This is a genomic window from Ruegeria sp. BG8 (genome assembly GCF_056538325.1).
Genome location: NZ_JBQFSZ010000001.1, coordinates 560,717 through 616,586 on the forward strand (window position 1 = coordinate 560,717; position 55,870 = coordinate 616,586).

A 55,870-nucleotide genomic window follows, 5' to 3' on the forward strand; every position below is an offset into this window, starting at 1 on the left:
TAGCTTGAAACCGGAACATGAATATCGACCAACGGGCGCATGAATTTCTCTGACAAGGTCCAACTGGCTGGAAAACACAGAATGGCTCCGGTCAGGACATGTTCGTCGCCGTGTTTTTGCAAAATACAGAAATCTTCCTGAGCCAACCTGCACAACGTATCCAGCGGTTGCGAGCGGTCGATTTCTACGGCTTGACCGTCCGGTCGATCTGCTCGATCTACGCATTCGGGATAGGCTTGTTCCAGCACCATATCCAACAACTCTTGCGCGGCAGGCTCAGCGTTGGGATCCAATGCCAGCACGTCTGCGCGTCGGTCGCGCAGCAGATTGTCGCGATGTTGCATCTGTTCGTTAAATGCGTCGTCCCGATGTAACCAGTGATCGAAACTGGTTGGTAGAATGCCCGGCAAAGGGCGTGGTTTCATTGGATTATATGGGATCGAGGTCTGCAGGATTGTCGCCATGAGGTTTGCTTAGCATCAGATCGTTTAGGTGTCGGCCAAAAAACGACGATTTTCCGGTCGCATTTTCTAAAGACGACTCGAAACAGATTCTCCATTCTCGACGAACTCAGGCAGGGAGACTCACCATGAACCAGCACTATCGGGACAACCGAAAGATCGACCCGAACAAAGGCGCCACCCTGGGCGATGGCACACCGAATGAGCTGGACCGGATCGAAATTGGCCCAACACAACTGGCCTTTGCCGAATGGGAAGCTGCAGGCCTGTCCCTGCCGAACCTCGCCCGCATGCGAGAACACCGCTGGAAGCGCCTGACGCAAGCCGTCGTCGATCGGGGCTATGGCGGATTGCTGATGTTTGATCCGTTGAACATCCGTTATGCAACCGACAGCACCAACATGCAGCTTTGGAACACGCACAACCCTTTCCGTGCCGTGTTGCTGTGTGCAGATGGCTACATGGTGATCTGGGACTATAAAAACTCGCCCTTCCTGTCGACGTTCAACCCACTGGTACGCGAACAGCGCTCGGGCGCTGACCTGTTCTATTTCGACCGGGGCGACAAGGTCGACGTGGCGGCGGATGTTTTCTCGAACGAAGTGCGCGTACTGATCGAAGAGCATAGCGGCGGCAACAAACGTTTGGCCGTGGACAAGATCATGTTGCACGGCCTTCGCGCGCTTGAGGCGCAAGGGTTCGAGATCATGGAAGGCGAAGAGGTCACGGAAAAAACCCGCGCTATCAAGGGGCCGGACGAAATCCTGGCCATGCGCTGCGCCAACCACGCTTGCGAGACCGCTGTTGCCGAGATGGAGAAATTCGCCCGCGCGAATGTAGGTGACGACAAAACCTCGGAAGATGACATTTGGGCTGTTCTGCATGCCGAAAACATCCGCCGCGGCGGCGAATGGATCGAAACCCGCTTGTTGGCCTCGGGTCAACGTACCAACCCTTGGTTTCAGGAATGCGGCCCTCGCATCACGCAAAAGAACGAAATCATTGCCTTTGATACCGACCTGATCGGGTCATACGGCATCTGCATTGATATCTCGCGCACGTGGTGGATCGGGGATGAAAAGCCCCGCGCCGATATGATTTATGCAATGCAGCACGCGCATGAGCACATCATGACCAACATGGAAATGCTGAAACCCGGCGTGACGATCCCCGAACTGACCGCTAACTGCCACAAGCTGGACGACAAATTCCAGGCGCAGAAATACGGGTGCCTGATGCACGGGGTTGGCCTGTGTGATGAATGGCCTCTGGTCGCTTACCCTGATCAGGCCGTCGCAGGTTCATACGATTACGCGCTGGAGCCGGGCATGGTTCTATGCGTTGAGGCTGCCGTTGGTGAGGTCGGCGGTGACTTCTCGATCAAGTTGGAGGATCAGGTTCTGATCACCGAAGACGGGTACGAGAACCTGACAACCTACCCATTTGATCCACAGTTGATGGGTCTGGCGTAGCGTCTTAGTCCGGCCAATTCGAACGCCGGACGTTTCCGTGCCAATCCTCTGCTTCTATGGTCGCAACCGGTTTCGATTGCGGCCAATTTTGCCCGGCGCTGAACCCGATTGCAGCGGTCAGGGCTGCCACAAGCAAAAGATCGGGGCGAAGTACTGCAACATGCTGCGGTGACGTGACATTTCCCATAGTTGCCTCCTGGCTGATTAAACACAGCTTCAACATGGGCGCATCGGTGAAATAATTAAAACGAATAATTAAGCGCCATATCATCACAGAAATTGAACTATTGCGAAGCGCTTACGAACAAGCGCCCGATTTGGATGCCTACTTATTACTCACCTTCACGTGACGCTGCCCACTTGGGGGTTGAGCGCATTCTCTGATAACCACAGTATTGGCGGCAACCCGATACGTAAGGAACTACCATGCCCACCGAACGCGTTAACTTTGCCGGCCACGACGGCAATCAGCTTGCTGCGCGCCTAGATCTGCCGGACGGGCCTGTACTGGCGACTGCATTGTTTGCGCATTGTTTTACGTGCTCAAAAGACATTACAGCGGCCCGCAGGATCGCCGCACGACTTGCGGCGATGGGCATCGCTGTGCTGCGGTTTGACTTCACCGGCCTTGGGCATTCCGAGGGTGAATTCGCCAACACGACCTTCACATCCAATGTCGAAGACCTGATTGCCGCTGCGCACTACCTGGCCGGGCGAGATATGCCCCCGGCTTTGCTTGTTGGCCATTCACTGGGCGGGGCGGCCGTCTTGCGTGCCCGCGCAGGTATCCCCAGCGTCAAGGCCGTGGTCACCTTGGGTGCGCCCTTCGATCCGGGCCATGTTTCCCACCACTTCGAAGACGCCTTAACCGAAATCCAGGAAGCAGGATCTGCCGAAGTCTCATTGGGAGGTCGACCCTTCCGTATTGGCAAAGCCTTTGTGGACGACATTTCACAAGCTGCACTGACCCCCGCGATACAGGAACTGAAAGCTGCCCTGCTGATCCTGCACGCCCCTTTGGATGAAACCGTCAGCATCGACAACGCAAGTTCGATCTTTATGGCTGCGAAACACCCCAAAAGCTTTGTAACGCTGGATGATGCCGATCACCTGATTACCCGCGCCACGGACGCCGAATATGCGGCAGACGTCATCTCAGCCTGGGTGACGCGTTACGTGACGCTCTGCCCTCCTGCCCCGCCGCCGGGTGCTCCGGAAGGTGTTGTGCGCGTGACTGAGGCTGATCCCAACGGCTTTTTGCAAGACGTCCAATCCGGCCCCCGTCACCATGTCGTCGCAGATGAACCGGCGTCATATGGCGGCACTGATCGGGGCATGTCCCCATACGGGTTTGTCTCGTCAGGTTTGGGGGCATGCACCTCGATGACCATCCGCATGTACGCCCGTCGAAAAAGATGGCCGTTGACCGGTATTATGGTCGATGTCTGCCATGACAAGGTTCACGCACAAGACGCGGGTCTGGTGAGTGATGCGAAGGTCGATCTGTTTCGCCGGAAAATCCGTCTCGAAGGCCCACTGGATGAGGAACAGCGCGCGCGTCTGTTAGAGATCGCCGACAAGTGCCCTGTACACAGGACACTTGAAGGCACTGCAAAGATCACGACCGAACTGCTGTCTTAACCCCCTTAACGCCGTGGAGACGGGCGATGGATCGGCGGCCGCGCAGCCGGTGGGCGCGCAACGGGTGGGCGTGGCCGCGCCGGTGGTTTTGCCACAGGCGGTCTTGGGCGCGCAGGCGGTTTCCCAACTGGCGGCTTGGGTCGCACAGGCGGTTTGCCTTCGGGCGGCCGGGGGCGATTGGGACGGTCCACATCAATGTCTACGTCAACATCGTGATAATAGTCGTTCCACAGCAACGAGTCGTAGAATGGATCGTAGCCATAACCGACACCCACCGTTACGCCGTCGCATGCGGTTATCGTGAAACCAGCAATTCCCATTCCTAGGGCGAGGATGGACCGTTTGATCAGTTTACGTGTCATCTGCCCCTCCTTATCGCGCAGACCGGAACGAGGCGAAAACCGCGTTCAGATCGTCCACATAAGCCGGGTCTGCGCCGTCTCGTAAGACCGCGACGGCTACGGCGACACGGTCACCGGGCAGATCGATAACGGTGGCGGTGAAGTTCACGCCACGCCCCTCTCGGCTTCCTGTGCCTCGGACCACGCGTGCGGGCAGTCCTCCAATGCTTAGTGAAACGGCTTCAGAGACCTCGGGATCTTTAACCAGAAACTTATCGACGTCCTGCAGATAGCGCAGCCCACCTTCGATCGATGCCACTCCTGCCGGGGATACGAATCCGATCCAGACGTTATCGTCTGTCAAAGGGCGCACCCCCATGACACGAGCCACAGCGCGCGGATCCTCCAGCTCAGTGTCTTCAATCTCACGCGGCCCGCCGGTGCGAACAGCCCAGAAGTCCGGGACCGAGAAACTGAACAACGCGCGCCCGCCATCCGTGTAGGTCACAGGCGTTTCAGCCGAAGCTGGCGCAGCCATCAACAAAGCCGCTGCAATAGCGGCGCATGTGGAACTCAAACGAAAAAACATATCATGATAACCTGTTGTTTCTGTTGCATCAGAGTGGACCTTGGCAAACGGCTTTGTCCAGTGCTGTCGTGAAACAAAAAACCCGCGCCAGGATCGCTCCGGGCGCGGGTAAGATTGTTAAGTCTGGCTGGAAATCAGGCGCGGGCGTCGCCGACCAGTTTCCACAGGCCCGGGATCAGCAGAGCAGCCAGAACCAGCTTGATAGCATCACCCACCAGGAACGGCGTCAAACCCCATGCCAGGATAGGTTGATCCCAGCCGTACAGCTGACCCAGCCACAACAGGCCCGGCAAATAGATCGCAACATTCGCCAGAACCAGCGCAACTGCCATCTTGCCGATCGAACGATCCCAGCCACGCGCGGCCAGAGCTCCCAGCAGGACGGTCGCCATCAGGTAACCGACGAGATAGCCGCCAGTTCCGCCCATCATGTAAGTCAGGCCGAATTTCTCAGCCGACGAGCCGGCAAATACATCAAAGCCCAAAGCACCAATCAGCAGATAACCCAGCATGGTGACCAGACCCAGACGCGCACCATAGGCGGTACCGATGGTCAAAACGGCAAAAGTACCCATTGTGATTGGGACCGGCCACATCGGCACTTTGATTTTGGCGGCAACGGCCAGAGCCACGATGCCCAGCGCGACCAGGATCGCCTGCTTGACACGCAGCGCTGTACCCTCACGCGGGCCAAATGCGTTGGCCAGTACGTTTGCATTCATCTTCACTTCTCCCACTTCGGATCGTAATTCTGCGACAGCAATGCCCTGTCAGAGCGGTTTCTGCAACATGATTACGCTATCGCAGAGCGTACTTCGTGTCCATTTCATAGGATTTTCGGGGACCTGCTACGATCCATCGCACGTTCCAGATCGGCCATTGCCCGAAATCATACACCACATCATAGCTGTCCGGCGCGCAATCGTGATGATCGGTCGCTTGCGGCGTGCCAAGCTTCAGGGTGTGAAAAAACCGGCCATCCTCAAAGTAAACGGCTATCCCGTCATCGCTATCGCGCCAGAAATAGCGGCGCGTGCCTTTCATCTCGGGTTGCCCCGGTATGCGCAAAGACACCTCTTCGTCATACACAAGGCCGTCCTCGGCCTGATACAGGCGCGCGATACCCTCGGCGTGCACATCGTGCCCTGCCCGCGCGTCCCGGATCGTGCGGGTCAAGGCCCAGTCCCCTTGGAAATCAGAAAGGCAGGTTGGCAAACTCATTCTGCATACCTTCCATCGGTGCGACCCCCGTTATCATCGATAAAGCGGATGATGTCCCCTGCGCGATGCACGTCGTAGCACGCCCACAATGAGGACGGAGGCCAGACCGAGCAATACTGATCATCACGCACCGCCCAGCGCCCGGCACTGGGACGGCCAGAGAAATACTGGGTTGCCCCTGACGCATCAAAGGTCTGCCAAACGCCGTCTCCGTACCCAAGTTTTGCACCGGTCAAGGCCGCCGTAATCTCAGCCCCCGTCAAAGGACGAAACGCATCGGCCATCGTAGTGGTGGGCCAAAGGGCTAAAATCAGGGCAAACCGTCTCATCATTGCACTCGTGCCTTGTTCCCTTGCGCGGGTGGGTTTAAACCGCGCCGCATCGTCCTCTGCCAAATCACAAAAAGGTGCAGCTGCCAATGATTCCGCGTTATTCCCGCCCCGAGATGGTTTCCATCTGGTCGCCCGAAACCAAGTTCCGCATCTGGTTCGAGATCGAGGCGCATGCCTGCGACGCCATGGCTGATCTAGGTGTGATCCCGCGCGAAAACGCCGAGGCCGTGTGGAAGGCCAAGGATGTCGAATTCGACGTAGCCCGCATTGATGAGATCGAAGCCGTCACCAAGCACGACGTCATCGCATTCCTGACCCATCTCGCCGAGCATGTCGGCAGCGAAGAGGCGCGTTTTGTTCATCAGGGCATGACCAGCTCGGACGTGTTGGACACTTGCCTGAACGTACAACTGACCCGCGCTGCTGACTTGTTGATCGCAGACCTCGAAGGTCTGCTGGCCGCCCTGAAACGCCGCGCGATCGAACACAAGGACACCGTCCGCATCGGCCGTAGCCACGGCATCCACGCCGAGCCCACCACCATGGGTCTGACTTTCGCGCGCTTTTACGCCGAGATGGACCGCAACCTGTCCCGCATGCGCGACGCCCGCGCCGAGATCGCAACCGGCGCAATCAGCGGCGCGGTCGGCACCTTTGCCAATATCGACCCGGCGGTCGAAGAGCATGTGTGCGACAAGCTGGGTCTCGTGCCCGAACCGATCAGCACTCAGGTTATCCCGCGCGACCGTCATGCGGCCTTCTTTGCGACCTTGGGCGTCATCGCCAGCAGCGTTGAAAACATCGCCATCGAAATCCGCCATATGCAGCGGACCGAGGTGCTGGAAGGGGCCGAGTTCTTTTCGATGGGTCAAAAAGGCTCGTCGGCCATGCCACATAAGAAAAATCCGGTCCTGACCGAGAACCTGACCGGCCTAGCCCGTATGGTCCGTGCCGCCGTTATCCCGGCGATGGAGAACGTGGCACTTTGGCATGAACGCGATATCTCGCACTCCTCAGTCGAGCGCATGATCGGGCCGGACGCTACGATCACGCTGGATTTTGCGCTGGCCCGCCTGACCGGCGTGATCGACAAGATGCTGATCTTCCCTGAAAACATGATCGAGAACATGAACAAGTTCCCCGGTCTGGTCATGAGCCAGCGCGTTCTACTGGCTCTGACCCAAGCGGGCGTCAGCCGCGAAGACGCCTATGCCATGGTTCAGCGTAACGCGTTGAAGGTTTGGGAACACCGCACCGATTTCAAAGAGGAACTGCTGGCTGACGCTGACGTCACTGCTGCCCTCAGCCCAGCCGAGATCGAAGAAAAATTCGACCTCGGTTACCATACCAAGCATGTCGACACGATTTTTGCGCGTGTGTTTGGCGAATAAAAGCCTCCCGCTCAAATAGTTGCAGGGACCCGGATCGCGATCAGTGCTCCGGGTCTCTGTTTTTGAATTTCAGGTCAAATTCGGATATGATGATTGCATAGTTCCATTCAGGAGACGCAGGATGATCCGTACAATTCTATGCTCATTAGCTCTTGTCAGCTCGACCACGGCTGCTTTGGCGTGCAATGCCCACACCGAACAGACGCAATCCTGCGCCCCAGGAACCTACTGGGATTCCGAGACCCATAGCTGCACAAAAATTGTTAACAGCTAAATGTTTCTTTCCTACTCGTGAATAAAAGCGAGCCTCTGGTTGTTAGCTTTCTATCGGATCGCACTATGATTGATCAGAGCAGACTTGAGAACGGAGTAGGAAAATGCGTCTCGTACTAGCTTCAGCCATTGCCATTCAGGCATTTGCTTTCGCGCCGGCCGTGCACGCCGCTGGCGGTGGCGGCAGTAATAACCCGCCAAAGACGACCAACACGACAAAGAAGTGCCTGTTTGGTCGGGTATATGACAAGGATCGTGGTCGCTGTGTTAAACCCAGCACGACCAACTTTACCAATGACGAGCTGTACCAAGCCGTGCGCGAACTGGCGTATGACGGTCAGTACGAGAACGCGCAAAGTATCCTGCGCATCATGGATCAGGACGATGACCGCGTACAGACGTACTGGGGCTTCACCTTCCGCAAGATGGGTGAATTGACGCTGGCAAACATGTTCTATCAAAACGCAATTGATGCGAACCCGGATAACATTCTGGCGCGCTCATACATGGCGCAGGGTTTCGTCGTCGAAGGCAAAACTGATCTGGCCATCGAGCAGTGGCGCGAAATCAAAGCGCGTGGCGGTGAAGGGACATGGGCCGAAGCGTCGCTTCGCGAAGCGATCCGCACCGGGTTGACGTTTAACTACTAAGCTTCAGCTTTTCTTTACCCGACTCTCCGTAATCTGCCTGTGGGACAACAACTTGGCACCACAGGCAGATGCAGGACTCAAACACTTTGATACAGGTGGCTCCGGGGCATGCAGCACCCGTAGCTGACAACAGCGACGATGGGCCTCGGGTCGTTCCACGTTCGCTAACAAGTCGCCAGAAGGCAGCAGTGGTTGTTCGCCTGCTGCTGAACGAAGGCGCTGACATCCCATTGGAAGACCTTCCTGACGCATTGCAGGAAAAGCTGACCCACCAACTGGGGCAAATGGGTCTGGTTGACCGCGTGACACTTGACGCGGTTGCTGCCGAGTTTGCCGAGGCGCTGGATAGCATCGGCCTGTCCTTCCCACACGGGTTAGCCAGCGCGCTCGACGCCGTAAACGGGAAAATCGCGCCCGCAACTGCTGCGCGGCTGCGTAAGGTCGCAGGGGTTCGGCAGATCGGAGATCCCTGGCAACGTTTGAGAGAGATCCCAGCAGAAGATCTTGCCGAACTCGCACAGGCAGAAAGTACCGAAATAGCGGCTGTCCTGCTCTCTAAACTGGACACTGCAAAAGCTGCGCAATTGTTGGGCAACCTACCCGGCCCCGTCGCCCGTCGCATCACGTACGCTGTGTCAAAAACCGCCAATGTCACACCCGAAGCGGTTGAGCGGATTGGTTGGTCATTCGCTGCCCAACTGGACCAACGGCCCCCAACGGCCTTCAGTGATGCGCCCGGTGCCAGAGTTGGGGCGATCCTCAATCAATCGGCAGCATCGACTCGCGACGGACTGTTATCCGCATTGGACGAAGAGGATTCGGATTTCGCCAGTGTTGTCCGTCAGTCTATTTTTACCTTTGCTCATATCCCGACACGCATTCAGCCGCGCGATGTTCCGGCCATCCTGCGCGGCGTCGAACAACCCGTCCTTGTCACTGCACTTGCAGGTGCCGCTACTGAGGGTGACAAGGCGTCCGTCGAATTTCTATTAGCCAACATGTCTTCGCGGCTGGCCGACAACCTGCGTGAGGAAATGCAGGAGCGTACACCTGTAAAACAAACAGACGCCGAAGCTTCAATGTCTCAGATCGTCGGTGCGATACGAGCCTTGGTGGATGAAGGCGCCATTACACTGATCGAGGATGAGAGCGTCGAATAGAAACCGTTCCGCAAGAATTGCGGCATGTTGCTCAGGGTGCTTGTGGTTGCGAGTTCCCGAATGTATGTCTGACCGGCAATTCGCAACAGCCGCCGAGACCTTCTGATGCCCGTTGAAAAGTCTGAACTAAGCCGATTTGAGCTTGGCAAATACTATGTAACCGGTCTGTTCCTCAAAGGTGTCATCGGGGCGATGCGTCTGCTCCCGTACGAGCGTCGCATTGGTGCCATGGGCGCGATCGTCAGGGGGCTTTCTCCGCTTGTCGGTTTCACCAAACGCGTGCGCAGCAACCTTAAGCTTACCTGCCCGGACCTTACAGAAGACGAGGTGAATCGTATTTGCCGCGCGGTTCCCGACAATGCCGGGCGCGCCATTATGGAGCATTTTTCGCCCGAAGGTTTCACCCAGCGCCAAAGCACGGCAAAAATCTCTGGCCCCGGGATCGCAGCATTCGACGCCGCGGTTGCCGAGGGTAAACCCGTGATGATGATCACAGCCCATTTTGGCCACTACCTTGCAGCACGCATTGCGTTGCAGGCCCGCAGCGGACAACCTATCGGGTGTTTGTACCGGCGTATGGCGAACCCGTATTTCAACGACATGTATGTCGATGCGTTCTACAAAACCGGAGCCCCAATGTTTGAACAAGGGCGGCGCGGAATGGTCGAAATGGTCCGCTCGCTCAAAAAGGGTGGCATCATCGCAATCGTTTCGGACTTGCACGCCCATGGCGGCGAAGAGCTTATGTTCTTTGGAAAGCCCGCGGTGACATCAGTCCTGAACGCGGAATTGGCCATCAAATATAAAGCCGTCCTGATCCCATGCTATGCGGTTCGTCAGCCGAACGGGGTGGACTTTGAAATCGTTCTGCACGATCCCGTGCCACACACCGATGCGAAAACCATGACGCAATTTACCAACGATGACCTTGAAGCCATGGTCAAAAAGCACATGGGACAGTGGTTTTGGATTCACCGTCGGTGGAAATACTGGAATGGGCTGGGCGTTCGACCAGAGGATATGCCCTGATCACTTAACGCGCGTGGCCGCTACGATATGGCCATGTCCAACCCATTGAACCATGACGACAGCCGGCAGGTCAGACGCAAGCGACACTGAGAACTGCTCTGGATCAGTCCCGTCCCATTGCCCTGCCATCTGCCAGGATTCCACGACGTTTGCATAATCCAGTTCATGCCCTGCCAATTCGCCACGGCGGATTGAGGCGTGACGCAGCGGTGAGTATTGCACGACCCGAATATCGTACGCGCCATTGGCTGAATCGTTCAGCGGCGTGACGTCGACCGTTACCTCGTTGCCGTCGCGTGCCGCGGTCACAGACACCTTAGGTTCGGCATTCAGGTGGGAGTCGATCAGTTGGTTCAGCTCCAGCGACTGTGCGCCCACAACATCCTGCTGTCCGTTAATGACCATCTGTGGGGTATAGATCATGGAACGCCCACCGCTGCGGGCATAAGCACGCTGACGCACAGTGTGCCCCGGATCGGCGTATTCATCTTCCCAACCAATGTAATCCCAATAATCCACATGCAACGCCAAACCGATCACATCGTCGCGTTTCGCCAGATCATGCATGATCAGGTCTGCGGGGGGACAGGAGGAACAACCTTGCGAGGTGAACAATTCGACAACGACCGGGTCATTCTCGGCCACTGCAGCAGTTGCCATAAACAAAGAAACAAGCGCGGTCGTGGTAACGGTTTTGAACATGTTCGCTCTCGGATTTTCGTGGGATACTCGTTCTGTTTACGCGGATATCCCCTCAACCTCCAATCAAGGTTTCTTGAGAGGTGGAACACCTCAGATGTCAAAAATGTGTGCAATGGTATACAAATATTTGACTACGTTTCGCACAGAACCTTGAAACAAAGGCTTGCGTGATGCAGATATCACTCAGCGAACCCCACTATCCAAGTTATTTGAGAGGGAGGCCATTACATGCCCATTACAGTCGGACAGGACACTGCCAAAACACGCCGCAGCCTGAGCGTGAACGGAAAAACCATTGCCTATTATTCGATTCCCGCAGCTCAAGAAGCTGGACTGGGTGATTTCTCGAAACTGCCAGCCGCGCTCAAGGTGGTACTCGAGAACATGCTGCGTTTCGAAGATGCAGGTTTTTCAGTCTCGGTCGACGATATCAAGGCCTTCTCCGAATGGGGTGCGAATGGTGGTAAAAACCCGCGCGAGATCGCGTACCGCCCTGCCCGCGTGTTGATGCAGGATTTCACCGGAGTTCCGGCCGTGGTGGACCTCGCCGCGATGCGGGATGGGATCAAGGGTCTGGGCGGCGACGCACAAAAGATCAACCCGCTGAACCCGGTTGATCTGGTCATCGACCACTCGGTCATGATCGACGAATTCGGCAACCCGCGCGCGTTCCAGATGAACGTGGACCGCGAGTATGAGCGCAACATGGAACGGTATCAGTTCCTGAAATGGGGTCAGAGCGCGTTCAACAATTTCCGTGTTGTTCCCCCTGGCACCGGTATCTGCCACCAGGTGAACCTGGAATATCTTGCCCAAACGGTTTGGACAGACAAAGACCAGAACGGCGAAGAAGTCGCCTATCCTGACACGCTGGTCGGCACGGACAGCCACACCACCATGGTCAACGGCATGGCCGTTCTGGGCTGGGGCGTCGGCGGCATTGAGGCCGAGGCCGCGATGCTGGGTCAGCCAATCTCGATGCTGATCCCCGAGGTTGTCGGCTTTGAGCTGACCGGGGCGATGGTCGAAGGCACCACCGGCACCGACCTGGTGTTGAAGGTCGTCGAAATGCTGCGCGAAAAGGGCGTGGTTGGTAAATTTGTTGAATTCTACGGCGAGGGCCTGGACCGTCTGCCGCTGGCTGACCGCGCAACTATTGCCAACATGGCCCCCGAATACGGTGCGACCTGCGGGTTCTTCCCAATCGACGGTGAAACCCTGCGCTACATGCGCAATACCGGCCGCGATGAAGATCGGTTGGCTCTGGTCGAAGCCTATGCCAAAGAGAACGGCTTTTGGCGGGATGAGAACTACGCGCCGATCTACACCGACACCCTTTCGCTGGATATGGGCACCATCGTACCCGCCATCTCGGGGCCGAAACGTCCGCAGGATTATGTTGCACTAACGGATGCCAAGGCCGCCTTTACAAAGGAAATGGCCGAAACCTTCAAACGTCCGATGGGCAAAGAGGTTGCAGTCAAAGGCGAGGACTACACACTGGATTCGGGCAAGGTTGTGATCGCTTCGATTACGTCCTGTACGAACACGTCAAACCCATACGTGATGATCGGCGCGGGTTTGGTGGCACGTAAGGCCGCTGCGCTGGGTCTGGATCGCAAGCCTTGGGTCAAGACCTCTCTCGCACCGGGATCGCAGGTTGTGTCGGCCTATCTTGAGGCCGCCGGTCTGCAGGAAGATCTGGACAAGATTGGCTTTAACCTTGTTGGCTATGGTTGCACGACCTGTATTGGCAACTCGGGCCCGATCCAGAAGGAACTGTCCGAAGCGATTGCCGAAGGCGATCTGGTCGCCACTTCGGTTCTGTCGGGCAACCGCAACTTCGAAGGGCGGATTTCGCCAGATGTACGTGCCAACTACTTGGCGTCTCCGCCTTTGGTGGTTGTCTATGCTCTGGCCGGTACGATGGATATCGACGTGACATCGGAACCGATTGGACAAGATAAGGACGGCAATGACGTCTTCATGAAGGACATCTGGCCCACCCAAAAAGAAATCGCCGATCTGGTCGAGGCCACTGTAACGCGCGAGGCGTTCCAGTCGAAATATGCGGACGTGTTCAAAGGCGACGAGAAATGGCAATCGGTGGAAACCACGGATGCCGAAACCTATGACTGGCCGCCGACCTCGACCTATATCCAGAACCCACCTTACTTTCAGGGAATGGGCCCCGAGCCGGGCACAATCACCAACATCGAAGGTGCCAAGGTTCTGGCGATTCTGGGTGACATGGTCACGACCGACCACATCTCGCCCGCTGGGTCTTTTGCAACCACTTCTCCGGCCGGCCAGTATCTGATCGAACGTCAGGTCCAACCGCGCGAGTTCAACTCTTACGGTTCGCGCCGCGGCAATCACGAGGTCATGATGCGCGGCACCTTTGCCAATATCCGCATCAAGAACGAAATGCTGGACGGCGTCGAAGGCGGCTATACCAAGGGACCGGATGGCGCACAGACGTCGATCTACGACGCGTCCATGGCCTATCAGGAACAAGGCACGCCGCTGGTCGTCTTTGGTGGCGAGCAATACGGCGCCGGGTCTTCCAGGGACTGGGCAGCCAAGGGAACTGCGCTGCTGGGTGTCAAAGCGGTTATCGCCGAAAGCTTCGAGCGTATCCACCGTTCGAACCTGGTTGGTATGGGTGTGATTCCTTTTGAGTTCACGGGCGGCGACACCCGCAAGTCGTTGGGTTTGAAAGGGGATGAAACCGTTTCGATCCATGGTCTCGACACGATCCAGCCCTTGCAGGAAGTGCCCTGTACCATCGTTTATGGGGACGGCACCGAAAAAACCATCACCCTGAAGTGCCGGATCGATACAGCACCCGAGATCGAGTACATCGAAAACGGCGGCGTGCTTCATTACGTATTGCGTAATCTGGCCAAGGCGGGCTGAAACAGCGCAAAAGGGCACATATCACATGTGCCCTTTTCCTGCGTACGGTTGGGAATGGAAACCGGCACTGTGGAATGCCCTTGAATTTACGCCGCAGAAACGTGATTTTCTCTGATGTGCCTATACCGCACCGCGTTTTTGCAAAGCTTGCCCGAGCCGCCGCATTAACTTGAAAATAGGCAAAAGCGGCCTTATATATTGGTCACACAGAGGAGATTATGAATCATGCGTATTGGCCCTGATCCGATCCAGGTTTGACGTCAAAGCCGCTAATCTGGCTTTCAAGTCACCCTCGTCACCGTCCAGGTGCCCGAACATCCGTTCCGGGCGCCTTTTTAGTTTGAGATCCGAGTATTTGCGCTCCATCCGCGAAAGGATGCTTTTTCCGGTGCCTTCGCAGGCGCTGCAGGTATTGTAAAGGCCGCGGATCGTCCCCACTTTTCCGGCAACTGATATCTCAAGGAAGCTCGGTTTGTGCAAACCTTCGATTTGCGTCCGGATTTTTTCAAGACCACCATAGAATTTCACAAACTCTGAGATCAGGTCATCTTCGAGAAAATGCAATTCGCGAATGCCAGACCTGTAAACATCCGTATGGCGTGCGTCCGTGACATGCGGAATATAGCTGTCTTTTTCGAACAGCTTTTCAAACAAGGTCAACGCCGGGGCTGTTTCCAAAAATCGCGTCAAATCGTTAGTATTGAAGTCCACCTCGGCAAAGAGGGCGCGCAACAGGGCATTCCGGTCATCCCGACGCTGTTTGGCTTTAAGCACAACTTCCCAGACCCGAGTGCCCGCCCAAAGCAAAACGGTCACGACCCCTAAACGGGTAATCGTGACCAGATCATTCAAAAAGCCAGCATCTTCCATCTGAAGACAGCCCTACCGCATTAATTGGCCGCTTTTTCCAGCGCCGGGCGGATCGTGCTTTCGATCACGCGCTGGGTAACGGGGCCCGCAAAGCGCAGGATGATCGTCCCTTCCCCGTCAATGACGTAGGTTTCGGGCACGCCATATACACCCCAATCAAGCCCCATGCGGCCCTGTTCATCACGACCAATTCCCGCGTAAGGGTCGCCAAGTTCCGTAAGGAAGGATTCCGCGTTTGCGGGTTGGTCTTTGTAGTTGATGCCATAAACCGGAATGCCCTCATCAGACAGGGCTTGAAGGTTTGGATGCTCGACCCTGCAGGGCGCGCACCAACTGGCCCAATAGTTCACCAGCTTGACCTCGCCATCGCGCAACGTCGCATCGTCGAAATTTGGCTTGCCTTCAAATTCGGTCAGTACGACTGGCGGCGCGGGCTGACCTTCGCGCGCCGAAGGCAACGCATCGGGGTCATCCCGGAACATGCCGATCCCGGCCAAAACGGCGAAGGCGCCAAAGATCAGCGGCGGCGCAATCATCAGGGGCGAGATTTTAGCCATTGCGTGTCATCCGTTCTTCGACCTTTTCCATTTCGCCTCGCACCTTGCGGCCACGAATAACGCTGAAGACGATCAGCGCCACCAAGAGCCCGATCGAAATGACGTAAGACCACAAAACTGTATCAGCATATTTTCCCAGATCAGGCATCATCCGTTTACCCTTTCACGTGCAAGCAGCGCCTTGATACGACGAGCGCGGATCTCGGTCCCAGTGCGGTATAATACTAACGCAATGAACAGCAGAACGAACCCGATGATGCACACCAGCAGCGGATAGAAGAATATGTTGCTGACTTTTTCTTCGGTATCCGTACCGGTAACAGCTGCCGCGCGCATCACCGATGCGCCTTGATGGAGCCCTTGGTTCCAGAAGTTCACCGCATAGCGGCTCAGGATCGCAAAGACCGATCCTACCAAACATAAAACCGAAGTCAGATCAGCAGCCGTGTCCGGATCTTCGATGGCTTCCCACAGGGCCACGTAGCCAAGGTAAAACAGGAACAAGATCAGAAATGACGTCAGGCGCGGATCCCAGGCCCACCATGTACCCCACATCGGCTGGCCCCAAATTGCACCCGTCGCCAGCGCGATCAGCGTCATCACGATACCAATGGGTGCCGCAGCACGAGCAGCCAATGCACTGACATGGTGACGACGCACCAGCCAGACCAGAGAGGTCGCCAGCATCATCAGCCAACAGTTAATCGCCATCAGGGCCGAAGGGACATGCAGGTAGATGATCTTTACGGTCGAACCCTGTTTGTAGTCATCCGGCGTAAAGAAGAACCCCCAAACCAGCCCCACGACAATGCATGCAATGGACGTAATCCAGAAGAACGGCATGACGCGTTCACTGGTCGCAAGGAACTTGCGCGGGTTGGCGTATTCCCAAAGGGCGTTGGCTTTAGCTGCGATAGACATAGGCCTTATCTAGTCCGAGTCGGGCGCGTTCTCAATTGACCTCGGTCAATCTTAGAGAACGTCACCGAAGGTTGATACGCAAAACGGCGGCGCTAGCGAATGGCAACAGCGCGATCGTCGCCGCCGTTATCCCCGCCAGCATCAGCAAAGGGGTCTGTGTTTCCATTCCGGTCGCACCACGGCGCGCGACCTCTGCCCCAAAGATCAGTGTCGGTACGTATAGCGGCAGAACCAGAAGGGACAGCAGTAGGCCTCCTCGTTTCAGGCCCACAGTCAGGGCGGCGCCAAAGGTTCCAATCACGCTCATCGCCGGAGTGCCGATCAACAGCGATATCACCAGCCAGAAAAAACCGGGGACCGGCAGGTTCAGCAGCACGCCAAGGAACGGTGCAGCCAAAACCAATGGCAGCCCCGTCGTAAGCCAGTGCGCAAGCGCCTTGATCGTTACAACGGCTTCCAGCGGCAACGGAGCTGTCGCCAACAGATCAAGCGAGCCGTCCTCCCAATCCAGTGCCAGAAGACGATCAAGCGACAGCAGGCACGCCAGCAGCGCGCCCAACCAAAGCACGCCGGGCGCGATCGTCGACAACAGAGAGGATTGCGGGCCAACCGAGAATGGCACCAGAACAGTAACGATCAGAAAGAACGCCAAACCCAGGCCAAACCCTCCACCTGCGCGGAAGGCCAGTTTGAGATCGCGCAGCAACAAGGCAATCACAGAAAGCCTCCGTCGAAGTCATCAATGGGTTTCGGTTTGGCCTTGTTGGGTCCAACGTCCAGAATCTCTCCGTCCAGTCCCAGATCAATATGCGTGGCGATCAAGGCGGATCCCCCCTGCCCCAGATGCGCGCGCACAGCGTTCGCGAACATTTGCACCGCACTTTTATCCAGTGACACCGTGGGTTCATCCAGCATCCAGATCGGGCGCCCGGTTACAAGCATCCTTGCAAGCCCCAAGCGACGCTTCTGCCCCGCAGACAGATTACCTGCATGACGATCCACCAGATCGTTCAATGCAAAGGCATCAACAGCGGGCTGGATATTATCCGTGCCGAACACCGCCGCCCAAAAGCTGAGGTTTTCAACCACGGTCAAGGTTGGTTTCAGCCCGTCAGAATGTGACGCATAGGCGATTTGATCCTCTGCGCCATCGATCTGCCCCGCGATCGGAGGTTGCAGCCCCGCGAGCGTGCGCAACAGCGTTGTCTTGCCGATACCGTTTGGCCCACGCAGGATCAGGGCACGCCCTGCTTTTAACGTAAAGCTGAGCCCCTCGAGCACAGGAACGCCCCCTCGGGCGATGGCCAGATCGGTTACGGTCAGTGTCATGCAGCCCGCTTAACGGATTGTACGTGCGGGCAAAAGGTCGGAATTGCCGCAGAGGGTTCGAGCCTTGAAGCAAGCCTTTGACATCTGGAAAGGCCATAACAGGCCGAGGCTGCGACCACTACTATGGTGATTTCGCCGATCAACAAACCGGTTTTCAAACAGGGATCAGCGCCAATGCAACGCGTCGCCCCTCGGATAGCAGGACATTGTAGGTCCGGCACGCGGCAGGAGAATTCATGATCTCAACACCAATGCCGGCCTCTTCCAGCGTGGATCGCAACGGGGCAGGAATATGGGTGAGTTCTTTGCCGGTGCCGACGAACAAAACATCAATGTGATCGACAAGGTCCAGTAGTGTGGCGCTGTCTTCATAGCCGCTCCACGAGGTAGTTCCAGTCGGGCCGGTAAGGACGGCACCATCAAATACCTCGCCCCCGATACGAAAGAAGCCAGGGCCGTAACCGTCCACCGGGACAGCGTTGTTATATGTGATCTCATTCAGACGCATGGGTGCGTTTTATCCCCAAAGCGGCAGGCCCGACAAGGCCGCAAGCGCAATCGCCACATAGGCCGCCGCGCGATAAAGTTTTTCGCGATTTGGATCGAACAGCCAACCGCCCAGCAAATTGCCTGCAAGGTTGGGCACTGCCAATAGCAACCCCAAGCCAACTGCGGCCCATGTAACGCGGCTCATGCCGGTAAGGTATCCCAGCAGCAGAAAATCAAAGGCAAAAAGAAACAGCAGAATGGTGGCCCGAATAACCGAAACTGGCAGTGGTCGTGACATATAAAACAGGATGACAGCAGGCCCCGGCAGCCCGGCAACACCGCCCAGAAAACCAGCCGCGAAACCAATGCCGGTAACCATCGCCCGGCCAACATGGCCGTGATACCGAAGCCCAAGGATCAGAATGGCAAGCATGAAGAACGCAAGCAGGCTGACGGCATACCGAAAGACATTCGCGTCAACCATCGTCAGCACCCACAGCCCAATGGGCAGAACAATTGCACAGCCTCCGACCAGTCTTGCCAAGTCTGCTTTGTTTACATCGCGCCATGCACGGCGCAGGTTTGGCAGTGGCCCAAAGATATCCATGATGGTCAGGCCGATCAGCGCGCCAAACGGGCCTAGAAACGGTGTCGCGATAGGAAGGAAAATCAGTGCGGTACCAAAGCCGGAAAAGCCGCGTACGATGCCACCCAGAAAGGCGGCCGAAACAATGATGGCCAGCCCCATAGGGGACTGGCCGAAAATATCAGGCATCGATATTGGCGAACTGGTTGCCCGCCGTGTTCGACGGCTTGGACCAATCGCGTTTGACACCCAGCCACAGCAGGATCGTCGACGCCACGAAGACCGACGAATACGTGCCAACGATCACACCCCAGATCATCGCAAAGACGAAACCACGGATCACATCTCCACCCAGTATATAAAGCGAGATCAGCGCCAGCAGTGTCGTGACCGAGGTCATCACCGTCCGGCTAAGGGTTTCGTTGATCGAGATGTTCAAAACCTCTTTGAGGTCTTTCTTTTTGTATTTCCGTAGGTTCTCTCGCACGCGGTCAAAGACCACCACGGTATCGTTCAACGAATACCCCACAATGGTCAGCAGCGCCGCAATAATAGCGAGGTCGAACCGAATTTGCAGTTCTGAGAAGATACCTATGGTCAGGATAACGTCATGCACCAGCGCGGCCACAGCCCCTAGGGCAAATTGCCATTCAAAGCGCAACCAGATGTACACAAGCACAGCGCCAATTGCCAAAACCACAGCGATTACAGCGGTCTGGATCAACTCACCTGACACTTTGGGGCCAACGGATTCGACTGACACGAACTGAATATCAGGTACTGCGACCTGCAACGCTTCTTCGACTGCGGTGACCGTCGCGGCCGAGACGGACTCGGCATCAGCCTGAGCCTGAATACGGATCATGGCAACGTTTTCGTCTTCGCCGAAGGTTGGATCAAAAATCTCGGTGATGGTCACATCACCCAACTCCAGCGGTGCGATTGCGTCGCGATAGACGCCTACGTCAATCTCTTGCGTGCTTTGGGTTCGAATTGTGGTGCCGCCTCGAAAGTCGATACCAAAGTTCAGCCCTTGCAGCATGAAGGACGTAAAGGCGATCACCATCATCAGGCCCGAAATGCCCAGCCATACTTTCCAGCGGCTGAAAAAATCGAACGAGGTTTCTTGCGGTACGAGTTTCAGTCTCATGTCAAACCTCGATCGTTTTCGGGCGGCGGCGTTCGAACCAGGTCACGATCATCAGACGCGTCACGAAGATCGCGGTGAAGACCGAGGTCAGAATACCCAAGCCAAGAGTGATGGCAAAACCGCGCACCGGGCCACTGCCCATAGCAAACAGGATCGTCGCGGTGATGAACGTGGTCACGTTCGCGTCCAAAATGGCCGACAAAGCTTTTTCATAACCCAATTCGATCGCACGTGCCGGGCCTTTGGCGGACTTCAGTTCTTCGCGAATACGCTCAAAGATCAGCACGTTAGCGTCCACAGCCATACCGACCGTCAAGACGATCCCGGCAATGCCCGGCAATGTCAGCGTCGCGCCAATCAACGAAAGCAGACCAAACAGAAGACCGACGTTCAGGATCAACGCAATGTTGGCAAAGACACCGAAAAGACCATAGCTGAGCCCCATAAAGACCAGCACAGCGACAAAGGCGACAATCGTGGCAACCTTACCTGCGTCGATGCTGTCTTGCCCTAGCTCAGGACCGATTGTGCGTTCTTCAAGGAACTCAAGCCCTGCGGGCAGTGCCCCGGCGCGCAACAGAACAGCCAGATTGGTGCTTTCCTCGACAGTGAAGTTGCCTGTGATGATCCCGGACCCGCCGGGGATATGGCTTTGAATTACAGGTGCAGAAATGACCTCGTCATCCAGAACGATGGCAAAAGGCGCACCAATGTTTTCCAGCGTATAATCACCGAATTTACGCGCACCAGACGTGTTGAACCTGAAGTTGACGGCCGGGCGCCCATTTTGGTCAAAGGCGGGTTGAGCATCGACCAGCTCTTCTCCGGTCACGACGGGCGCTGATTCCAGCGTGTAGAAAACACCGTTCTCGTCGATCGACGGGACAACTTTTTCCCCCACGCCCGCAATAGCATCCGGGTCGGTTCCGCGTCCAACGACCGGGTTAAAGGTAAGCTGCGCCGTTGTTCCGATGATCTCTTTCAATTCACCGGCGCTGCCAATACCCGGCACCTGGATCAGTATGCGATCTGTACCCTGACGTTGGATCGTTGGCTCACGCGTTCCTACTTCGTCAATACGGCGCCTGATGATCTCAAGGGATTGACGTACGGTCCGGTCATCGGATGCAAGCTTTTCAGCCTCAGACAGTTGCACCACGATGGTATCGCCATCCGCGCGCGCTTCGATATCTGTTGCCCCTACTCCGGTCAGTGTTTGAACCTGACGGGCCAGACCGCGCACAACTTCCAGCGCGCGCGACATCCCTTCGGGTTGGCTGATGCGGACACGAATCTCATCGGGGGCCGAGTCCTGACGGCGGATCGTACCCACCGTACCGCGCTCATCCCGCAGGGCATCGCGGATTTCGGGCCACATCGCATCCATACGGGATTCGTAGACATCACCGACCTTGACCTCAGCCAGCAAATGCGCGCCTCCGCGCAGGTCCAGACCCAAGTTTACCAGAGATGACGGCATCCAGTTTGGCCACAAACCGGCCTCTGCCTGCATTTCAGGCGTGTCGATGCCAAGTTCGATTGCAGCTTTCGCGTCATTCGATTGCTCGACCCGCGTATAGAAAGCGTTCGGCAGGGCCATCAGCAGACCGATCACGCAGACCGCCCAGATCAGAACCCGCTTCCAGGTATCAATTTGCAGCATTACCCTGCCTTTTCAAGGGATTGTGGCGCGAAGTTATTTCGCGGGCTCGGTCTTGTTAAGAACCTGCGCAATGGTCGATTTGACCACACGAACCTTGACGTTTTCGGCAAGCTCGACCTCAATCTCATTCTCGCCTTCTTTGACCTTGGACACTTTTCCGATCAAGCCACCCTGGGTGACCACTTGATCGCCCCGGCGCACGGCCTCAACCATGGCCTGATGTTCCTTCATCTTTTTCTGCTGCGGACGGATCAGCAAAAAATACATGATCGCGAAGATCAGGATCAGCGGGAGAAACTGGGCGATTGCGCCACCTTCCATGGGATATTCCTTTTGGTTTGAGGCTGCGGATAGCTCCGCAAATTTTGCGAGAACCTATGCTTAGAACCGCCTGTTTGCAAGGAAAGCCGACACAGGTTTTTTCAACGATTGCCGCGTAATGCAGAAAGATTTGTCCAATCGTTGCAGTAAAGTCCTAGGAACATGCGCTTTGTTGGATATAGTCGGGTCAAAGAGGGCTCAATGACACAGACTTTTCAAAACCTTGGCTCGCTTATCCGTTTTCTGATCGCAGCCCTTTGGCTGGCTCTTTTGGCGGGCCCGGTCATGGCGCAGGAAGCGGAAGCGCCTACCGAAGAAAGCCCCGAGCAATCCGAAACCTTCAAGGCCCCCGTCATTGTCGACGGGGACATGTTGTTTTTCCTTCGCGGGTCCAGCGCGCTGCCAGCGTCTGAGCGGGCGGAGACCGTTCAAAGCAACATCATCGAGGCCGCCGAAGCGTCAGACGACCCGAGCGTCACTGTCACTTATGAAGAAACGGAACTGGGAACGCGCATTCTGGTGGACGGCAACGCTGTTTCTATTGTCACCGAAGCGGATGCCGAACTGGACCAGATGGAGCTGGACGTTCTCAGCTTTTTGCATGGCGAAGCGATCGAAACGGCGATCGTTTCCTACCGCGCGAACAGAACCGATCAGGCCCGGGTGTCAGGCGCAATCGAAGCTCTGGCATGGACGATTGGCTTTGCCTTGTTCATCGTGCTCATATTCTGGCTGCATCGCCGTGTACGCCGAAGAACGCTCCGGTTTGTTCAGCGCTACCTGAAAGACGTAGAAACCGCGACGGCAAAGCATGTTCAAGCCGAAGCCATTGCAGCACTGATCCGCTACGGGTTGAACTTCGTGCTGCTGGTCGTCTTCTTTCTTGGGTTTTATTACTATCTGTCCTTCGTCCTTTTGGCATTCGCCGAGACGCGGTACTTCGCCCAACTGCTGCTAACCTATCTGACCGAACCGGTTCTGCTGATCTTCAAAGGCGTGATCAGCTATTTCCCGAATCTCATCATGCTGGCCCTGATCACGTGGATCACGATGTACGTCATCAAAGGGATGCGCGTCTTTTTTGACGCGGTTGAGGCCGGGACCTTTGAGATGTCGGATTTCGAAAGCCACTGGGTCAACCCCACGTTCAACATAGCCCGCGTCGTGATCATCCTGATCGCGCTTGTATTCGCGGTTCCCTATATTCCGGGTTCGGATTCCGCAGCGTTTCAAGGCCTGACCATTCTGGTCGGCGCAATGCTGTCGCTTGGCGCAAACTCGGTCGTATCCAATATGCTGGCTGGTTTGTTCGTGATCTATCGCCGATCGACCTCTATCGGCGATCGCATACAGATCGGCGACCATATCGGGGACGTTGTTCAGATCAAGCTGATGGAGACGCACCTCAAGTCCATCAAGAACGAGCTGATTTCGATCCCGAACGCCCAGCTTATGAACTCGGACGTGGTGAATTTCTCAAAGAAAACAGATGGTAGCGGGTTGTTGCTACACACGACCGTTGGCATTGGATATGAAGAGCCGCCTGAAAAAGTCGAGGCTATGCTGATTGAGGCCGCACAACGCACCAAAGGGATTAAGGCCAAGCCTGAACCCTTTGTTCTGTGGACCGCTTTGGCCGATTACGCGATCAACTATCAGATCAACGGTTACACCACGCGGGGCAGCATAATTCCGAAAATTCGCTCGGACCTGCATCGCAACATCGTGGCTGTGTTCAATGAGAATAACGTGCAGATCATGACCCCCTCTTACATCGCGGATCCGGCCGAGCCTAAGATCCCAGCCGAGGAATGGGATGGCCATCTGGCGCATGAAACGCACGGGGATGCGGATAAGTCGTAACCGGTGCTACACCCCGCCTTTCAGATGGTGCATAAGCGGTCTCAGTGATTCACGCATTTAAGGATCTGAACCATGCACGACATCCGCGCCATTCGCGAAAACCCTGCCGCCTTCGACGCCGCCCTTGCGCGCCGTGGGGACGCGCCGGTGTCGTCAGACCTGCTGCGGCTGGACGAAAGTCGCCGTGCAAAGATTCTGGCCGCTGAAACCGCGCAAGCCGAACAGAACAAGGCCAGCAAAGAGGTCGGCGCCGCCAAAGGGCGCGGTGATGAGGCCGAGTTCGAGCGCCTTCGCGCATTGGTGGCCGAGAAAAAGGCCGAGATCGCGCAAATGCAGACTGAGGCCAAGGATCTGGACGCGCTGCTTGCGGATCAACTGATCCGCATTGCAAACCTGCCCGCAGACGATGTGCCCGAAGGCGCAGATGAAAACGACAATGTCGAGGTCAACCGCTGGGGCACCCCGCGCGAGCTGGACTTTGAACCGAAAGAGCATTTTGAAATCCAAGCTGTTCAGGATGGCATGGACTTCGAAACAGCAGCCAAACTCTCTGGCTCGCGCTTTGTGCTGCTGTCCGGCGGCGTTGCGCGCATCCACCGCGCGCTGGCGCAGTTCATGCTGGACACGCATATCAACGAAAACGGACTGACCGAGGTGAATGGCCCGGTTCTGGTTCTGTCCGAGATGATGCAGGGTACCGGTCAGTTGCCGAAGTTCGGCGAGGACAGCTATCAGACCCGAGAAGGCTGGTGGCTGATCCCGACCTCCGAGGTTTCGCTGACCAATATCGCCAATGACACGCTGATCGAGGAAAGTTACCTGCCGCGCCGCTACACCGCGCATTCGCTGTGTTTCCGGTCCGAGGCTGGCAGCGCTGGCAAAGACACGCGCGGCATGTTGCGGCAGCACCAGTTTGAGAAGGTCGAGATGGTCTCGGTCACGCATCCTGACAACTCGGACAACGAGCAGAAACGCATGCTGCGCTGCGCCGAGGGTATTCTGGAAAAGCTGGGTATCCCCTATCGCACAGTAATCCTGTGCACGGGCGATATGGGCTTTGGCGCGCGCCGCACGTTCGACATCGAAGCGTGGTTGCCCGGCCAAAACACCTACCGCGAGATCAGCTCTGTCTCGACCTGTGGTGACTTTCAGGCCCGACGTATGAACGCACGGTTCCGGCCCGAAGGTGGCGGCAAACCAGAATATGTCCACACGCTGAACGGGTCGGGATTGGCGGTCGGCCGCTGCCTGATCGCAGTATTAGAGAACGGCCAGAACGCTGATGGCACCGTTACTTTGCCCGAGGTACTCAGCCCCTATCTGGGTGGCAAACTGACCCTGCAGTTAGATGGGACACTGGCATAGAAAAGCCGGCTCGCAGATCGCGACACCGGCTTAACGGAAACGGAAAGCGAGGAAGGTTTACTTCTTCGCTTTTTTCTTGTCTTTCTTTTTGTCTTTGGACTTGTCGCTTTTCTTCGCGTCTTTTTTCTTTTTGTCTTTGGACTTGTCGTCCTTTTTGGATTTCTTGTCTTTCTTGGCCTTGGCTTTCACCTTGTCCTTGGCTTTGGAAAAGACGGCCTCCATCTCGGCCCGTTTCTCAGCTGCTTTTTCCGCCTTAGCCTTGGTCTTGGCTTTCTTTTTGGCTTTTGCCTCGGCAGCTTCTGCTGCGGCCTTTTCCTCGGCCGCCTTTCGAGCCGCTTCCTGCGCGCGCTTTTCGGCAGCGGCGCTTGCAACGGTTTTCCGCGCGGCAGGTTTACGGGCAGGCGCTTTGCGAGCGGTGGGTTTGGCCGCCGTCGGTTTAGCTGTGGTTTTGGATGCGATGGCTTCTTTGGCCGCCGCAATCAACAAAGGCGCACGTGCAGCACCGATGCGTGGGACCTTAACCAGATCAGCTGGGGCTGCCTTGGCGACGGCTTCGGCAGTCTTAAAGCCGTTTGCCGCAAGCGCTTGGCCCAATGCCTCTCCCACGCCTTTTACATCGGTTACTGCGGTCATTCTCATTCCTTTCGTTATCTCTGTGCCAATACGTATATACACAAGATATACGTTACTGCAAGTCAGGGAAGCTGTTGTACCTCAGCTGCTATGTGCAAGGTCACCAGAATGCCCTTCTTTGGGAAATGGCACCAGCCGCTTTGTATCTTCGTCCCAAAGCTTGAGGTTCAGCGCCGCGATGGCCTCAGGAAACTTGATGCGTCTGGGTGTGAACTCTGGTGGCAGGTTATAGTGGCATGCACGCAATCGATAAGACGGGATGCGTGCGTTGAAATGATGGATATCGTGCAAGGTAATGCAGGCGACGGCGTTGTCGAACCACCAGCCAAAATCCAGCGCCGAAGACCCCTGTAAAGCTGCTATCTTGGGATCCAGATCCGGGCGTCGATCCCAATAGGTGTCTTCAAAATTGTGCTGAAGGTATACGAGGAAAACGCCCAGCATCCCCCCGACAAACGAAAACACCAGCCACACCAAAACGCCAGTTGTGCCCGCGATCAGGTAGAGCAGCCCCAGGAACACGACAATCGACAGGTTGTGCAGCAACACACCCGCGACACCAAAACGAACGGTGTTTTTCGGCCAGCGATACCGGATGAAGTATGTGAAAAGCGCTCCGATCGGGACAAGCACGAACGGATTCCGGTACAGGCGATAGAACAATCGGGTCTTCCAATCCGCCTCTTTCCATTCGCGCAGGGTCATCGTGTGAATCTCACCGGTTTCGCGATGCTCGAGATTGCCAATGCCAGAGTGGTGCAGGTTGTGGTTCTGTTTCATGACCTCGAATGGCGCAAACGTGAACGGAGACAACCCATGGCCGGCCCATTCGTTTTGCTGACGGGTCTCAAACAGCGAATGGTGGCCGCAGTCATGTTGCAGCACATAAAGTCGAACGGCCGAAAACGCGAAGACGATTCCGGCTGGAATCATGATGTACCAGTGATTCACGAAGGCAATCGCCAGCGTCAGCGATGCGAAATACACCGCAAAGGTTCCAAAATAGCTCAGCGCGGCAAGCCTATTGTCCTGTACCGCATATTGTCGCGTGTATTCCCTCAGATCCATCAAGTCCGCTCCCCGCGATGGTCCTGTTAATTTATGATTCAAAACTAGGTGCGGAAAATCCGCATACAAGCGCTGTGCAACAAAACAAATGCACACACTGGAATGCTAACGCTCAGAAAGGGGGCTGTCACGCCCCCCGGTCGAAAATGCTGAAAATTGGCGCAGTTACGCGCGACCCTTGAGATGCTTGGCAAGCGCGCCTGCGTTTTTCTTGCGCCTTCCCTTGTAGGGGTTCTTGTCGCCCTGCCCCCGTAGGGTGAGGCGAATGGGCGTACCTGGCATATCAAAGTCTTCGCGCAGACCATTGACCAGATAACGCGTGTAGCTTTCCGGCATCTTGTCGGGATGGGAACACATCACAACAAAGCCAGGCGGGCGGGTTTTGGCCTGCGTCATATAGCGCAGCTTGATCCGGCGGCCCTGCGGCGCTGGCGGCGGGTGCTGTTCCAGCATCGCGGTCAACCAACGGTTCAGTGCCGCCGTCGGCACGCGACGATTCCAGACATCATGGGCACGCAGGATCGCGGCGCGCAGACGTTCCAGCCCGCGCCCGGTTTTCGCCGATACCGTGATCAGCGGTGCACCGCGCAGTTGCGGCAACAGGCGCTCGAAGGATTCTTTCAGATCGCGCAGCTTTTCCTGCTTGTCTTCTTCGATGTCCCACTTGTTCACCGCAACGACCACGGCGCGGCCTTCGCGCTCGGCCAAGTCTGCGATCCTTAGGTCTTGTTGCTCAAACGGGATAGCGGCATCCAGCAAAACAACGACAACCTCGGCGAATTTTACTGCGCGCAACCCGTCCGAGACCGACAGCTTTTCGAGCTTTTCCTGAACCTTGGCTTTCTTTCGCATCCCCGCGGTGTCAAAAATCCGCATTGGGGTGCTTTCACCATCCGGATCGGCCCAATCGATACGCAAGCTGATCGCGTCGCGGGTGATCCCGGCCTCGGGCCCGGTCAACAGACGATCCTCACCAATGATCTTGTTGATCAATGTAGATTTGCCAGCGTTCGGTCGGCCCACAACTGCAACCTGCAAAGGCTTGGCAGCGGTGATCAAAGGCGTTTCGCCCTCACCATCTTCATCGAGTTCAATATCGGTTTCGGGCGCGTCTTCCTGCGCCTTTTCGGCGGCAGCGTCGGCCAGCGGCATGAGGTGAGTGTAAAGGTCCGTCATCCCTTCGCCATGTTCACCCGACAGACGAACGGGCTCACCCAGACCCAGGTTATAGGCCTCAAGCACGCCTGCGTCCGCCGCTGATCCTTCAGCCTTGTTGGCGGCCAGAATGACGTGTTTTGACCGCTTGCGCAGAATTTCCGCGAACATCTCATCCGTGGGGGTCAAGCCGACCCGCGCGTCGATCATGAACAGGCAGACATCCGCCATGTCCACCGCGCGTTCGGTCAGGCGACGCATCCGGCCTTGCAGGCTGTCATCGGTGGCGTCTTCCAAACCTGCGGTGTCGATCACGGTAAAACGCAAATCGCCGAGACGTCCCTCACCTTCGCGCAGGTCACGCGTCACGCCGGGCTGGTCGTCGACCAAAGCCAGACGTTTGCCCACAAGGCGATTGAACAGGGTGGATTTGCCCACGTTTGGGCGCCCCACGATAGCGAGGGTCAGCGACATGATACTCAACTTTCAAGACTCAGACGCGCCCTTTAGCGCATCTTGTGGTCAACGGAAAGCGTGTAGATCACCTTTGGTCGAGACGACGTACAGTGTCTGGCCCGCAACCACGGGCGATGTGGTCGCCCCGCCCGGCACTTCGACCTGATTGACCAAGGTGCCATCGACCGGATTGAAGAAACGCAAAAAACCATCGTTTGATGCCAGCACAATTCGGCCACCGGCCAAGATCGGACCGTAATGTGCCACGATCGGTCCGCGTCGGTTCGGCCTGTCCTTAATAAAACCGGGCAAATCCTGCGCCCAGATTACAGAGCCATCCGAAGCATCCAAACGCACAAGCTGGCTGCGATCACTGATCTGGAACAGGCTGCCACCCGCCGGCCAAACCGTATCGACCGCACCTTCGTCAGCAGTCCATTGCCGCTCGCCCGAACTGCTGTCAAACGCCACGGTCCGACCTGAGTGGTTACCGATATAAATCGTGTCGCCAACAACCATCGGGCCACCCGTCACGTCCACAATCTGCGCTGCAGCACGACCCCGGCGCCCTCCGGCGACAGAGGCGTTCCAACGACGAATGCCGCCCTGACGGAAGGTTGCGGCCACGTCGCCCGAACCAAAGGCGAACACCGAGAATTCAGATGCGATAACTGGCGCCGGCGCGCCAAGGACGTTGCCAACACTGGGTGTGCCCTGAATTTGCCAGGCGATCCGACCATCCGTGATATCAACGGCCCAGCCGGTTTCATCCCCAGCGACCAGATATAATAGGCCACCATTGACCAAAGGCGCACCGCTGCCCGTCGCATTCAGACGCTTTTGCCAGCGAATGGTTCCGGTTTTCCCTTCAAGCGCTGTCAGGCGACCAAAGCCGGATGAGACATAGAGAACGCCGTTGGAATACGCCATTCCACCGCCTGTCGCATCCGACTCACTATCGGTTGCTGGGATCAGGTCCACGCTCCAAACCCGTTGGCCTTGCAGCGAAGTCGCGGACACAGTTGCAGCGGAGTCCAAAGTGTAGATCAAGCCATCAGCGACGACAGGCTCTGCGGTGATCCTTTGCTTGCGCGAATCCCCCTGCCCGATCGAGGCTGACCAAACCCTTTGCGGTGCCGACCGCAATTGGGCATGAGTCGTTCGGAACGCCTGGGTCCCCGGGCTTTGCGGCCAGCTGGAGTTTGCCGTTTGCGCAGGCAGGCTTATAGGCTTGGATCCGCTTCTTTCGACAGTTTCAGTGTCCGTGGCTGGGCGGATGTCTTCGCGCGCACCGGGCAAGATGACTTCGGGCTCTTCACACGCAGCAAGAAGGGTCAGCGACGCTGCTGCAATCGACAACCCAACGCGGGAAAATAGACTTGTTACCATGATGATCCGAACTCGCCTGTCATAACTGGTTTTGCCGCGCTTTAGCCCTGACGGGCCACCAAAGGCTCGGGCTGGCCGCCAAGGGCAACAATCAATTGGGTCGCGCGCTGCTGCAAGTCTACCCCGATCTCGGCATCCTGGCGCAGGGCCTGCAATCGTTCGATTGCGGCATCCGCGTTACCTTCGGCAACGTCGATCAGCGCCAGTTGTTCTTCGGCCAGCAGACGCAACGGCGCACCCGGTGCTGCCAAAGCTTCGAATTGTTGGCGGCGGTCTGCCGCTGGCAGTGTTTCGCTTTGCAAAAGCAGCGCCTTGAACGTTGCAATGGCGCGGTAGATTTCAGGAAGTTCACCCTGCACCGCAATAGCATTTAAGCTATCAACAGCCGCTTGTTCAGACCCCGCCTCTATCTGCGATGCCGACAACAACATATTCAGAACGGCATCCCCGCCGGGCGAGCCTGCTTCAACGCTTCCCAGACCCGCAGCACGCTGGGCCGAGTCATTCTGCGCCAGCGACGCCAGAATCGCATCGCCAAGCTGCTCGGCCTGAGAGGTTGTGCGTGCCTTGCGAATTTCATTAAACGCAGCACCGCCGACGATCAGAACCACCAGCAAAACACCGATCCAACCCCACCTGCGCAGCAACAGATAAAGGCGATCTCGGCGCACCTCTTCGGTCACCTCATCAATAAAACTGTCGACGTCGCTCATCCCTGCCCTCCGGGCTGTGAAAGTGGTGTATGGCGCAATGTCATACCCCGGCGTCTTTGCCAAGCCAAGGGTCCGATTTCGCACATTTTCACCGGGTCCTGTCTGGGTTGCGCAAAAAAGTGAACCAAACTATTCAGTTTAGCGTAGAAAAAGTACATAATCGAACCCACATTACCGCGTGTGCGCCGAAGAAATCTTGGCGAAGAATTCTGGGAGAGTCTCTGTATGCGTTTGATTTCAATGATAAACGCTCTTCTCGTTACGATCGCCCTTTTCTTGGTGGTTTTCGAGCGGGACACCCTGTTCGCCATAGCCGGACGCGCAGAAGCAGACGGAAACGCGGCATCCACAGCCGAAACTGACGGCACGACCGCTGCGGAACAGACTGCCGTAGGGGTTGTGGCAATCCGTTCTGTCGCACGCGAAATCGACAGTGCTGTATTGCTGCGCGGTCAGACAAAAGCCAATCGTCAGGTTGAAGTTTTGGCTGAGACGACTTCGACCGTCATATCTGACCCCAAGCGAAAAGGCACCTTCGTAGAAGCCGGAGATGTGTTGTGCGAACTGGACCCCGGAACACGCCCGGCCAGTCTTGCCGAAGCAATGGCAGGCAAGCTGGAAGCCGAAAGCCGCATCCCCGAAGCCGAGGCACGTTTGGAAGAAGCGCATGCACTGGTGGCCGAAGCGGAAATCAATCTGACAGCGGCTCAGCGTTTGTCGGAGACCGGTTTTGGCTCGGAAACCCGCAGGATCTCAAGCCAAGCTGCGATGCGAACCGCAGAGGCTGGTGTGAAGACCGCCGAAGCCGGGTTGGAAGCAACGCGCGCCGGAATCGAAGCCGCCGTTGCCGAAGTCGAAGCTGCACGTAAAGAGATCGACCGCCAGACAATAGAGGCACCGTTCAAAGGATTGCTTGAAAGCGACACGGCAGAGCTAGGTAGCTTGATGCTGCCGGGATCATTGTGTGCCACCGTCATTCAATTGGACCCGATCAAACTGGTGGGATTTGTTCCCGAAACCGAAGTGAACCGCGTCACTGTCGGCTCAGAAGCCACCGCGAAATTGGTGACAGGTTTGCAGGTCGCCGGTCGCGTGACGTTCCTAAGCCGATCCGCCGATGAAACCACCCGCACCTTCGAGGTTGAAATTACGGTTCCCAACCCTGAACTGGCGATCCGGGACGGGCAAACCGCCGACATTCGAATTGCAGCCGAAGGGGCCAAGGCACATTTGCTGCCTCAGTCCGCTCTGACTTTGAATAACGAAGGTCAGGTCGGCGTGCGCACTGTGGGTCAAGACAACGTGGTGGACTTCAGGGCAATTCAACTTCTGCGGGACACGCCCGAAGGTGTTTGGGTTGGTGGGCTGCCGGAAACAACCGACATAATCGTTGTCGGGCATGAATTCGTAACAAGCGGTGTCACTGTAGCGCCGACTTATAGGGAAACCACCGAATGACCGGAATCGTCAGTTGGGCCGCAGGCCGGGCCCGAATGGTTCTGGCCTTTATCGCGATTTCGCTGATCGTTGGCGGCTTTGCCTATGTCAGCCTGCCCAAAGAGGGCGAGCCAGATATTGAAATCCCGGCGTTGTTTGTCTCGGTCCAGTTCCCCGGTATTTCGGCCGAAGACGCGGAAAACCTGCTGGTAAAACCGATGGAGACCGAGCTGGCCGATTTGGACGGCCTCAAGGAAATGACATCAACGGCAGCCGAAAGTTATGCCGGTGTCGCGCTCGAGTTTGACTTTGGCTGGGACAAGACCGCGATCATGGCCGACGTCCGAGACGCCATGAACAGCGCCCAGGCCGAGTTTCCCGAAGGCGCCGAACAATACTCGCTGACCGAGATCAATTTTTCCGAGTTCCCAATTGTCATCGTCAACTTGACCGGAGCTGTGCCGGAAAGGACGATGGCACGTGTTGCCAAAGACTTGCAGGACAATCTGGAAGCGATGGATTCCGTCCTGGAGGCTGGCGTCGCCGGGAACCGCGATGAACTGCTTGAGGTGATTATCGACCCGCTGCGGCTTGAGGCATACAACGTCACAGCCGCCGAGTTGATCAATGTGGTCCAGAACAACAACCAGCTGATTGCTGCCGGTGAGGTTGAGACCGCGCAAGGTACGTTCTCGGTCAAGATCCCATCTTCGTTCAAAACCGCGCAGGATGTGTACGCCCTGCCCATCAAGGTAAATGGCGACCGCGTGGTAACTTTGGGTGAGTTGGCCCAGATCAACTACACGTTTGAGGATCGGATAGGCACAGCCCGCTTCAACAGCGAGTCGACGGTCGCCTTGCAGGTCGTCAAACGCAAGGGTTTCAACCTGATCGACACGGTTCAGGACGTGAAAAAGACCATTGAGGCGGCACAGGTCAAATGGCCCCCTCAGATGCAGGCCACGATCGAGCTTGGCACATCGAACGACCAAAGCCGTATCGTCGGCTCGATGGTCAGCCAGTTGGAAGGATCGGTGCTGACCGCAATCGCACTGGTGATGATCGTTGTCCTAGCCTCGCTGGGAACGCGCGCCGCGCTGCTGGTCGGGTTCGCAATCCCGACGTCGTTCCTGCTGTGCTTTGCCTTCCTTGCTGTGATGGGCGTCAGCATATCGAACATCGTCATGTTCGGTTTGATCCTGGCGGTCGGGATGTTGGTCGACGGGGCCATTGTCGTTGTTGAATACGCCGACAAGCGCATCAAAGAAGGTGTGGGGCCCATGCACGCCTATGTCGAAGCGGCCCAGCGCATGTTCTGGCCCATCGTGTCGTCAACCGCCACGACACTCTGCGCTTTCCTGCCCATGTTGTTCTGGCCCGGCGTACCGGGTGAGTTCATGGGTATGCTGCCGGTCACCTTGATCTTTGTTCTTTCGGCGTCGCTGATCGTTGCGCTGATTTACCTGCCGGTTATGGGCGGTGTTTCAGGCCGCCTCAGCCGCGTGTTTGACCGTATTTCGGATTGGTTGCGGGCGCGCACCTCGTGGTGGGCGCGCGTGGCCATGGTTCCACCTGCATTGTACATGATTTTCCTGGGTGCAATGCAGTTGCTGAACCCCACATACTTGCTGCCGCTTGGGCCGACCGGCGGGCTTATCTTCGGTTCGGTATTGTTTCTGCTGGGTGCGTTTGCAGGCTCTGTCACGCTGAGCGCCGCAAGGATTGAACGCGCGCCAGAGGAACATGTGCACACAGCGCGCGAACACACACCCTTTGGCCGCGCCATCCGGTTCCTTGTCGGAAACCCGATCATGCCGGTGGTCTCGATTCTGACCGTGGCTTTGGCCGTCGTCGCGGTGGTGTTTACCTTTATGAGCAACAATCGCGGTGTCGAGTTCTTTGTTGAAAGTGAACCCGAACAGGCGACGGCCTATGTTCGCGCCCGCGGCAACATTTCCCTGACAGAAAAGGACGAAATGGTCCTTGCTGCCGAGAAGATCATTGGTGCGCACCCAGCCGTGATCAACGTATTCTCGTTCGCAGGTGAAGGTGGTCTGAACCAGAATAACGGCGGTGCGCAAGAGCCCGCGGATACGATCGGCCAGGTGCAATTCGAAATCATTCCGTGGGAAGACAGACCAAACGTGTCCGATCCCATATTCGGTGGGTTGCTGGATCGACATACGGTGGCGCCGGAGTTCGACGGCGATTTTGTGTTGGACCAGCTGAACGCCGAACTTGCGCAGATACCCGGTGTCATTGTCGAGATCCTGCCTTTGGAACAGGGCCCCGCCTCTGCCAAACCGGTGCACCTGCGCCTGAAGGGCGACAACCGCGAAGAGCTGACGGCGGCGACGTTGGCTGCACGCGCCGTGTTTGATGAAACGCCGGGGCTGATCAAGATCGAAGACACGCTGCCCCTTCCGGGCATCGACTGGCAAATTGACGTGGACGTCGCCAAAGCTGGCCGGTTCGGCGCGGATGTGGCCACTGTCGGCGCTATGGTTCAGTTGGTAACGCGCGGCTTGCTGTTGGGCGAAATGCGTCCCGACACAACCGATGAAGAGATTGAAATCCGCGTACGCCTGCCCGATGAAGATCGCGTCCTGTCTACCTTGGATACGCTGAAAGTGCGCACGACGGACGGGCTGGTCCCGTTGTCCAACTTTGTGACCCGCCAACCGGTCGCAAAGCTGGCCGAGATCAACCGGGTGGATCAAGAGCGTTACTTTGACGTTAAGGCTGATGTTGAACCCGGCCTCATCAGCGTTATGGGTACCCAGTCGGACTCCACCGGCGCGCCCAATGAAAATCAGCCATTGGCAGTCGTTCGCGAAATCACGGCTGACGTCCCTTCTGGCTTACCGACTATCGAGCGTGATGATGGAACGCTTTATGAGGTTGTAAGCCTTACTGGTGCTCAGGGCATTGAGGAATTGCGCTCCAATACCTCAGCCGGTGAAGTCAGTTTTGTCCCCATCAACCCGAATGAGAGGATTGCGGCCCTGACCCAATGGCTGGATACCAGCCCCTTCGGTAACTCAATCACTTGGGAATGGACGGGTGATCAGGAAGATCAAGCCGAATCCGGTGCTTTCCTTCTGAAGGCCTTCGCCGGAGCGTTGGGCTTGATGTTCGTGATCCTGCTGGCGCAGTTCAACTCGTTCTACAACTCGATCCTTGTTCTACTGGCAGTCGTTCTGTCCACCACCGGCGTTCTGATCGGAATGCTGGTTATGCAGCAACCGTTTTCGATCATCATGACCGGAACAGGGATCGTGGCTTTGGCCGGGATCGTGGTGAACAACAACATTGTTCTGATCGACACCTATCAGGAATACAGCCAGTATATGCCCCGGATCGAGGCGATCATCCGCACGGCCGAGGCGCGCATTCGCCCCGTTCTGTTAACCACCTTGACCACGATGGCAGGTCTGACACCGATGATGTTCGGCCTGTCGTTGGACTTTATCAACGGCGGCTATTCCATCGACAGCCCAACGGCGCTGTGGTGGAAACAGCTGGCGACCGCCGTGGTGTTCGGCCTTGGGGTTGCGACAGTGCTGACGCTCATCGTAACACCGTCGTTCCTTGCGCTGCGTGTCTGGGTAACCACTTACGCCATTTGGCTGGGTAAGTTGCTGGCCCGTGCGACCGCAGGTGAGTACAGTCGGGTGGCGCTGGATATGGAGATCGGCAAAGCCGCCAGACAAGTTCAGGCAAACGAAGTTCTGTGGGGCGATCTTTCGGATCCTAGTGAAAAACCGGACCGAGACCCGGGGCATCCACCAACATCCCCGTTGAAAGCAGCTGAATAGAAAAACGGCGGGCCTTTCAGCCCGCCGTTTTTTCTGAACCGGTTAGGTATACCCGAACTATTGCGATATTCGCGTCCAGGTCTGGTGACCGCAAACCACATGCTCGCACCCTCGGATGGTCAGAGAATCTCCGGTCAGTGTCAGTTGCGGAACGACATCAACGTTCACAAGCGGTATCCAAATGTCGCCACCACCGTATTTTCCATTCCCTTCACTAGCCACGTCCCAGAACAGCTTTTTGCCGATATTTGGCGTCTGAACTTCTTTCCCGGTGGAATCATAAGCCGACAATATCTGGCCGCAGAACTTGTCGCCGCAAGCCGTGACCTTGATGTGAGAGATGAGGTTCTTGCGATCCGGCTCTGTCTTCCAGACACCCACGATGGGATCGCTGGCAGCCATGGTCATGCTTGCCCAACACCCTGCCAACGATACCAATGCTGCACCAACGAATGATCTCATGACAATTCCTCCGATAAACAACGCGGAGTGTACCACAAAACCCAAACGCGATCAGGCGGCCTGAGCGTCAGATTGCTGACGGTTCCACAGCTGCGCATAACGTCCCTCATGCTGCAACAACTCATCATGCGTGCCCTGTTCGATGATCTCTCCACGCTCAAGCACCACAATGCGATCCGCCTCGGCAATCGTGCTCAGACGGTGGGCGATGGTCAGTACAGTCCGGCCTTTACCGGCCTGCGCCAAGGCGTCCTTGATGTCTTGCTCGGTATCTGTGTCCAAGGCCGATGTCGCCTCATCCAGCAAAAGGATTGGCGGGTTTTTCAGCAGCGTGCGTGCGATCCCCACCCTTTGCTTCTCACCGCCGGACAGTTTCAGCCCCCGCTCACCCACTTTGGTGTCATACCCTTCGGGCAAGGTGACGATAAAATCGTGAATCTGCGCGGCTTTGGCTGCTGCCTCTACATCATCCTGCGTTGCCCCGTCCCGACCATAGGCGATGTTGTAACGGATCGTGTCGTTGAACAGCACAGTGTCTTGCGGAACAACTCCGATCGCGGCGTGGAGGCTGGTCTGCGTCACGTCCCGCACGTCCTGACCGTCAATCTTAAGGGCACCGCCAGTGACGTCATAGAACCGAAACAGCAACCGACCGATTGTCGACTTGCCTGATCCAGTCGCGCCGACGATCGCAACTGTCTGACCGGCCGGGATCGTCAGCGAAACACCCTTTAGGATTTCCCGATCGGCGTCATAGCCAAAGTGGACATCCTGCAATGTCACCTCGCCACCTGTCACCGACAAATCTGGGGCGTCCGGCTTGTCCGTTACTTCGGCGGGTTGTTCCAGCAGATCAAACATCTGTCCCATATCGACCAGCGCCTGGCGAATTTCTCGGTAAACCGTTCCCAAAAAGTTCAGCGGCACTGTGATCTGGATCATGTAGGCGTTGACCATGACGAAATCACCAACAGTCAACGCGCCGTTCTGAACGCCGACGGCCGCCAGAACCATCACGCCAATCAGTCCGCACGTGATCAGGAAAGACTGCCCAAAGTTCAGGAACGCCAAGGAATACGCCGTCTTGAGCGCAGCCCCTGCGTAGGCCTTCATAGACACATCATACCGTTCAGCTTCGCGCTGTTCTGCGTTGAAATATTTGACAGTTTCAAAGTTCAGTAGGCTGTCTATAGCGCGCTGATTGGCCTCGGTATCCTGATCATTCATCTCGCGACGCAGCTTCACCCGCCACTCGGTCACCGCGAAGGTGAACCAGATGTAAAACCCAATCGTGACGGCTACGACGACCAGATACCATACATCGAACAGCCACATCAGGATGATGGCGACCAGCAGCAGTTCAAGGATCAGCGGGCCGATCGAAAACAGCAGGAATCGCAACAGGAACTCGACGCCTTTAACGCCTCGTTCGATGATGCGGCTCAGGCCGCCTGTGCGGCGCGTTACGTGATAGCGCATAGACAGTTGGTGTATATGCTGAAACGTCTCAAGCGCCAACGCACGCAGGGCACGCTGTCCAACCGGCGCAAAAGCGGCATCCCGTAACTGCTGGAAGCCGACGTTCATCATTCGGGCGACACCATAAGCCACCGTTAACCCGACAGCACCCAAGGCCAACGGCGGAACGCCCTCACCCGCCAAGCTATCCACGGCACCCTTGTAAAGGATAGGAGTACTAACGGCGATCAGCTTGGCCAGAACAAGCATGCTCATCGCCAAAATCACGCGCCGTTTCACCCACGGCTCATCTTCGGGCCAGAGATACGGCGCGACTTTCCGCACCGTCCTCCAGCCAGAGCGGCGCTCGTCAGTGTCAGGCATATCTTCGGATTGCATCGGGGCTGCTCGTCTCATCACGTACCAGTACTGCGGTCAGAGATAGACCTCGGGCCCGGATGGGCCAGAGGTGTCGAATTACTCTGGGATCGTAAACACTTGCCCCGGATAGATAAGATCCGGATCGCGGATAGAGTCCCGATTGGCCTCAAACAGCCTTACGAACAAAACGCCGTCGCCATACCGCTCACGCGAAATCGCCCACAACGTGTCGCCCTCTTGCACCGTCACGGAACGGATTGCTGCAACGTCGCTTTGGTCTGGCGCACCGTTATCTCCGTTGGCGGCTTGTAGAACTTCAAGTGGTTCGCGCTTGAACGGCGTTTCCAGACGGCTAACGACAGTTCCGTCAGTTCCAACTTCGTCCACACGCAGCGTGTAGACGCCCGGATCAACGTCCTCAAGCTCGCTCCGCCATTTGCCGTCATCGGTTGGCGGCAAATCCGCGACCAGTTGATTATTCAGATAGAGCCGCACAACAGAGCCATCCGGCACGCGTCCGGTCAGCTCAACCTCACCCTCATCAGAATACCCGATCGTATCGAGCGCAACTTGATCAGGATCGGTGTCCTGAGGTGTCGCGGGTTGAACAAGCTCCACTCCATCTTCACCTGAACGCAAGATTGCAACTTGCTGGTTTTGATCACTTTCCGGCGCAGTGTCTGCTTGATCTTCGGCTGTTTCACTGGCGGCATCAGCATCCGTTTCAAGGGTGGCAACATCTGTATCCGCCCCTGTATCGGTTACTTCAGATTCCGCGACCTCTTCTTCCGGTATCGCCGACGTTTCCGCCTGCGCGTCAGTGTCGTCGGCAACCTCGGCTTCGGCGACCGCGATCTCGGGTTCAGGCAAAGCTGCGATCAGATAGTCATCCGAACGCACGGGCTGATCCTCACCGTCGGTTTCAAGCGCAAGGCCACGGGCGGTATTCGCAAACGGGATCGAAACGAACTCGGCAAACTGGCCGCTATCGTCAACGGTAAAGCTGTGCAGTGTTTCGCCATCCAGCAAAACACGTACGACCGCGCCCGGATCTGCACTGCCCGAAAGAACGGCGTTCCCATCCGGTTCGACGAAAATCTGATCCAGCGAAGGCGGCGTGGTCGCGGCAACATCCTCAGCGGGTTGTTCATCCTGTGCAGTGTCCACCTGATCTTCGGCTACGTCCTCGCTGGCAGGCGGAACGGCCTCGGGCTCATCGACCTGAGCCTCGTCAACAGGCGCTTCTTCAGCACCTTCAGATTGCTGAGGCGTGCTACTCTCAGACTGTTGAACGGCGACGTCGGTTTGGGACACGGCATCCTCCGGAGCGTCGTCGAACACGCCGGACATGTAGGCCCCACCGGCCCCGACCAAAGCCAGTATCCCGATAATCACCCCCCAGGTGACTGCACCGGAACTTTCGCTTTCCGATTTGGCGTCCATTCTTTTCCTTTCACTCCGCAGTGCAAACGCTTTGACTTTAACGTATTCTGCCTGACGGTTGAGCCAATCTATCAATCTCGCTATCAGGGGTCAAAACCCCAGTTACAACCCCGGAGAACCCCCTTTATGTCTCAGAAATCCGTCTGTGTGTATTGCGGGTCACGAAATGGTGTTGATTCTGCCTATTCCGACGCCGCGCGCCTATTCGGTCAGCTGCTGGCACAAGAAGGGTGGCGATTGGTCTATGGCGCCGGCGATGTCGGTCTGATGGGAGAGGTAGCCCGAGCCGCACAATCAGCCGGAGGCGATACATTCGGTGTCATCCCTGTTCACCTGCTGCAGCGCGAGGTGGGGAAAACCGATCTAACCCATTTCGTGATCACCGAGACGATGCACGAGCGTAAAAAGGTCATGATTATGAATGCCGACGCCGTCGTTGTCTTACCCGGAGGGCCAGGGTCGCTGGACGAATTGTTCGAGGCACTCACATGGCGGCAATTGGGTTTGCACGACAAACCCATTCTTGTGATGAATGTCGGTGGGTACTGGGACGCCTTGCGCGACCTCGTTCAACAAGTGATCAACCAGGGATTCGCTGACGCATCCCTGGCCGACTTCATAACTTGGGTTGATGACGCAGACACCGCTATGTCTGCATTGAGGCGTTTGTTGAAGACCGCTTCATAAGCGGGCGGCCTTGCGCCCGCTTGTAAATCTTAGGTCAAACGGCAGGCTTCAGCCGACTGGTGAGGACCTGTTCAACCTTGTGTAGCGGGTGATTGGTCAGGGTCTTGTCAACTTCGGCAACCACTTTGCCCAAGACCTCGCTGTGCAACCTGCGACGCAAAAGGCCCAAAACATGGGGACTGGCCACCAGCACCAGGCGTTTATACGCCCCTTTCAGACCCTTGCGGTTCAACAGGTTGGCAACATCCTGCACGAACAGGGATTTGGCATGGCTTTTCCACTTGGGTTCGGCAACGGCTGATTTCTGATTGGGCCCTGTGTCTGGACGGCGTCCTGCCCGATCCGAAGGTTTCCCGTTTGGTACGTCGCTTTCCTCAACCGATACCACCACAAAATTGGGATCCTCGGCATCCGTGATATTCTCCATTACCAACGCTTTTTCACCGTCGGCGATGACAATCCATGTTCCCTGTGCAAGTGCGACCATTGTGATCTCCTGTTATGGTTTGTGCGACCGTCCCCATTTCTTCGGACATAGTTAGACTGTTGCGCGCCAAACATTTTTTCAGCGCGCTGCCTGACCGTTGTTCATTTGATTTGCGGTTCTCTCCCTCCGCTCACTTTAGGTAAGCACTCCGTCACGCCATACAATCCCACTGACTGGCGAAAACGAAAGGGTCGGCGGGATTCCACCAGTCAGGCGGACAGCTCGATCAGCGTGATTTCTGGCGTTACGCCGAACCGAATTGGCAAAATGGAACACCCTATGCCACCTGATACGACCAGATCGCGCGACCCTTCCCGCACGTGGCCATACGCGTAGCGATTACCGAAACGCGAAGGTACAACAGGCGACCACCCGAACAACCGAATCTGACCACCATGCGTGTGGCCTGACAACGTCACGGCAACACGCTCGGGTACCTTTGGGAAAATATCAGGCTCGTGCGCCATCAGAACCACCGGCGCGTCATCTGTGACTTGCTCAAGCGTCCCGGGCAAATCATCCAGCCCCCGATAACGACCGGGCCCGGTCACAATTGCCAACTGGTCTTCCAGCCCGGCCAGCCAACACCCGGCAGCATCAAGCTTTACCGCCTCATTGGACAGGACCTGTATGCCGTTTCGTTGCAATTCCGTTCCATAAAGATTTGGACCTGTGCCCCGGCGTTGTGCTGACAGGTCATCCCACCAGTCGTGATTTCCCAGAACTGCGTAAACACCGTGCTTGGCCTGCAACCCGGACAGCACCGGCGCCAAATCCTTGATCGCAACAGGGTTTGAGATCATGCGGTGACCCGCAGCAAAATCCCCCAACAGCAAAACCAGATCCGGTGACAGAGCATTCGTGCGTCGCACAACCTGCTTTATCCGGTTTAGCCCAATATGAGGTTCCCCAACATGCAGATCGGCCAAAACGGCGATGCGCAATGGCGCAGCCGTCCAGTCTTCGCGTCGGATCCGCCACTTGCGAACACGCAGCCGCAGCGCAGGTTCAACGAAGAACGCGTAAGCGGTAACAAAAAGGCCTGCCAGCGTTGTCGCCAGCAGGCCCTTGATAAACCCTCGACGGGTCAATGATCACATCCGCGATGCAACGTTTTCCCAGTTCACCAGATTGTCGAGGAAGTTCGACAGATAAGCCGGACGTTTGTTGCGGAAGTCGATGTAATAGGAGTGCTCCCAAACGTCGCAGCCCAGCAGAGCAGTCTGACCAAAGCACAGCGGATTCACGCCGTTCTCGGTCTTGGTCACGGCCAGCGAACCATCAGCATTCTTGACCAGCCATGCCCAGCCCGAGCCGAACTGACCGGCACCCGCGGCGCTGAACTGCGACTTGAATTCGTCAACCGAACCGAAGCTCTCGACCAGCGCCTTCTCCAGCTCACCGGGCATTGCGTTATCGCCGGGGGCCATCATCTCCCAGAACTGGTTGTGGTTCCAAAGCTGGCTGATGTTGTTGAAGATACCGTTCTGCGCCACGGCGTTTGCGTCGTAGGTGCCTACGATGATCTCTTCCAGCGACTTGCCGTCCCATTCTGTGCCAGCGATCAGCTTGTTGCCGTTATCGACATAGGCCTTGTGGTGCAGGTCGTGGTGATATTCCAATGTTTCAGCGGACATGCCCTTGGCTGCCAGCGCGTCATGTGCATAAGGAAGATCAGGAAGTTCAAAAGCCATCTCGGCCCCCTGTTGAAAATGATTGTTGCGGTTCCACAGGTTAAATGCTGCGGCAAGGGCCGCAGGTCAAGGGCCGAGATCACAAAACCCGGAGGCAGATGATGCTGACACAGGCGCGCAAGATGTTCTACCGCGCTCGCGGATACTATGCGGGCAGCCTGAACGGAGAGCGATTTCGGCTCGATCCCTACCATTCGAAGTTCTGGCGCAAGGCCGCCGCCGGAGAGTGGGAGCCTGAAACCTTTGCCATTCTCGATCAATACCTCTCACCAGAACAAGACTATCTGGATATCGGCGCATGGATCGGTCCTACCGTTTTGTACGCAGCCCGTCGCGCCCGTCACGTCTGGTGTTTTGAGCCTGATCCCGTGGCCTACCGCCACCTGGTGTGGAATCTTGAGCTTAACAATATCAAGAACGTCTCAGCCTTCAGTGTTGCGCTGTCCGAAGGGCTCGGCGTCACACGAATGGCATCTGCGCATGGCGAGGCGGGCGATTCCACGTCTTCGCTCTTGCATGACGGCAACCACGGCACCGATGCACTCACCATCGGTTGGGAGCAATTCGCGGCTTCGGTCGATCTATCAAACGTGTCGCTGGTCAAGATGGATATCGAAGGAGCCGAATTCTCGGTTCTCCCCTCATTGCGGCATTGGCTGGAAGACGTACGGCCAGCCTTGCTGCTCTCGACGCACGCACCCTATCTGGAAGAGGAAAACCGCGCCGCCGCGATGCAGATGCTCTTGGATGAGTTGGAGTTCTACCCTGGGTGCCTCGACCCATTCACTGGCGAATTCGGCAAAGCGGCTCTAACCGGTGATCGCGGCCAAACCCAGTTTCCCACGTATCTTTTCAGCGCAGAAGACTGAAAATAGAAACCTACGATCCGAACTTCATCTGGCCAAAAAATATCCTGAGGGTGAGGCCGCAGGCCGAGGGGGCAAAGCCCCCTCACCCACGTTTTTCGCGGCAAGCAAAGATCAGTAAGCGCCGACTTCACTGCCCGGCTGCGCTGCGATCTTCAACAGCTTGAACACGTAATCCGCAGCCGAACGGAAACAAACGACGCGGAAGGTTTCAGCGTCGTCCATCCAGAACGCCCCCGCCACCTGAGCCAAGCGAGAGCGGCGGATTTGACCAGGCTGGAATGCGTCCGCCGACAAATCGACCGGAGCCACTTTGCCAAGCACTTCGCGCGCGTTCGCACCAGAAACAGTAAAGACTGCGCGAGCGTCAGAAACATTAACCGCCAGGGAATGCGTACCACTTAGCGCGTCGGTCATGGCGGCCAGCTTCTCATTCACCTGGGCATATGGAACCAGAATCAGCAATTCGTCCGGCGACATCCAGGCAACGCCCGTATCCCCTTTGACCAAAGCTTCACGCCGGCCGGGTACTTTCTGCCCGGTTGCGTCCTTGACGGCTTTGGCAAGGACTTTATCGGACAAATCACCGCGCACGGTGATCATGCCCTGCAGGCCGACTTCGGTCACCTTGGCAATGCCCTCATAGCTGGCGTGGTTCAGTGCGCTGATGGGTTCAGACATTCTGCTTCTCCCCGTCCTTGTCGTAAAAGATCGGGTCTACGATCTTGGCTTTGTAGGTTTTGCCGTCGGTTCCCGGGAACTCGACAATCTCTCCCATGCGATCCGGACCGTGTTTGATCAGACCCATGGCGATACCTTTTTCCAGGTTGGCTGAATAGTAGGTGGATGTCACACGCCCGATCATGTTGCGCTGACCATTGGCGTTGACGCCTTCGCCCACTGCATAGGCACCGTCCGGCAGAACAGATCCATCCACAGTCTCAAGACCCACCAGTTTCCAACGCTCTGGATCCGCCATGTGGCTGCGCGAATGTGCCCGCTTACCAAGAAAGTCTTCTTTCTTTTTAGACAAAGCCCAATGCAGCCCCAGATCCTGCGGGATCACGGTACCGTCGGTCTCATCACCGATCATGATAAAGCCCTTCTCAGCCCGCAGGATGTGAAGGCACTCGGTGCCGTATGGCATTACGCCGAACTCTTTACCTGCCTCAGCCAGTGCGTCCCAGAACGCCTGACCTTGGGACGCCGGAACCGCGATCTCATAGGACAGCTCGCCCGAGAACGAGATACGGTAGGCGCGCGCGTCGAACGCGCCGATCTTGCCGTCGCGCCATTCCATGAACGGCAGCGCCTCTTTCGACAGGTCCATGCCGCCGCCTGCTTGGGCGTTCAGCTTCTCCAGAACCTTGCGTGCGTTCGGTCCGACGACTGCGACCTGAGCGTATTGCTCGGTGACGTTGGCGACATAGACTTTCCAGTCCCACCATTCGGTCTGCAGCCATTCTTCCATGTGGCCGTGGATACGCTCGGCCCCGCCAGTGGTCGTGTGGCACAGCCACGTATCCTCATCGATGCGGGCAACAACGCCATCGTCGATCAGGAACCCGTTTTCCGAGCACATCAGGCCATAACGGCATTTGCCGACCTTCAGCGTGGACATCATGTTGGTGTACATCATGTCCAGAAACTTGCCCGCATCGGGGCCCTTGACGATCAGCTTGCCCAGCGTCGATGCATCCAGCAGGCCGAGGTTTTCGCGAGTGTTCTTGACCTCACGATTGACCGCGTCATGCACGGATTCACCAGGACGGACATAGGCGTAAGTCCGGCGCCAATGGCCCACCGGCTCCCAATCAGCGCCGTTCTTGTCGTGCCAATCATGCATCGGCGTTTTACGAATGGGTTGGAACACCTCGCCACGCGCCTCACCACCGATCGACGCCAGCGAAATGGGTGTATATGGCGGGCGGAAGGTGGTGGTTCCAACCTTCGGGATCTCTGAATCCAACGCATCAGCAAGGATCGCCAATCCGTTGATGTTGCTCAGCTTACCCTGATCTGTCGCCATACCCAACGTGGTGTAACGCTTGGTATGTTCCACGCTCTCGTATCCTTCGCGCGCGGCCAACTGAACGTCGGACACTTTCACGTCGTTCTGGAAGTCCAGCCATGACTTCATGCGCAATTGGACTTCTGCATTGGCAGGCATCAGCCATACAGCAGCCATAGGCGCTTCGCCTTCTGCCTCACCAACCGGTGCCTTGGTCCGTTTTGCCGAAAAGCCTGCAGCCTTAGCCGCCGCTTTGCCTGCCGCGTCGGCGTCTGCCAAAACATCGCCCAGAGACAGCGGGCCGTTTGATGACCCTGCGGCCAGAACGAACCCTTCTCCGTCTGCCCCCAGCGGAGGACGCGATGGGTCAGGCCGGAAATGCGCGTTGGCCTCATCCCAGATCAGCTTGCCACCGCAATGCGACCACATATGCACAACCGGCGACCAACCACCTGACATGGCGACCGCATCAGCTTCAACCTCTTCGCGGGCACCACCGATACCGGCTTGGTTACAGATCGCAACTTTCTTGACGCGTTTACCGCCTTTGACCTTGGCGATCGCCTTGCCAGGATCGACACGGATACCCAACTCTCGCGCTTCATCAGCCAGCGGGCCAGCATTGTCGCGCGCATCGACAACGCGCAGAACGTCCACACCCGCCTTCTTTAGCGTTATCGCGGTGCGATAAGCATCATCGTTATTTGTTGCAACAATGACGCGGTCACCAGGGGTCACCCCCCAGTTCACCACGTAGTCGCGCATGGCTGACGCCAACATGACACCTGGCACATCGTTGCCCGCAAAAGACAAAGGACGCTCAATCGCACCTGTGGCGGTCACAACCTGTTTTGCTCGGATGCGCCACAGACGATGACGCGGACCCTGAGCACCCGGCTTATGGTCGGTCAGACGCTCATATCCCAGCACGTAACCGTGGTCATAAACCCCCGCACCCATGCAGCGAGTGCGCATGGTGACGTTGTCCATTGTTTCCAATTCGGAAACCAATTGTTCCACGAACTTATCCACAGGCTCATCGTTGACGGTGCCCCCGTCAACCGGTGCACGGCCTCCCCAATGCGCTGTCTGCTCGATCAGCAGAACCTTGGCACCTGACGCAGCCGCCACTTTGGCCGCCTGCAGACCGGCAACACCGCCGCCGATGACCAGAACATCGGTGAAAGCGTAGAAATGCTCATACGTATCCGCATCCCGGCTGTCCTTATCCGGCGCTTTGCCCAAGCCAGCAGATTGGCGAATGAAGGGTTCATAAACATGCTTCCAGAACGGCTTTGGGTGGATGAACGTTTTATAGTAAAAACCGGCGGGCAAAAAACACGCCAAGGCCGTGTTCACAGCACCAACGTCAAACTCAAGGTTCGGCCAATGGTTTTGTGAAATCGATGTCAGACCGTTGAAAAGCTCGGTTGTGGTGGCACGCTGGTTCGGCTCGAACCGATTACCCTGCCCCAGACCGACCAGAGCGTTCGGCTCCTCCGCCCCACTCGCGACGACGCCGCGCGGACGGTGGTATTTAAACGAACGGCCCACCATCATCTGATCGTTGGCCAGCAGGGCTGAGGCAAGCGTATCGCCCTCATACCCCTGCATCGAGGTGCCGTTGAAGCTGAATGTGACCTGTTTCGACCGGTCGATCAGCCGGCCTTGGTTTGCGAGACGGGTGCTCATGTTGCTGACCTTTCGCAGGCGGAATTACGGATGGCTGGGCGGATCATTCGTACTCTCTCCAGGTCCAGCCAGGACGTTTTGCGGTGATGGCGTCCTTGATCTCTTGCGGCGGTTCAAACACCTGCGCCGAGTAGGTGCCAAACACCTCCAGCGTGTTTGTGCAGCGGGCGGCGTGGAACCACTTGCCGCAGCCATTTGCATGGCGCCAGCGTTCAAAGTGAACACCTTTGGGGTTTTCACGCATGAAAAGGTAGTCGTGGAACTCATCATCCGACGAGCCAGGGCCAAAACGCTTCAGATGCGCCTCGCCGCCCGCGGCCAGTTCAGTTTCTTCGGCATCGACGCCGCAATAGGGGCAATTCAGGATCAGCATACGTTCATCCTTTTTTCGTCAGGCGCGCCGAAGCGGCCTGTAAATTCCATGTGGCAATGGCGCGAGATTTTTCGACGAAAAATCTTCATCAGTGCGCCACCCCGGCCGCGACACTTTCGTCGATGAAGCGACCCTCTTTGAAACGGTCCATCGAGAAGGCCTCGGTCAGCGGCGAATGACCCGTGGCCATCAGCTGCGCCATACCCCAGCCCGATCCCGGGATCGCCTTGAAGCCACCGGTGCCCCAGCCGCCATTGATAAAGCAGCCCTGCAGCGGTGTTTTCGACAGGATGGGCGAGCGATCGCCGGTCATGTCCACAATGCCACCCCACTGGCGCAACATTTTCAGGCGCGAGATCATCGGGAAGGTCTCGACCAGTGCGCGGACGGTTTCTTCGATATGGTGGAAGCTGCCGCGCTGGGTGAAGTTGTTGAACCCGTCGGTGCCGCCACCAATTACCATCTCGCCCTTGTCGGACTGCGACATGTAGCCGTGCACGGTATTGGCCATTACGACCACGTCCATGCAAGGTTTGATCGGCTCAGAGACCAAAGCCTGAAGGGCGATCGCTTCAAGCGGCAGACGGAAGCCCGCCATCTCGGCCAACTGACCAGAGTGACCCGCAACCACGATACCCAGCTTGTCGCAATCAATCGCACCCTTTGTGGTGTCGACACCGACAACACGCCCATTGTCGGACCGAACGCCCGTCACTTCGCACTGCTGGATGATGTCCATCCCCATGGCCGAGCACGCACGCGCGTAACCCCACGCCACGGCGTCGTGACGGGCGGTGCCGCCGCGTTCCTGCCACAGCGCGCCCAAAACCGGATAACGCGGGCCGTCCAGATTGATAATCGGGACCAATTCCTTGACACGCTCGGGGCCAATCCACTCGGTCTTGACGCCTTGCAGGGCGTTCGCATGCGCGGTGCGCTGGTACCCGCGAATTTCGTGCTGCGTCTGCGCGAGCATCATCACGCCGCGCGGGCTGAACATAACGTTATAGTTCAGCTCCTGGCTGAGATCTTCGTAGAGGCTGCGCGCCTTTTCATACATCGCCGCAGATGGATCCTGCAGATAGTTCGACCGGATAATCGTCGTGTTCCGACCAGTGTTACCACCGCCCAGCCAACCCTTTTCTATCACGGCAACGTTTTGGATCCCGTAGTTCTTGCCAAGATAGTATGCCGTGGCCAAACCATGACCACCAGCACCTACGATTATGACGTCGTATTTCTTCTTGGGTTCGGGCGAACGCCATGCGCGTTCCCATCCGGTGTGATAGCGTAACGCTTCGCGCGCCACTGCAAAGGCTGAGTAGTGTTTCATAAGCGAATCCATCCGGTTCGGTGATTGGGCGCAGATATGCCGTGTAACAATTACATACCCCTGCCGCGCAACGCCATAATATCGCGCTATTGCGACATAGCGTTCATAATTGCGCTATGTAGCGGCCTCGCGGCCATTTGTCCCTTTTTTCCTGCTAGGCCCGGGTCTAAGTCAGGGCAGTATCTCGGAGTAAACATGACCTTCTGGGCCTTATTGATCCTTACCGCACTGCTTACCGCAGTTTTCCTTGGCCTCTCTATGATCCGGGCGCGCAAGACGCGCGAACCGGCAGCGGCCTATGACCTGCGCGTTTATCGCGAGCAACTGGCTGGCGTGGATCGGGATCTGGCGCGCGGCGTGATTGGTGAGGCCGATGCCGAACGCGTTCGCACGGAAATCTCTCGTCGTATTCTGGCGGCAGATGCACAGATGCAGACGCAGGGTGCTCAGGACGGGCCGCCCCGCTGGGCAAACGCAGCTGGCCTGGCCGCAGTCGCACTGACATTGATTGGCGGTGGCTTTTGGATGTACGGACAGATGGGCGCGTCGGGCATGCCGGACCAGCCTTTGTCGCTACGGCTGGAAATGTCTGAAAAACTGCGCACCGATCGCCCCAGTCAGGCACAAGCCGAAGCCGATATGCCCCCTGTTCCCAAGCCCCAGATTGAAGAAAGCTATGCAGCGCTTTTGGGGCAATTGCGGGAAACAGTCGCCGCGCGACCGAATGATTTGCAGGGCCACATATTGCTGGCGCAACACGAAGCAAACGCAGGTAATTTCCCGGCTGCTTACAAGGCCCAGCAGCGTGTGATCGAACTGTCCGGTGACGCCGCAGACGCAGACGCCTATTCCCACATGGCCGAGATGATGATCCTTTCGGTCAACGGATATGTATCACCCGAGGCTGAGGCAGCATTGCGACAGGCCTTGCAACGCAACCCACGCCACGGTCCCGCGCAGTATTATATTGGGCAAATGATGGTCCAGGTTGGACGCCCGGATATCGCTTATCGGATTTGGTTCGACACCCTGCGTAGCTCCCCAGCCGATGCGCCCTGGGTCGAGGCGATCCGGTCGCAGTTGGACGAGCTGGCATTCCGCGCTGGCGTCTTCAACCCGCCAGAACTGCCAGCAGGAAGCGGCCCGACTCAGGACGATGTGGATGCGGCCGCAGCCCTGACACCGGAAGAGCGTCAGGAAATGATCGTGGGAATGGTGAACCAGTTGTCAGACCGTTTGGCGACCGAAGGCGGCCCACCCGAAGACTGGGCCCGATTGATTGCCGCGCTGGGTGTACTTGGCGAAGGCCAGCGCGCGATCGACATTAAAAAAGAGGCTACGGCCCTTTTTGCCGACGACCCAAAGGCGCTGGAGCTTATCGACGAAGCGGCTTTGCAGGCCGGTATTGCACAATGATCCACGACGCATTTGAAGACTTTGCGAGCGCTCTATCCCCGATGACTGCCCTGATAGGGTTGGATTTGGGTGAAAAAACCATTGGCGTGGCCGTATCCGACAAGATGCGCGGTGTCGCAAGCCCTTTGGAAACCGTCCGCCGCAAGAAATTCACACTGGATTCCGCGCGGTTGCTGGAAATCATCGCTGACCGGGAAATCGGCGGCATACTTCTGGGCCTGCCCAAGAACATGGACGGCTCGGAAGGTCCGCGCTGTCAATCGACCCGAGCCTTTGCGCGCAATATGTCTCGACTCACCGAAGTTCCGATTGGTTTCTGGGACGAACGGCTCAGTACAGTTGCGGCCGAAAAGGCACTACTTGAGGCGGATACGACACGAAAACGTCGCGGACAGGTTATCGACCACGTTGCAGCTGCTTATATTCTGCAAGGAGCGCTGGATAGACTGCGCTTTCTTTAGGGATCGGAACACGCCTATGACAAACATGGTCTGGAAACGGAACGAGGTCGAAAGCCCTTGCATCCAGATTTGCGTCGTTCACCCTACCGAACGCATCTGTACTGGGTGCTATCGCACCATCGACGAAATCTCGCGCTGGTCAAAGATGGACAGCTCGGAGCGGGCGGAAATCATGGAAGCCCTGCCCTCGCGCAAACCGCAGCTGGCGAAACGCCGCGGTGGTCGCGCAGCCCGCATGAACAAATCCTGAAATCACACCCGACGGATAAGCCTGCGCCGTTGCAGGTTGGTCTGAACTCCGAGGGGGTCAAGTTCGAAGACAAGTGGTGTGTGGGTGGCAACCCACAACGGCGCGCTTCAGTGTCTGTCTTTCCCGCCGTGGTACCGCAGGAAAGCTCGCAAGCCTTAATTCTTTCTTGACTGACCAATCAAGCAAAACATGCCCAGGCCCAGAATGACTTTACGTCAGACCCGGCGCACCACTAGTGCAATCAGCCAGCGGCAAGCCAGGATTTCGCATTTTCCATTTCTTCCGAAGGGAAAAACTGTGTCCGTGCGCCCAGCACGTGACTGGCAACACGTTGTGCCAAATGCTGCCACGCCTTGTCGCCAACGATTGCAGCGCGATCGAGCATCCCGATATGCCCCTTCGCCAATCGTAAATGAGCCGCAAGCGCCGTAAGCCCTTGCCAGCCATCGAATTCACGCAGATCGACCAAGAGGCGAAAGCCGGTTTTAGCCGCCAGCAGAGTGTCCAGATCGGATTCGGCCTTGGCATATTCGTCCGGCTCCAACTTGCCCAAAAGGCTAATCTGGACACAAGGCCCACCCAAGTCGGTAACGTGAATGGACCCAAGGGACTCGCGCATCCAGCGGCGCGCAGACTCTATTTCGGACAGTTCGAACACCTGCATCGGACAGGGCATGATCGGGGCAGCCAGCCGAACGCTCGTTTGAACCCAACCCTGATCTGCCACGACCGCGATGCGGTCAAACCCGCGCCAATGGCTAAGGCCAAGCTTGGTGTCAGACCATGCGGCACCAAGGTCATAGCCTTTGAACTCTGGCTGAACGATTGCCATCAGACGCACTGTTTCATGTTCAGCCAAAGCTGCTTCGATGGCGGGAATTAGTCTTTCGGAATAGTCTGCACTTGTGACTTCGCCGGACAATTCAATCTCAATCTGTGCACCGTCCGAACCTGTTTGAACCGTAATCATGACCTAAAACCTCCTAACCCGAATAATGGCAGAAGGTTACGGAGATTCGATCCACTCGGCCACACCCCCTTTGAACTCAGGGCGGAAATAGGCAATCATCCGACCGTCCGGCCCTGCCGAGGCGGTATCGGGCCAAGGGGCAACGCCGTGCAGGCAGTGGCGATGCAAAAGATACGCCTCGCCGGGCTTGGCAGGCAATTCCAGACGCGGGCAGGTCTCAAAGACTTCGCGGCGCGTGGTCTGATAAATGTCAGTGATATCAACCTCGGCCAGCGCGTTTTTCGGATGGCTCTCAAGCGCAGCCGCAAATGCAGCGCGCAGTATTTTATGGCTCCCTTCCCACAAAACCATGGGCGCGGCGTCTTCGCTGGCATCGGTGAGCGGAATTCCCAAAATCCACGCATGAGGCTCATCCACCCGGCGTCTGCGGTCCGGTCCTGTCGGACGCAAACCGTCCACATGCGCAGCATCGCGATTGCGACGGTACCGCCCGGCGGCCTCGCTTTCACCGCTGCGCGGTCGTGGATAGCCCGGGTAGATGACCGATACCTGTCCCTTGTGGAGCGGAAGGCGACCGTAATGCTCGGTTGCAAACGTAATGGCTTGCCCCCCCAAGGCGTTGGATTGTCCAACCCGGCCATCGGTATCGTTATCCAGTGCGTCCACGCCGATGAACCACGTCCCCTCGCAATCGAGCCATTGCGCTTGCGCAGGATCAGTGACCGCAGCGCGAGCCGCTGGCAATGCGTGCGTCACCCAGTCTGCAACAGCCGCATCGTAGGGGAATTTCAGCCAGCCCTTTTCCCAAAAATCCATCACAGCCCCAACGCCTTACGCAGCATGTTCAAAGCGACCAGCGTCAGAAAGACCGCAAAGACACGTTTCAGCGGCTTTGGATCCATAGCGTGGGCCAGTTTCACGCCCCAAGGCGCTGTGATCATGGTCATCGCAACCACGATGGCAAAGGCGACAAGGTTAACTGCACCGATTGTAAAAGGCGGGCGATGTTCTGCGGCGATCTCAAGGAACAAGAAACCCAAAACGGACGGCACGGCGATGATAACGCCAAAGCCTGCGGCCGTGGCGACGGCGCGGTGAATGGGCGTGTTGTAAAGGCTCATCAGGGGGACACCAAAACTGCCCCCTCCGATGCCCATCAAAACGGATAGGAAACCGACACCGGGCGACAGGGCTGCGCGACGCAGCCCCTTGGGCATGGAATCCCCCAGCCGCCATTCGGACTTACCAAACCCAAGGTAGGCTCCGATCACCATCCCCAGAACTCCGAACAGGGCCTGCAATGCCTCGGTCCGTAAGGCCGATGCGATCATCACACCGATGACAGCGCCTATCGCGATACCCGGCCCCCAACCGCGCAGGATTTCCCAATCCACGGCACCCTTTTTGTTATGGGCAAGCACGGACCTGATCGAGGTCACGATGATCGTGGCCAACGACGTCGCCAAACATAGCTGCATCAATTGCGGCCCTCCGTAGCCCAACGTCTGGAAGGCATAGAAAAACGCTGGCACCAGCACGATGCCCCCACCGACACCCAGCAACCCGGCCAGCACACCAGCCAAAGCCCCGATCACAAGCAAAAGGCCCAGCATCTGGGCCAGCAACAACGTCTCGGGCATTCTTCCCCCATACCGACCAAAGGGCCGCGTCTTTAGTTCACTTCCACCTCGGCCAGAGGTTCAATGCAGCCCAATGCCTGCAACATGATCTCGGGGCCTGCGCCATCTTGTACCGCCCCTTCGGACAAGGTGCGTCGCCACGCCCGCGCGCCGGGTCGCCCGGCGAACAAGCCCAACATGTGCCGGGTGATCTGATGCAAACGCCCGCCTGCGGCAAGGTGCTTTTCTACATAGGGCACCATTTTTTGAACGACATCCGCTGGGTCTGCTGTCTGACCTTTCTGGAATATCAGCGGATCCGCCCCAGCCAGAATATCGGCAGGCTGATGATAGGCTACCCGACCGATCATCACGCCATCAAGCCCGGCGTGCAGGTGCTTTGCGGCATCCTCGAGCGTCGCCACCCCACCATTGATCGAGATATGCATATCCGCAAAAGCCGCTTTCATACGGTAGACGAGATCGTAATCCAGCGGTGGTATATCCCGGTTTTCCTTTGGGCTAAGACCTTGCAGCCAAGCCTTGCGGGCATGGATCGTTACGCGTTGACACCCAGCCGTGCGAATAGCCTCAAGAAACTGAGGAAGCACCTCTTCCGGGTTCTGCTCGTCCACACCGATACGGCACTTGACGGTCACCTCAACGTCAACCGCTTCGCGCATGGCAGCAACGCATTCGGCAACGCGGCCCGGGTCCTTCATCAGGACTGCGCCAAAAGTGCCCGATTGAACCCTGTCAGACGGGCATCCGCAGTTTAGATTGATCTCATCATATCCGGCTTCGGCCCCGAACTTTGCGGCCTGCGCCAATTCGGCCGGGTCTGACCCGCCCAATTGCAATGCAACCGGGTGTTCCTGTGGGCTGTAGTCCAAAAGGTGCAGCGCCCCGCCGCGTACCAAAGCCGGGGCCGTCACCATCTCGGTATACAGCAGCGTCTCATTGCTTAACAAACGGTGAAAGAAACGGCAGTGGCGATCCGTCCAGTCCATCATTGGTGCTACGCTGAGGCGCGCGGCGGTTTGGATTTTGTTTTTCACACCATGACCCCCGCTTTTTGATGGAGCTTTCGTACCGCAGCCCTGTCCCAAGACCACATATCGAACCGGAAAACTGCCCGCCCGATTCGCGCGGCCATTCCTTTAGCACACAACGTTCTGAATAACAGGACCGCCGCGTACGGTAACACGCACAGTTCAAACGCCGTATCGGCTCAGGATCATCTCGACACTGCTGTCGATCGTGGCTTCCATTTCATCGTGGCTGAGGACATTTCCCGAAAAAACCATCGGCCAAAAAGCCTTGGCTTTGATAAGACCAATGAACTCTTGCCCGGCACTGGCGGGATCATCGATACGTAGCTGGCCGTCTTCGGCGGCGGCCTGCAACATGGCAACGAAGGTGGATGTCTTGTCCAACTTGCCCTGCGCAGCGGCTGCAAGAACGGGGTTGCGCAAAGTTTCGCTGATCACCATGCGCGACATCGCCATGACTTCGGGAAGCATCAGAATACGACCCTCGGCCCATGCCAGTTCCGTCAGTTGTTCGCGTATATCGCGCCCCTTTTCATAGCGGATATCAAGCACGCCTGCGAAACGGTTGGACAGCTCTACCACTATGGAACGAAACAAATTTTCTTTGCTTTCAAAATATTTGTACAGCGTGCGTTTCGATACCTCGGCCCGCGCGGATACACGATCCATACTGGCGGCTGCGAACCCCTTTTCCTGGAACTCTGCCACGGCAGCTTCGATGATCTGGGCATGTTTGGCCGCATTCGGCGCGCTGCTGTCGTTCATAATTCAAACCTATAGCCACATTGACAGAGACAGGTCAAACCCTAGGTAAACTCGTGGGTTTACAGATCACAAATCACAGCCTAGTGTAAACCCGCCAGTTTACCGATTCAGGAAACCAGCGCGAACAGGAGAATCCCCCCTCATGTCATTGACCTTGAAACTGAACGGCCAGACCCACACGGTCGAAGCGGAACCCGGCACTCCCTTGCTGTGGGTAATCCGGGACGAACTTCAGCTGACCGGAACAAAATTCGGCTGCGGAGTAGCATCATGCGGTGCCTGCACCGTGCACCTCAACGGCGAGCCGGTACGCTCGTGCCAGACCTATATCGAAGACGTCGAAGACGCTGAAATTACGACAATCGAAGCCGTTGGTGACGGCAAGATCGGCGCGGCGGTCCAACAAGCGTGGGTCGAACTGGACGTGGTCCAGTGCGGCTATTGCCAATCTGGTCAGGTGATGTCGGCCGTTGGGTTGTTGTCTGA

At 57.0% G+C, this 55,870-nt stretch carries 56 protein-coding genes (2 of these 56 cut by a window edge); 17 read left to right on the forward strand and 39 right to left on the reverse strand.

The genetic code is table 11. The features are described from left to right. On the reverse strand, window positions 1-464 hold the 5' portion of the coding sequence (locus ACR0DG_RS02835; protein WP_480694102.1) for a heme-dependent oxidative N-demethylase family protein. 280 nt of this gene lie to the left of the window's left edge; 464 of the gene's 744 nt are visible here — the first part of the coding sequence; the start codon lies at window positions 462-464; its stop codon lies off the left edge, out of view. A gap of 125 nt (window positions 465-589) precedes the next feature. Between ACR0DG_RS02835 and dddP the strand changes: the two genes are divergently transcribed. Then, the gene (gene dddP, locus ACR0DG_RS02840; protein ID WP_480694104.1) at window positions 590-1,933 is read left to right on the forward strand and encodes a dimethylsulfonioproprionate lyase DddP; all 1,344 of its coding nucleotides are present in this window, start codon (window positions 590-592) and stop codon (window positions 1,931-1,933) included. Between the two features lie 4 nt (window positions 1,934-1,937). Here the strand turns inward: dddP and ACR0DG_RS02845 are convergent, their stop codons facing one another. Beyond that, complete coding sequence (locus tag ACR0DG_RS02845) at window positions 1,938-2,120, reverse strand: hypothetical protein (protein ID WP_480694106.1); 183 nt, start codon at window positions 2,118-2,120, stop codon at window positions 1,938-1,940. Window positions 2,121-2,359: 239 nt separating this feature from the next. Here ACR0DG_RS02845 and ACR0DG_RS02850 point away from each other — a divergent pair, with 239 nt between their 5' ends. After that, window positions 2,360-3,574, forward strand: coding sequence for a bifunctional alpha/beta hydrolase/OsmC family protein (locus ACR0DG_RS02850; RefSeq protein WP_480694108.1), 1,215 nt, complete (start codon window positions 2,360-2,362; stop codon window positions 3,572-3,574). A 5-nt stretch (window positions 3,575-3,579) separates the two neighbouring features. On the opposite strand, the gene ACR0DG_RS02855 is transcribed toward ACR0DG_RS02850, so the two are convergent. From ACR0DG_RS02855 to ACR0DG_RS02875, 5 genes are all read right to left on the reverse strand, one after another. Further along, window positions 3,580-3,936 (reverse strand): hypothetical protein, encoded by a 357-nt coding sequence (locus ACR0DG_RS02855; RefSeq protein WP_480694110.1) that lies wholly within the window; start codon window positions 3,934-3,936, stop codon window positions 3,580-3,582. A 10-nt stretch (window positions 3,937-3,946) separates the two neighbouring features. After that, complete coding sequence (locus tag ACR0DG_RS02860) at window positions 3,947-4,504, reverse strand: hypothetical protein (RefSeq protein WP_480694112.1); 558 nt, start codon at window positions 4,502-4,504, stop codon at window positions 3,947-3,949. A 134-nt stretch (window positions 4,505-4,638) separates the two neighbouring features. Then, complete coding sequence (locus ACR0DG_RS02865; RefSeq protein ID WP_480694114.1) at window positions 4,639-5,226, reverse strand: biotin transporter BioY; 588 nt, start codon at window positions 5,224-5,226, stop codon at window positions 4,639-4,641. A 76-nt stretch (window positions 5,227-5,302) separates the two neighbouring features. Then, entirely contained in the window at window positions 5,303-5,725 is a 423-nt protein-coding gene (locus ACR0DG_RS02870; protein WP_480694116.1) for a DUF6314 family protein, read from the reverse strand. After that, window positions 5,722-6,054, reverse strand: coding sequence for a hypothetical protein (locus ACR0DG_RS02875; protein WP_480707030.1), 333 nt, complete (start codon window positions 6,052-6,054; stop codon window positions 5,722-5,724). The genes ACR0DG_RS02870 and ACR0DG_RS02875 overlap by 4 nt, the downstream gene beginning before the upstream one ends. An 89-nt stretch (window positions 6,055-6,143) precedes the next feature. On the opposite strand from ACR0DG_RS02875, the gene purB reads away from it, so the two are divergent. From purB to ACR0DG_RS02895, 4 genes are all read left to right on the forward strand, one after another. Next, window positions 6,144-7,448: an adenylosuccinate lyase gene (gene purB / locus ACR0DG_RS02880; protein ID WP_480694120.1), complete on the forward strand. Its 1,305-nt coding sequence runs from the start codon at window positions 6,144-6,146 to the stop codon at window positions 7,446-7,448. Window positions 7,449-7,825: 377 nt separating this feature from the next. Next, entirely contained in the window at window positions 7,826-8,371 is a 546-nt protein-coding gene (locus ACR0DG_RS02885) for a tetratricopeptide repeat protein (protein WP_480694122.1), read from the forward strand. A gap of 68 nt (window positions 8,372-8,439) precedes the next feature. After that, window positions 8,440-9,531 carry a flagellar motor switch protein FliG gene (locus tag ACR0DG_RS02890; protein WP_480694124.1) on the forward strand — a complete coding sequence of 364 codons (1,092 nt, stop codon included), beginning with the start codon at window positions 8,440-8,442 and terminating at the stop codon, window positions 9,529-9,531. Between the two features lie 105 nt (window positions 9,532-9,636). After that, window positions 9,637-10,560 (forward strand): lysophospholipid acyltransferase family protein, encoded by a 924-nt coding sequence (locus ACR0DG_RS02895; protein ID WP_480694126.1) that lies wholly within the window; start codon window positions 9,637-9,639, stop codon window positions 10,558-10,560. Here ACR0DG_RS02895 and ACR0DG_RS02900 read toward each other — a convergent pair whose 3' ends face one another. After that, window positions 10,561-11,262, reverse strand: a complete 702-nt coding sequence (locus ACR0DG_RS02900) for a DUF1223 domain-containing protein (RefSeq protein WP_480694128.1) — start codon at window positions 11,260-11,262, stop codon at window positions 10,561-10,563. Between the two features lie 228 nt (window positions 11,263-11,490). Between ACR0DG_RS02900 and acnA the strand changes: the two genes are divergently transcribed. Continuing rightward, the gene (gene acnA, locus ACR0DG_RS02905; RefSeq protein ID WP_480694130.1) at window positions 11,491-14,181 is read left to right on the forward strand and encodes an aconitate hydratase AcnA; all 2,691 of its coding nucleotides are present in this window, start codon (window positions 11,491-11,493) and stop codon (window positions 14,179-14,181) included. A gap of 216 nt (window positions 14,182-14,397) precedes the next feature. On the opposite strand, the gene ACR0DG_RS02910 is transcribed toward acnA, so the two are convergent. The 11 genes from ACR0DG_RS02910 to yajC all read right to left on the reverse strand — a co-directional run bounded on the left by ACR0DG_RS02910 (window position 14,398) and on the right by yajC (window position 22,067). Next, entirely contained in the window at window positions 14,398-15,051 is a 654-nt protein-coding gene (locus tag ACR0DG_RS02910; protein WP_480694132.1) for a hypothetical protein, read from the reverse strand. A 20-nt stretch (window positions 15,052-15,071) separates the two neighbouring features. Next, window positions 15,072-15,608, reverse strand: a complete 537-nt coding sequence (locus ACR0DG_RS02915) for a DsbE family thiol:disulfide interchange protein (RefSeq protein WP_480694134.1) — start codon at window positions 15,606-15,608, stop codon at window positions 15,072-15,074. Further along, entirely contained in the window at window positions 15,601-15,759 is a 159-nt protein-coding gene (ccmD, locus tag ACR0DG_RS02920) for a heme exporter protein CcmD (RefSeq protein ID WP_480694136.1), read from the reverse strand. Before ccmD ends, ACR0DG_RS02915 begins: the two co-directional genes overlap by 8 nt. Continuing rightward, window positions 15,756-16,529 (reverse strand): heme ABC transporter permease, encoded by a 774-nt coding sequence (locus tag ACR0DG_RS02925; protein ID WP_480694138.1) that lies wholly within the window; start codon window positions 16,527-16,529, stop codon window positions 15,756-15,758. The genes ccmD and ACR0DG_RS02925 overlap by 4 nt, the downstream gene beginning before the upstream one ends. A gap of 61 nt (window positions 16,530-16,590) precedes the next feature. Then, window positions 16,591-17,247 carry a heme exporter protein CcmB gene (gene ccmB, locus ACR0DG_RS02930; RefSeq protein ID WP_480694140.1) on the reverse strand — a complete coding sequence of 219 codons (657 nt, stop codon included), beginning with the start codon at window positions 17,245-17,247 and terminating at the stop codon, window positions 16,591-16,593. After that, the gene (gene ccmA, locus ACR0DG_RS02935) at window positions 17,244-17,858 is read right to left on the reverse strand and encodes a heme ABC exporter ATP-binding protein CcmA (protein ID WP_480694142.1); all 615 of its coding nucleotides are present in this window, start codon (window positions 17,856-17,858) and stop codon (window positions 17,244-17,246) included. Before ccmA ends, ccmB begins: the two co-directional genes overlap by 4 nt. 154 nt (window positions 17,859-18,012) lie before the next feature. Then, window positions 18,013-18,366, reverse strand: a complete 354-nt coding sequence (locus tag ACR0DG_RS02940) for an Mth938-like domain-containing protein (RefSeq protein WP_480694144.1) — start codon at window positions 18,364-18,366, stop codon at window positions 18,013-18,015. A gap of 9 nt (window positions 18,367-18,375) precedes the next feature. After that, window positions 18,376-19,122, reverse strand: coding sequence for a TSUP family transporter (locus ACR0DG_RS02945; RefSeq protein WP_480694146.1), 747 nt, complete (start codon window positions 19,120-19,122; stop codon window positions 18,376-18,378). After that, entirely contained in the window at window positions 19,115-20,083 is a 969-nt protein-coding gene (secF, locus tag ACR0DG_RS02950; protein WP_480694148.1) for a protein translocase subunit SecF, read from the reverse strand. The genes ACR0DG_RS02945 and secF overlap by 8 nt, the downstream gene beginning before the upstream one ends. Window position 20,084: 1 nt before the next feature. Further along, complete coding sequence (gene secD / locus ACR0DG_RS02955) at window positions 20,085-21,746, reverse strand: protein translocase subunit SecD (RefSeq protein ID WP_480694150.1); 1,662 nt, start codon at window positions 21,744-21,746, stop codon at window positions 20,085-20,087. Between the two features lie 33 nt (window positions 21,747-21,779). Continuing rightward, window positions 21,780-22,067: a preprotein translocase subunit YajC gene (gene yajC / locus ACR0DG_RS02960; RefSeq protein WP_170325331.1), complete on the reverse strand. Its 288-nt coding sequence runs from the start codon at window positions 22,065-22,067 to the stop codon at window positions 21,780-21,782. Window positions 22,068-22,268: 201 nt separating this feature from the next. On the opposite strand from yajC, the gene ACR0DG_RS02965 reads away from it, so the two are divergent. Both ACR0DG_RS02965 and serS read left to right on the forward strand, forming a co-directional pair. Then, window positions 22,269-23,930 carry a mechanosensitive ion channel family protein gene (locus tag ACR0DG_RS02965; RefSeq protein ID WP_480694152.1) on the forward strand — a complete coding sequence of 554 codons (1,662 nt, stop codon included), beginning with the start codon at window positions 22,269-22,271 and terminating at the stop codon, window positions 23,928-23,930. A gap of 72 nt (window positions 23,931-24,002) precedes the next feature. Then, window positions 24,003-25,295: a serine--tRNA ligase gene (gene serS / locus ACR0DG_RS02970; RefSeq protein WP_480694154.1), complete on the forward strand. Its 1,293-nt coding sequence runs from the start codon at window positions 24,003-24,005 to the stop codon at window positions 25,293-25,295. 57 nt (window positions 25,296-25,352) lie between these two features. Here serS and ACR0DG_RS02975 read toward each other — a convergent pair whose 3' ends face one another. From ACR0DG_RS02975 to ACR0DG_RS02995, 5 genes are all read right to left on the reverse strand, one after another. Next, window positions 25,353-25,928 (reverse strand): helix-hairpin-helix domain-containing protein, encoded by a 576-nt coding sequence (locus ACR0DG_RS02975; protein WP_480694156.1) that lies wholly within the window; start codon window positions 25,926-25,928, stop codon window positions 25,353-25,355. 81 nt (window positions 25,929-26,009) lie between these two features. Further along, window positions 26,010-26,996, reverse strand: coding sequence for a fatty acid desaturase (locus ACR0DG_RS02980; RefSeq protein ID WP_480694157.1), 987 nt, complete (start codon window positions 26,994-26,996; stop codon window positions 26,010-26,012). A gap of 165 nt (window positions 26,997-27,161) precedes the next feature. Further along, window positions 27,162-28,625 (reverse strand): ribosome biogenesis GTPase Der, encoded by a 1,464-nt coding sequence (gene der / locus ACR0DG_RS02985; RefSeq protein ID WP_480694159.1) that lies wholly within the window; start codon window positions 28,623-28,625, stop codon window positions 27,162-27,164. Window positions 28,626-28,673: 48 nt separating this feature from the next. Next, a complete protein-coding gene (locus tag ACR0DG_RS02990; RefSeq protein WP_480694161.1) occupies window positions 28,674-29,996 on the reverse strand; it encodes a PQQ-like beta-propeller repeat protein in 1,323 nt (440 codons plus the stop codon). Between the two features lie 41 nt (window positions 29,997-30,037). Next, complete coding sequence (locus ACR0DG_RS02995; RefSeq protein WP_480694163.1) at window positions 30,038-30,709, reverse strand: hypothetical protein; 672 nt, start codon at window positions 30,707-30,709, stop codon at window positions 30,038-30,040. Window positions 30,710-30,934: 225 nt separating this feature from the next. On the opposite strand from ACR0DG_RS02995, the gene ACR0DG_RS03000 reads away from it, so the two are divergent. Both ACR0DG_RS03000 and ACR0DG_RS03005 read left to right on the forward strand, forming a co-directional pair. Next, complete coding sequence (locus ACR0DG_RS03000) at window positions 30,935-32,167, forward strand: efflux RND transporter periplasmic adaptor subunit (protein WP_480694165.1); 1,233 nt, start codon at window positions 30,935-30,937, stop codon at window positions 32,165-32,167. Continuing rightward, window positions 32,164-35,964 (forward strand): efflux RND transporter permease subunit, encoded by a 3,801-nt coding sequence (locus ACR0DG_RS03005; RefSeq protein ID WP_480694167.1) that lies wholly within the window; start codon window positions 32,164-32,166, stop codon window positions 35,962-35,964. The genes ACR0DG_RS03000 and ACR0DG_RS03005 overlap by 4 nt, the downstream gene beginning before the upstream one ends. A gap of 57 nt (window positions 35,965-36,021) precedes the next feature. Here the strand turns inward: ACR0DG_RS03005 and ACR0DG_RS03010 are convergent, their stop codons facing one another. From ACR0DG_RS03010 to ACR0DG_RS03020, 3 genes are all read right to left on the reverse strand, one after another. Beyond that, the gene (locus tag ACR0DG_RS03010; RefSeq protein ID WP_480694169.1) at window positions 36,022-36,426 is read right to left on the reverse strand and encodes a DUF2147 domain-containing protein; all 405 of its coding nucleotides are present in this window, start codon (window positions 36,424-36,426) and stop codon (window positions 36,022-36,024) included. A gap of 51 nt (window positions 36,427-36,477) precedes the next feature. Continuing rightward, on the reverse strand, window positions 36,478-38,283 hold the full coding sequence (locus ACR0DG_RS03015) for an ABCB family ABC transporter ATP-binding protein/permease (protein WP_480694170.1): 1,806 nt from the start codon (window positions 38,281-38,283) through the stop codon (window positions 36,478-36,480). Window positions 38,284-38,361: 78 nt separating this feature from the next. Continuing rightward, window positions 38,362-39,708: a LysM peptidoglycan-binding domain-containing protein gene (locus ACR0DG_RS03020; RefSeq protein ID WP_480694172.1), complete on the reverse strand. Its 1,347-nt coding sequence runs from the start codon at window positions 39,706-39,708 to the stop codon at window positions 38,362-38,364. A gap of 126 nt (window positions 39,709-39,834) precedes the next feature. Here ACR0DG_RS03020 and ACR0DG_RS03025 point away from each other — a divergent pair, with 126 nt between their 5' ends. Beyond that, a complete protein-coding gene (locus tag ACR0DG_RS03025; RefSeq protein WP_480694174.1) occupies window positions 39,835-40,395 on the forward strand; it encodes an LOG family protein in 561 nt (186 codons plus the stop codon). Between the two features lie 34 nt (window positions 40,396-40,429). On the opposite strand, the gene ACR0DG_RS03030 is transcribed toward ACR0DG_RS03025, so the two are convergent. The 3 genes from ACR0DG_RS03030 to ACR0DG_RS03040 form a co-directional block, all read right to left on the reverse strand. Then, a complete protein-coding gene (locus tag ACR0DG_RS03030; RefSeq protein ID WP_480694176.1) occupies window positions 40,430-40,882 on the reverse strand; it encodes a host attachment family protein in 453 nt (150 codons plus the stop codon). A gap of 209 nt (window positions 40,883-41,091) precedes the next feature. Further along, window positions 41,092-41,973, reverse strand: coding sequence for a metallophosphoesterase (locus ACR0DG_RS03035; RefSeq protein WP_480694178.1), 882 nt, complete (start codon window positions 41,971-41,973; stop codon window positions 41,092-41,094). A gap of 3 nt (window positions 41,974-41,976) precedes the next feature. Beyond that, window positions 41,977-42,576, reverse strand: a complete 600-nt coding sequence (locus tag ACR0DG_RS03040) for a superoxide dismutase (RefSeq protein WP_480694180.1) — start codon at window positions 42,574-42,576, stop codon at window positions 41,977-41,979. Between the two features lie 101 nt (window positions 42,577-42,677). On the opposite strand from ACR0DG_RS03040, the gene ACR0DG_RS03045 reads away from it, so the two are divergent. Beyond that, window positions 42,678-43,445, forward strand: coding sequence for an FkbM family methyltransferase (locus ACR0DG_RS03045; RefSeq protein ID WP_480707032.1), 768 nt, complete (start codon window positions 42,678-42,680; stop codon window positions 43,443-43,445). A 111-nt stretch (window positions 43,446-43,556) separates the two neighbouring features. Here the strand turns inward: ACR0DG_RS03045 and ACR0DG_RS03050 are convergent, their stop codons facing one another. The 4 genes from ACR0DG_RS03050 to ACR0DG_RS03065 all read right to left on the reverse strand — a co-directional run bounded on the left by ACR0DG_RS03050 (window position 43,557) and on the right by ACR0DG_RS03065 (window position 48,851). After that, the gene (locus tag ACR0DG_RS03050; RefSeq protein WP_480694184.1) at window positions 43,557-44,123 is read right to left on the reverse strand and encodes a sarcosine oxidase subunit gamma; all 567 of its coding nucleotides are present in this window, start codon (window positions 44,121-44,123) and stop codon (window positions 43,557-43,559) included. Beyond that, window positions 44,116-47,145, reverse strand: coding sequence for a sarcosine oxidase subunit alpha family protein (locus ACR0DG_RS03055; RefSeq protein ID WP_480694186.1), 3,030 nt, complete (start codon window positions 47,143-47,145; stop codon window positions 44,116-44,118). The genes ACR0DG_RS03050 and ACR0DG_RS03055 overlap by 8 nt, the downstream gene beginning before the upstream one ends. Before the next feature lie 43 nt (window positions 47,146-47,188). Further along, the gene (locus ACR0DG_RS03060) at window positions 47,189-47,518 is read right to left on the reverse strand and encodes a sarcosine oxidase subunit delta (RefSeq protein ID WP_480694188.1); all 330 of its coding nucleotides are present in this window, start codon (window positions 47,516-47,518) and stop codon (window positions 47,189-47,191) included. Window positions 47,519-47,606: 88 nt separating this feature from the next. After that, entirely contained in the window at window positions 47,607-48,851 is a 1,245-nt protein-coding gene (locus ACR0DG_RS03065) for a sarcosine oxidase subunit beta family protein (protein WP_480694190.1), read from the reverse strand. A 195-nt stretch (window positions 48,852-49,046) separates the two neighbouring features. On the opposite strand from ACR0DG_RS03065, the gene ccmI reads away from it, so the two are divergent. From ccmI to ACR0DG_RS03080, 3 genes are read left to right on the forward strand one after another with little or no spacing between them, the layout of a single operon-like run. Next, complete coding sequence (gene ccmI, locus ACR0DG_RS03070) at window positions 49,047-50,267, forward strand: c-type cytochrome biogenesis protein CcmI (protein WP_480694192.1); 1,221 nt, start codon at window positions 49,047-49,049, stop codon at window positions 50,265-50,267. Beyond that, a complete protein-coding gene (gene ruvX, locus ACR0DG_RS03075) occupies window positions 50,264-50,728 on the forward strand; it encodes a Holliday junction resolvase RuvX (protein ID WP_480694194.1) in 465 nt (154 codons plus the stop codon). The genes ccmI and ruvX overlap by 4 nt, the downstream gene beginning before the upstream one ends. A 16-nt stretch (window positions 50,729-50,744) precedes the next feature. Further along, complete coding sequence (locus ACR0DG_RS03080) at window positions 50,745-50,978, forward strand: DUF1289 domain-containing protein (RefSeq protein ID WP_480694196.1); 234 nt, start codon at window positions 50,745-50,747, stop codon at window positions 50,976-50,978. A gap of 241 nt (window positions 50,979-51,219) precedes the next feature. Here ACR0DG_RS03080 and ACR0DG_RS03085 read toward each other — a convergent pair whose 3' ends face one another. The 5 genes from ACR0DG_RS03085 to ACR0DG_RS03105 form a co-directional block, all read right to left on the reverse strand. Next, entirely contained in the window at window positions 51,220-51,948 is a 729-nt protein-coding gene (locus tag ACR0DG_RS03085) for a SpoIIAA family protein (RefSeq protein WP_480694198.1), read from the reverse strand. A gap of 36 nt (window positions 51,949-51,984) precedes the next feature. Further along, the gene (locus ACR0DG_RS03090) at window positions 51,985-52,764 is read right to left on the reverse strand and encodes a hypothetical protein (protein WP_480694977.1); all 780 of its coding nucleotides are present in this window, start codon (window positions 52,762-52,764) and stop codon (window positions 51,985-51,987) included. After that, entirely contained in the window at window positions 52,764-53,588 is an 825-nt protein-coding gene (locus ACR0DG_RS03095; RefSeq protein ID WP_480694200.1) for a sulfite exporter TauE/SafE family protein, read from the reverse strand. The genes ACR0DG_RS03090 and ACR0DG_RS03095 overlap by 1 nt, the downstream gene beginning before the upstream one ends. Window positions 53,589-53,620: 32 nt before the next feature. Further along, the gene (gene dusA, locus ACR0DG_RS03100) at window positions 53,621-54,625 is read right to left on the reverse strand and encodes a tRNA dihydrouridine(20/20a) synthase DusA (RefSeq protein ID WP_480694202.1); all 1,005 of its coding nucleotides are present in this window, start codon (window positions 54,623-54,625) and stop codon (window positions 53,621-53,623) included. Between the two features lie 156 nt (window positions 54,626-54,781). Continuing rightward, entirely contained in the window at window positions 54,782-55,384 is a 603-nt protein-coding gene (locus ACR0DG_RS03105; RefSeq protein WP_480694204.1) for a TetR/AcrR family transcriptional regulator, read from the reverse strand. A gap of 142 nt (window positions 55,385-55,526) precedes the next feature. Between ACR0DG_RS03105 and ACR0DG_RS03110 the strand changes: the two genes are divergently transcribed. After that, window positions 55,527-55,870 carry the 5' portion of a (2Fe-2S)-binding protein gene (locus ACR0DG_RS03110; protein ID WP_480694206.1) on the forward strand. It continues 121 nt past the right edge of the window, so the window shows 344 of its 465 coding nt (coding positions 1-344); it begins with the start codon at window positions 55,527-55,529; the stop codon falls past the right edge of the window.

What these genes read in the sequence shown, in the direction of transcription:
- dddP (WP_480694104.1), top strand. Translation starts at nt 590, where the DNA reads ATGAACCAGCACTATCGGGACAACCGAAAGATCGACCCGAACAAAGGC.
- ACR0DG_RS02845 (WP_480694106.1), bottom strand. Translation starts at nt 2,120, where the DNA reads ATGGGAAATGTCACGTCACCGCAGCATGTTGCAGTACTTCGCCCCGAT.
- ACR0DG_RS02850 (WP_480694108.1), top strand. Translation starts at nt 2,360, where the DNA reads ATGCCCACCGAACGCGTTAACTTTGCCGGCCACGACGGCAATCAGCTT.
- ACR0DG_RS02855 (WP_480694110.1), bottom strand. Translation starts at nt 3,936, where the DNA reads ATGACACGTAAACTGATCAAACGGTCCATCCTCGCCCTAGGAATGGGA.
- ACR0DG_RS02860 (WP_480694112.1), bottom strand. Translation starts at nt 4,504, where the DNA reads ATGTTTTTTCGTTTGAGTTCCACATGCGCCGCTATTGCAGCGGCTTTG.
- ACR0DG_RS02865 (WP_480694114.1), bottom strand. Translation starts at nt 5,226, where the DNA reads ATGAATGCAAACGTACTGGCCAACGCATTTGGCCCGCGTGAGGGTACA.
- ACR0DG_RS02870 (WP_480694116.1), bottom strand. Translation starts at nt 5,725, where the DNA reads ATGAGTTTGCCAACCTGCCTTTCTGATTTCCAAGGGGACTGGGCCTTG.
- ACR0DG_RS02875 (WP_480707030.1), bottom strand. Translation starts at nt 6,054, where the DNA reads ATGAGACGGTTTGCCCTGATTTTAGCCCTTTGGCCCACCACTACGATG.
- purB (WP_480694120.1), top strand. Translation starts at nt 6,144, where the DNA reads ATGATTCCGCGTTATTCCCGCCCCGAGATGGTTTCCATCTGGTCGCCC.
- ACR0DG_RS02885 (WP_480694122.1), top strand. Translation starts at nt 7,826, where the DNA reads ATGCGTCTCGTACTAGCTTCAGCCATTGCCATTCAGGCATTTGCTTTC.
- ACR0DG_RS02890 (WP_480694124.1), top strand. Translation starts at nt 8,440, where the DNA reads ATGCAGGACTCAAACACTTTGATACAGGTGGCTCCGGGGCATGCAGCA.
- ACR0DG_RS02895 (WP_480694126.1), top strand. Translation starts at nt 9,637, where the DNA reads ATGCCCGTTGAAAAGTCTGAACTAAGCCGATTTGAGCTTGGCAAATAC.
- ACR0DG_RS02900 (WP_480694128.1), bottom strand. Translation starts at nt 11,262, where the DNA reads ATGTTCAAAACCGTTACCACGACCGCGCTTGTTTCTTTGTTTATGGCA.
- acnA (WP_480694130.1), top strand. Translation starts at nt 11,491, where the DNA reads ATGCCCATTACAGTCGGACAGGACACTGCCAAAACACGCCGCAGCCTG.
- ACR0DG_RS02910 (WP_480694132.1), bottom strand. Translation starts at nt 15,051, where the DNA reads ATGGAAGATGCTGGCTTTTTGAATGATCTGGTCACGATTACCCGTTTA.
- ACR0DG_RS02915 (WP_480694134.1), bottom strand. Translation starts at nt 15,608, where the DNA reads ATGGCTAAAATCTCGCCCCTGATGATTGCGCCGCCGCTGATCTTTGGC.
- ccmD (WP_480694136.1), bottom strand. Translation starts at nt 15,759, where the DNA reads ATGATGCCTGATCTGGGAAAATATGCTGATACAGTTTTGTGGTCTTAC.
- ACR0DG_RS02925 (WP_480694138.1), bottom strand. Translation starts at nt 16,529, where the DNA reads ATGTCTATCGCAGCTAAAGCCAACGCCCTTTGGGAATACGCCAACCCG.
- ccmA (WP_480694142.1), bottom strand. Translation starts at nt 17,858, where the DNA reads ATGACACTGACCGTAACCGATCTGGCCATCGCCCGAGGGGGCGTTCCT.
- ACR0DG_RS02940 (WP_480694144.1), bottom strand. Translation starts at nt 18,366, where the DNA reads ATGCGTCTGAATGAGATCACATATAACAACGCTGTCCCGGTGGACGGT.
- ACR0DG_RS02945 (WP_480694146.1), bottom strand. Translation starts at nt 19,122, where the DNA reads ATGCCTGATATTTTCGGCCAGTCCCCTATGGGGCTGGCCATCATTGTT.
- secF (WP_480694148.1), bottom strand. Translation starts at nt 20,083, where the DNA reads ATGAGACTGAAACTCGTACCGCAAGAAACCTCGTTCGATTTTTTCAGC.
- secD (WP_480694150.1), bottom strand. Translation starts at nt 21,746, where the DNA reads ATGCTGCAAATTGATACCTGGAAGCGGGTTCTGATCTGGGCGGTCTGC.
- yajC (WP_170325331.1), bottom strand. Translation starts at nt 22,067, where the DNA reads ATGGAAGGTGGCGCAATCGCCCAGTTTCTCCCGCTGATCCTGATCTTC.
- ACR0DG_RS02965 (WP_480694152.1), top strand. Translation starts at nt 22,269, where the DNA reads ATGACACAGACTTTTCAAAACCTTGGCTCGCTTATCCGTTTTCTGATC.
- serS (WP_480694154.1), top strand. Translation starts at nt 24,003, where the DNA reads ATGCACGACATCCGCGCCATTCGCGAAAACCCTGCCGCCTTCGACGCC.
- ACR0DG_RS02975 (WP_480694156.1), bottom strand. Translation starts at nt 25,928, where the DNA reads ATGACCGCAGTAACCGATGTAAAAGGCGTGGGAGAGGCATTGGGCCAA.
- ACR0DG_RS02980 (WP_480694157.1), bottom strand. Translation starts at nt 26,996, where the DNA reads ATGGATCTGAGGGAATACACGCGACAATATGCGGTACAGGACAATAGG.
- der (WP_480694159.1), bottom strand. Translation starts at nt 28,625, where the DNA reads ATGTCGCTGACCCTCGCTATCGTGGGGCGCCCAAACGTGGGCAAATCC.
- ACR0DG_RS02990 (WP_480694161.1), bottom strand. Translation starts at nt 29,996, where the DNA reads ATGGTAACAAGTCTATTTTCCCGCGTTGGGTTGTCGATTGCAGCAGCG.
- ACR0DG_RS02995 (WP_480694163.1), bottom strand. Translation starts at nt 30,709, where the DNA reads ATGAGCGACGTCGACAGTTTTATTGATGAGGTGACCGAAGAGGTGCGC.
- ACR0DG_RS03000 (WP_480694165.1), top strand. Translation starts at nt 30,935, where the DNA reads ATGCGTTTGATTTCAATGATAAACGCTCTTCTCGTTACGATCGCCCTT.
- ACR0DG_RS03005 (WP_480694167.1), top strand. Translation starts at nt 32,164, where the DNA reads ATGACCGGAATCGTCAGTTGGGCCGCAGGCCGGGCCCGAATGGTTCTG.
- ACR0DG_RS03010 (WP_480694169.1), bottom strand. Translation starts at nt 36,426, where the DNA reads ATGAGATCATTCGTTGGTGCAGCATTGGTATCGTTGGCAGGGTGTTGG.
- ACR0DG_RS03015 (WP_480694170.1), bottom strand. Translation starts at nt 38,283, where the DNA reads ATGCAATCCGAAGATATGCCTGACACTGACGAGCGCCGCTCTGGCTGG.
- ACR0DG_RS03020 (WP_480694172.1), bottom strand. Translation starts at nt 39,708, where the DNA reads ATGGACGCCAAATCGGAAAGCGAAAGTTCCGGTGCAGTCACCTGGGGG.
- ACR0DG_RS03025 (WP_480694174.1), top strand. Translation starts at nt 39,835, where the DNA reads ATGTCTCAGAAATCCGTCTGTGTGTATTGCGGGTCACGAAATGGTGTT.
- ACR0DG_RS03030 (WP_480694176.1), bottom strand. Translation starts at nt 40,882, where the DNA reads ATGGTCGCACTTGCACAGGGAACATGGATTGTCATCGCCGACGGTGAA.
- ACR0DG_RS03040 (WP_480694180.1), bottom strand. Translation starts at nt 42,576, where the DNA reads ATGGCTTTTGAACTTCCTGATCTTCCTTATGCACATGACGCGCTGGCA.
- ACR0DG_RS03045 (WP_480707032.1), top strand. Translation starts at nt 42,678, where the DNA reads ATGCTGACACAGGCGCGCAAGATGTTCTACCGCGCTCGCGGATACTAT.
- ACR0DG_RS03050 (WP_480694184.1), bottom strand. Translation starts at nt 44,123, where the DNA reads ATGTCTGAACCCATCAGCGCACTGAACCACGCCAGCTATGAGGGCATT.
- ACR0DG_RS03055 (WP_480694186.1), bottom strand. Translation starts at nt 47,145, where the DNA reads ATGAGCACCCGTCTCGCAAACCAAGGCCGGCTGATCGACCGGTCGAAA.
- ACR0DG_RS03060 (WP_480694188.1), bottom strand. Translation starts at nt 47,518, where the DNA reads ATGCTGATCCTGAATTGCCCCTATTGCGGCGTCGATGCCGAAGAAACT.
- ACR0DG_RS03065 (WP_480694190.1), bottom strand. Translation starts at nt 48,851, where the DNA reads ATGAAACACTACTCAGCCTTTGCAGTGGCGCGCGAAGCGTTACGCTAT.
- ccmI (WP_480694192.1), top strand. Translation starts at nt 49,047, where the DNA reads ATGACCTTCTGGGCCTTATTGATCCTTACCGCACTGCTTACCGCAGTT.
- ruvX (WP_480694194.1), top strand. Translation starts at nt 50,264, where the DNA reads ATGATCCACGACGCATTTGAAGACTTTGCGAGCGCTCTATCCCCGATG.
- ACR0DG_RS03080 (WP_480694196.1), top strand. Translation starts at nt 50,745, where the DNA reads ATGACAAACATGGTCTGGAAACGGAACGAGGTCGAAAGCCCTTGCATC.
- ACR0DG_RS03085 (WP_480694198.1), bottom strand. Translation starts at nt 51,948, where the DNA reads ATGATTACGGTTCAAACAGGTTCGGACGGTGCACAGATTGAGATTGAA.
- ACR0DG_RS03090 (WP_480694977.1), bottom strand. Translation starts at nt 52,764, where the DNA reads ATGGATTTTTGGGAAAAGGGCTGGCTGAAATTCCCCTACGATGCGGCT.
- ACR0DG_RS03095 (WP_480694200.1), bottom strand. Translation starts at nt 53,588, where the DNA reads ATGCCCGAGACGTTGTTGCTGGCCCAGATGCTGGGCCTTTTGCTTGTG.
- ACR0DG_RS03105 (WP_480694204.1), bottom strand. Translation starts at nt 55,384, where the DNA reads ATGAACGACAGCAGCGCGCCGAATGCGGCCAAACATGCCCAGATCATC.